Raw genomic sequence first — 56,197 nt, forward strand, 5'->3', positions numbered from 1 at the left:
GTCAACATATCTGGCGTTGACTTTTGGCACGCTGTTGAGTTCTCAAGGAACGGACGCTTCCTTCGGACCGCCTTCCAGCGGACCCTCCGGGCTTCGTTCTTTCGTGTTTCCAGCTTATCAGACGTTTTCCGCCCCGTTTTCCGGAGTTTCATTCATCGGATTCGCTTTCCGCTTTGCCGCCCCGGTCTCCCGCGGCGACTCCGGAACTGTACGGGGACCGGCCCGCCACATGCAAATCGTCCCGCCCCGCTGTCGCGGGACGGGACGATCCGGTGTCCGAGCGCCGTCAGGCGCGGCCCATCTCCTCGGCGATGGCCGCCGCGAAGGTGTCGATGTCCGCCTCCGTGGTGTCGAAGGCGCACATCCAGCGGACCTCGCCGGTGTGCTCGTTCCAGAAGTAGAAGCGGTAGCGCTTCTGCAGCCGCTCGCTCACCTCACGCGGGAGGATCGCGAACACCGCGTTCGCCTGGACCGGGCGGACCACCTCGACGCCGTCGATCTCCCGGACCGCGGCCTCCAGGCGGCTGGCCATCGCGTTGGCGTGGCCGGCGTTGCGCAGGTAGAGGTCGCCGGAGAGCAGCGCCTCGAACTGGACCGAGACGAAGCGCATCTTCGAGGCGAGCTGCATCGAGGTCTTGCGCAGGTACCTGATGTTGCGCACCCGCTCCGGGTTGAGCACCACCACGACCTCGCCGAACAGCAGGCCGTTCTTCGTCCCGCCGAAGGAGAGCACGTCGACGCCCACGTCGGTGGTGAAGGCCCGCAGCGGCTGGCCGAGCGAGGCGGCGGCGTTGGCCAGGCGGGAGCCGTCAACGTGGACGAGCATGCCCAGCTGGTGGGCGTGCTCGGTGATCGCGCGGATCTCGTCGACGGTGTAGAGCGTGCCGAGCTCGGTGCTCTGGGTGATGGAGACCGCGAGCGGCTGCGCGCGGTGCTCGTCACCGAAGCCCCAGGCCTGCTGGTCGAGCAGCTCGGGGGTGAGCTTGCCGTCCGGGGTGGGGACGGTGAGCAGCTTGATGCCGCCCATCTTCTCCGGGGCGCCGCCCTCGTCCACGTGGATGTGGGCCGACTCGGCGCAGACCACCGCGCCCCAGCGCGGGAGCAGCGACTGGAGGGCGACCACGTTGGCGCCGGTGCCGTTGAAGACGGGGTAGGCCTCGGCCTTCTCGCCGAAGTGGCGGCGGAAGACGTCCTGGAGGTGGGCCGTGTAGTCGTCCTCGCCGTAGGCGATCTGGTGACCGCCGTTGGCGAGGGCCACCGCGGCGAGGACCTCCGGGTGCACGCCGGCGTAGTTGTCGCTGGCGAAGCCGCGGACGGCGGGGTCGTGCCGCCGTACCGCGTCCGTACGGGTGAGGTCGGTCATCGGGCTGTCAGCCACAGGTGCTGTCCGTTCAGTTCTGCTGCGGGGCGGTCCCAGAGGCCCGCCAGGTGTCCGGCGAGGTCGGCGGTGTCGGTGAAACCGGCGAACTTCGCCTCCGGCTTCTCGGCCCGCATTTCGGGGCTGACCAGCGCCTTGATGACCAGGATCGCAGCCGCCGCGGTGGGCTCGCCGTCGGGGGCGGTGGTCTCCTTCTTGAAGGAGTCGGCCATGGCGAGGGTCCACGCCTCGGTGGCGGCCTTGGCGGCCGCGTAGGCGGCGCCGCCGGCGGTGGGCTTGTGCGCGGCCGCGGCGGAGATCATCGCGTAGCGGCCGGCGGTGCTGCGGACCAGCGCGGGCTGGAAGGCCAGCGAGGTGTGCTGGAGGGTGCGCACGACGGTGTCGTGCAGGAAGTCCCAGTCGTCCAGCCGGGTGTCGAAGAAGGTCTTGCTGCCGCGCCAGCCGCCGACCAGGTGGAACAGGCCGTCGACGTGACCGTGCTCGGACTCCAGGTGGTCGGCCCAGTCGTGGACCTCCTGGGGGTCGAGCAGGTCGATCACCTGGCCGCTGACCTTGGCTCCGCGGACGGCCACCCGGGTGGCGTCCAGGGCGGACTCCAGGCGCTGCGGGTCGATGTCGGCACCGATCACGGTGGCACCGTCGGCGGTGAGGCGGCGCAGCACGGCGCGTCCGGCCGGGCCGCTGGCACCGGCGACGGCGATGACCTTGCCGGCCAGCGGGGCGTTGGTGGAGGTGGTCACGCGGCGGCTCCCTGGATACCGGTGCCGGTGATGCCGGCGGTGGCGGCGATGACGCCGCTCAGCTTCTTGTTGAGGGCTTCGTAGAACATGCTCAGCGGGAACTCGTCCGGGACCACGGCGTCGCACAGGGCCTTGTTGAGGGCCTTGCCGTCGGTGATGTCGAGCGGCAGCGCCTCGGGGCCCTTCGCCCAGGTGGAGGCCGGGTGCGGGGTGAGGTAGCGGGAGACCAGCTCGTAGGCGGCGATCCAGTGGGCCGACTTGGGCCGGTCGATGCCGTCGCGGTACAGGGTCTCGATCTCGCCGCAGAGCGCGTTGGTGACCTGCGGGGCGAGCTCCCAGTCGATGCTGAGGCGGTTGTCGCGCCACTGCAGCGCGCCGTTCTTGTGCAGGTAGGCGAAGAGCAGCTGGCCGCCCATGCCGTCGTAGTTGCGCACCCGGTCACCGGAGACCGGGAAGCGGAACAGGCGGTCGAAGAGGACCGCGTACTGGACGTCGCGGGCGTGCGGGTTGCCCTCGGTCTCCAGCTGCACCGCCTCCTTGAAGGTGGTGAGGTCGCAGCGGAGCTCCTCCAGGCCGTACATCCAGAACGGGCTGCGCTGCTTGATCATGAAGGGGTCGAACGGCAGGTCGCCGTGGCTGTGGGTGCGGTCGTGGATGAGGTCCCACAGGACGAAGGTCTCCTGCGCGCGCTGCTGGTCCTGGAGCAGGCCCTCGGCGTCGGCCGGGATCTCCAGGCCGAGCTGCTGGACGGCGCTGGTGGAGACGGCGCGGAAGCGCGCGGCCTCGCGGTCGCAGAAGATGCCGCCCCAGGTGAAACGTTCCGGCGCCTTGCGGACGGCGACCGTCTCCGGGAAGAGCACGGCGGAGTTGGTGTCGTAGCCGGCGGTGAAGTCCGTGAAGGTGATCGGCACGAACATCGGGTTGTCGAAGCGGGTCCGCTCCAGCTCGGCCAGCCAGTCGGGCCACACGACGCTCAGCAGGACGGCTTCCAGGTTGCGGTCCGGGTTGCCGTTCTGGGTGTACATCGGGAAGACGACGAGGTGCTCCAGGCCGTCCTCGCGCTGCGCGGCGGGCTGGAAGGCCAGCAGCGAGTCCAGGAAGTCGGGCTCCCGGTAGCCGGTGTCGGCCCACTTGGCGAGGTCCGCGTCGACGGCGGCGAGGTAGGCGGCGTCGTGCGGGAAGTTCGGGGCGAGCTCCTCGACGGCGGCGCGGACGGTGGCGACCAGCGGGTCGACCGTGTGCCGCTGGACGGCGGCCAGGTCGATCGAGCCGTCCTTCGACTGGAGCGGGCGCAGCGTCTCGACGGCCTCCTTCAGGCGCAGCCAGGCCGGGTGGCCGGCGAGGGTCGAGACCGGGGCGTCGGCCGCCACAGCGAGCCTTGGCGAAAGATTCTGCATCGTGGACTCACTTCGACAGGAGTTATTTCAACGAGGACACCATAAGTACGAAAGGTTCTCCCGTTCAAGGGGGTCGATACCGACAAAGTTCCGGCGCGCCGCCGCTCCGGCGCCGAAACCTTCGGCGGGAGGCGGGTTGTCCGGCATGTGGACTGTGATCTGGATGATCTGGACAGATGCGCCGTTCTGATGCGAACCTCCCCGCATGCTCCCGGCGGTGATCACGGTGGCCGAACGCCACGACAGCCCGTTCCGGGCGCCCTCCCGTCGGCACGTCTGCCGTCGCTGTCGCTGTCGCGCGCGCGGCCATTGCTGCCGCTGTCGCCGCTGCTGTTGACCGGTCCGCCGCCGACCCGGCTGCCACCGGTCCGGCCCGGAGGGCGCCGCGGACGCGGGCCCGTACGCCGACCATGCCGCGTGTGTTCCGGCGCCGCCACCGGGGGGAAGTGACCCGCCGGGATGCGGGCCGCCCGTCGCGCCCTCCCGTGCCATTCCTCGTCCCCCCGTTCCGCCGGTCCTTTCCCTGGAGCCCCGTCATGACCCTCCGCAAGCCGTCCGCCGCACTGCCCCTCGCCGCGCTGGTCGCCGCCGCGGCCGTGCTGACCGCCTGCGCGCCGCAGGATTCGAAGTCCGACACCGCCTCCGGCACCCCGGGCGCGGCCGGGACCGCGGCGGGCTGCGCGCCGGGGGCGCTGGCCACCCGCACCGCCGGAACGCTGACCGTCGGCACCGACAAGCCCGCGTACGACCCGTGGTTCTCCGAGGACAAGCCGGAGAACGGCAAGGGCTTCGAGTCCGCCGTGGCCTACGCGGTCGCCGAGAAGCTCGGCTACCCGAAGGAGAAGGTCAGCTGGGTGGTGGCGCCGTTCAACAAGGCGACCGCCCCGGGCGCCAAGGACTTCGACTTCGACATCAACCAGGTGTCCGTCAGCGACGAGCGCCGGCAGGCGGTGGACTTCTCCTCCGGCTACTACGACGTGCGCCAGACCGTCATCGCGCTGAAGAACTCCAAGGCGGCGAGCGCCAAGAGCATCGCCGACCTCAAGGGCGCCAAGCTCGGCGCCCAGGTCGGCACCACGAGCCTGGACACCATCACCGACACCATCAAGCCGACCACCCAGCCGGCCGTCTTCGACTCCAACGACCTAGCCAAGGCCGCTCTGAAGAACGGCCAGATCGAGGCCCTGGTGGTGGACCTGCCGACGGCCTTCTACATCACCGGCGCCGAGGTGCCGGAGGCCCAGGTGGTCGGCCAGTTCGAGGTGACGGCCAAGGCCGAGCAGTTCGGCCTGGTGCTGGACAAGGGCTCCAAGCTGACCGGCTGCGTCTCCCAGGCCGTCGACGCGCTGCGCGCCGACGGCACGCTGGCGAAGCTGGAGAAGCAGTGGCTCTCCGACGCCGTCTCGGCACCGGTGCTGAAGTGAGCGCTGATCTGGGCCCCGGGCTGAGCGGTGAGGCCTCGGACGGCTCGGTTCCCACGGGGCTCGCCAAGGCGCCGGCGGCGCGCACCGGAACGGCGGCCGGAACGGTGGCCGGAACGGCGGAAGGGGCGGTGGAAGGCGCGGTGGCCGGAACGGCGAGTGGATCGCCGGCCGGGGCGCCGGCGGCGGAGGACGGCTACCGCCCGTCCGAACGGCGGCTGGCGCACGAGGCGTACCGGCGCGCCCGGGCCCGCCGCTCGGCGCTGATCGCCTCCGCGTCGACCCTGGTGACAGCCGTCGTGCTCTACCTGCTGGTCGTCAACTCCCCCGGCTGGGAGGTGACCCGGCGGACCTTCTTCAACCTCGACTACGCCCGCCAGGCGCTGCCCGAGGTGCTGAAGGGGCTGCGGCTGAACCTGGAGCTGATGCTCGGCTGCGGCGCCCTGATCCTGGTGTTCGGGCTGCTGCTGGCGGTGCTGCGGACGCTGCGCGGGCCGGTCTTCCTGCCCGTGCGGCTGCTGGCCACCGCGTACGTGGACTTCTTCCTCGGGCTGCCGATGATCATCTGCCTGCTGGTGATGATCACCGGGGTCCCGGCGCTGCGGCTGACCGGAGTGACCACGGATCCGCTGCTGCTGGGCGGGGCCGCGCTGGTGCTGACCTACTCGGCGTACGTGTCGGAGGTGTTCCGCTCCGGCATCGAGTCGGTTCACCCGAGCCAGCGGGCGGCGGCCAGGTCGCTGGGGCTGACCAACGCGCAGGCGATGCGCTACGTGGTGCTGCCGCAGGCCGTCCGCCGGGTGGTGCCGCCGCTGCTCAACAACCTGGTGAGCCTCCAGAAGGACACCGGGCTGGTCTCGATCGGCGGCGCGATCGACGCGGTGTACGCGGCGAAGATCATCGCGGCCCGTTCCTTCAACTTCACGCCGTACCTGGTGGCGGGGCTGGTGTTCATCGTGCTGACCATTCCGCTGACCCGGTTCGCCGACTGGCTGACCGCCCGGATGAACCGCCGCCAGCTGCAGGGAGGTGCGGTGTGACGGCGAACGAGGTGCTCCGGCTGGAGTCGGTGCGCAAGTCCTTCGGCGACCAGGTGGTGCTGCGCGACGTGGACCTCGCCGTGGCCGAGCACTCGGTGACGGCGCTGATCGGCGCGTCCGGCTCCGGCAAGTCCACGCTGATGCGCTGCGTCAACCTGCTGGAAGGGATCGACGACGGGGCGATCTTCCTGGACGGTGAGGAGATCACCGATCCGCGCGCGGACGAGGACGCCGTGCGGCGCCGGATCGGCGTGGTGTTCCAGTCGTACAACCTGTTCCCGCATCTGACGGTGCTGGAGAACATCACGCTCGCGCCGCGCCGGGTGCACCGGGTGGCCCGGGCCGAGGCGGAGGGCCGGGCGCTGGAACTGCTCGACCGGCTCGGGTTGGCGGCCAAGGCGAAGGAGTACCCGGACCGGCTCTCCGGCGGGCAGCAGCAGCGGGTCGCCATCGTGCGCGCGCTGGCCACCGGGCCCCGGCTGCTGCTCCTGGACGAGATCACCGCGGCGCTCGACCCGGTGCTGGTCGGCGAGGTGCTGTCGGTGGTGCGGGACCTCAAGGAGCAGGGGATGACGATGGTCCTCTCCACCCACGAGATGGGCTTCGCCCGCGAGGTCGCCGACCGGGTCTGCTTCCTGGACAACGGGGTGGTGCTCGAACAGGGGCCGCCGGAGCAGGTGTTGGGGGATCCGCAGGAGGAGCGGACCCGGCAGTTCCTCAGCCGGGTGGTCGCCTCGGGGCGGCTCCAGGGCTGAGCGGCTCCAGGGCTGAGCGGCCCCCGTCGGCTCGGGCCCGCTGAGCGGGTCGGGCCGAGCGGGCCCGGCTCGGCCGGCTCTGAGCGGGTCGGGCCTGCGGCTGGGGACGGAGGCAGGCGTAGGGCAGGCGTGCGGCCATGGCTTCGCTACGACGGGCACCACTGTGCGCCCCCGTACGCGCCCTGGCCGCTCCCGGCCGGCTGCGGTGATCGTGGACCGGACGTCCGTCGCCGCGCCCGGGGGCGGCGAACAGGCGACAACGGACCGCGAACAGATGACAGCCGACAGATTTCATCATCTGTTCGCTGACCGCTGTCCGTCCACATCTGTTCGCCGCCCCCGGCGCCCACCGCCCCGGGAGGCCGCCGTTGCACGGACCCGCCCTGGTCAACTGGCTCCTCGCCCTCCTCGCCGCCGGCGCCGGCACCTCCTGCCTGGCCCGGCTGCGCCACTCCCCCTGCGGCCCGGTCGCCGCACACCCGCCGCTCGCCCGTGAGTCCGACGCGGCCGAGGCCCTGATGGGGCTCGGCATGGCCGCCATGGCCGTCACCGGCGCCACCGTCCCCGCCACCGTCTGGGCCGCGCTCTTCGGCCTCCCCGCCACCGCCTTCCTGCTCGCCGCCGTCCACGCGCCGGCCGGTCGCGCGCACCGGCTGCACCACGCGGTCGGCGCGCTCGCCATGACGTACATGGCCCTCGCGATGGCGACCGCCTCCGGCCACGGGCACCATCCGGCCGCCACCGGCCTTCCGGTCCTGACCGGGGCGCTCCTCCTCTACTTCGGCGGCTACACCCTCTGGACCGGCAGCCGACTACTTCGCACTCCGGCGGGCACCCTCGCGGTCGGCACCGCCGGCCTGCCGCAGGCCTGCCGGCTCACCATGGGGATCGGCATGTTCGCCATGCTCCTGACCATGTGACGGCCCGGCCGTGCGCCGACCGGGCGGATGCGCCGGCCTCGCGGCCCACCCGCCCGGCGCCCCAAGCCCCCCGTCCGGGCGTGGCGTTGGTCACTGGCCGGTCGAAAGCCGTTCCACCGGACGTCGCCAGCGCATAGGTTGGCGGGGAGCGCGTTGTCGCGTTCCGTGCGTACTCGGGGAGCCCATCGATGCCTGCCCTGATCGGCCTGCTGCTGCTCGGCCTGCTGCTGTCGACCCTCGCGCCCCGGCTACTGGCCCGGGCCCGTTGGGCGGAGCGCGAACCCGTGCTGGCGCTGCTGGTGTGGCAGTGCCTGGTGGTGGCGGTACTGCTGTGCTGCGCGCTGGGCCTCCTGCTGGCGGCCTCCGCCGCCCTGCCGGAGCTGCGCGTGCTGGTCTTCTCTGGCGCGCCGCACGGCGTGGAGGCGGCCTACGGCCTCCAGGAGGCCGAGGGCTGGGGCCGGCTGTGCGCCGCGGTGCTGGCCGCGGGCGGGGTGCAGACGGTGCTGGCGCTCACCCGGGAGGTCCGTACGGCCAAGGCCCTGCGCAACCGTCGGCACGCCCAACTGGCGACCCGCGCACCGGAGTTGCCGGACTCCATCGAGACCGCCCGGAGCCGCCGGGAGCGGCTGGTGGTCCTGGAGAACGTCCGCCCGGAGGCGTGGTCGCTGCCCGGTCCGGACTCCCGGCTGGTGGTCACCACCGGCGCCCTCCGACAGCTGACCGACCGGGAGCTGGCCGCCGTGCTGAGCCATGAGCGCGGCCACGTCCGGGCCCGGCACCACTGGCTCCAGCAGTTCGCCCAGGCGCTCGCCTCCGGTTTCCCCGGGGTCGGCGTGTTCAGCACCTTCCGGGACCAAGTCTCCGAGCTGGTCGAGCTGGCCGCCGACGACCGGGCCGCCCGCCGGCACGGCCGGCACACCACCGCCCTCGCGCTGGCCGAACTCAACCTGGACCGCGGGGTGTTCGGATCGTGTCCGCCAGGCCTGGCCCAGTCCCCCAAGCGCGTCGACCGCCTGCTCGCAGGCCGGCCGCGGCTCTCCGTCCCGCACCGGCTCCGGCTCACCGTCGCGGCGCTCGCCGTGCCCGCCGTGGTCGTCCTGCTGGCCGCCGCGCCGGGACTGCACTCACTGCTCTGAGGTCAACCCCGAACCGCTGGCCTTAACTTGACGGCTGGTCAGTTCCCGTCTCCCCGGCGCCACAGCCCGCACCGGCCCCGTCCCCGAGGGTCAGCTCCAGCACCTGACGGTGGAGCGGCCGGGCCTGTTCGTAGCGGTCCCGGCCGGCCTCGGTGAGGGTGAGCTGGACGCCCCGCCGGTCGCTCTCGCACATCGCCCGGACGACCAGCCCGGCCTTCTCCAAGCGGGCGATCAGCCGGGAGAGCGCGCTCTGACTCAGATGGACGGTGTGGGCCAGCTCGCTCACCCGCACCGCGATCCCGCCGCCGCACGCCTCGACGAGGCGCTCCAGCACCTCGAACTCACTCATGCCCAGCCCGTACCGCTCGCCCAGCTCGCGGTCGAGCAGGCACGCCGTGGCGGCGTGCCGGGCCAACAGCTCGCGCCACTGCGATACGAGACCGGCCTCCGCCGGGGAGTCGAGTTCAGCCACGCCGCCACCCTAGCACGTGCACCGGCAATTATTGTGTTCACATCTAATTCATTTGCATTGAATGCACATGCATGTACTGTCCTCCCCATGACCACCGCGACCACCTCACCGCCCGATGCTCCGTCAACCAGCGGGCCGCACTGGACTCCCCGCCTCTGGGGCACCCTGATCGTGCTCTGCGCCGCCATGTTCCTGGACGCCCTGGACGTCTCCATGGTGGGAGTCGCCCTTCCGTCCATCGGCTCCGACCTGCACCTGTCCACCTCGACCCTGCAGTGGGTGGTCTCCGGCTACGTGCTCGGCTACGGCGGCCTGCTGCTGCTCGGCGGGCGCGCCGCCGACCTGCTCGGCCGCCGCCGGGTGTTCCTCGTCGCCCTGGGCGTCTTCGCCGCCGCGTCACTGCTCGGCGGCCTGGTCGACGACGGCGGCCTGCTGATCGCGGCCCGCTTCCTCAAGGGCGTCAGCGCGGCCTTCACCGCGCCGGCCGGCCTGTCGATCATCACCACGACCTTCGCGGAGGGCCCGGCCCGCAACCGCGCCCTGTCGATCTACACCACCTGCGGCGCCAGCGGCTTCTCGCTCGGCCTGGTGCTCAGCGGGCTGCTCACCTCGGTCGGCTGGCGCTGGACCTTCCTGATGCCCGTCCCGGTGGCACTGCTCGCCCTGGTCTTCGCCGTCCGGCTGCTCCCCCGGCCGGTCGAGGAGCGGGCCAAGGGCGGCTACGACGCACTGGGGGCGATCACCGGCACCGCGACCGTCCTGCTGCTGGTCTTCACCGTCACCGAGGCCCAGGGCGCCGGCTGGCTGAGCCCGCGCACCCTCGGCTCGCTGGTCGTGGTCGCCGCGCTGGCCGCCGCCTTCCTGCGGGTGGAGAGCCGCGCCGCGCACCCGCTGGTCCGGCTCGGCATCTTCCGCAACGGCTCGGTGGCCCGGGCCAACGTGGTCGCCTTCGCGATGACGGGCGCGTACGGCGGGTTCCAGTTCGTGGTCACCCTCTACCTCCAGCAGCTGCTCGGCTGGTCGGCCCTGGAGATGGCCCTCGGGCTGCTCCCCGCCGGGGCCTTCATCGCGCTCTCGGCGCCGTTCATGGGTCCGATCGTGGACCGCTTCGGCACCGGGCGGCTGCTGCCGATCGGCCTGTTCTCGCTGGTCGCCGCGTTCGCGCTGTTCCTGCGGCTGGACGAGCACAGCTCGTACCCGGGCCTGGTGCTGCCCTCGATGCTGCTGCTCGGGGTGGGCTTCGCGTTCGCCTTCCCGTCGGTGAACATCGCCGCGACCGACGGCGTGGCCGACGAGGAGCAGGGCCTGGCCTCGGGCCTGGTGAACACCGCCATCCAGGTCGGCACCGCGGTGGTGCTGGCCGGGGCGACCGCGATGATCACCGCCGGCAGCGCGGGCGGCGACAGCCCGCAGGCCCAGCTGGACGGCTACCGGCCGGCGCTGCTGTTCGTCACGGCGGTCGCCCTGGTCGGCCTGGTGGTCGCGACGGTGGGCGCCCTGGTGGACCGGCGCCGCACGTCAACTCCCGCGTCGGTACCGGATTATGATTACGCGACAGTCGGATCGACCGCGACCCGGGCCGAAGTCCTGACCGAGCACTGACCTTCATGCCCGGCCCGCAGCGGCCTGCGGGCCTCGGGCCATGGCGCCGGCTCCACCAAACCCCCGTGTTGGTGGAGCCGGCCGTCTTCGTGGTGGCCGCCCGGGCAGTGCCCGTCGGGGCACGGATCCCCCGGAGCGGCGGTCGGCTCCGCAAGTATATTGGCTCGGAGCCAACGAACGTTCGGAGCAGACACGATGGCACCTCGCGGGGATTCGGTCAATGAGGAGATGCGGCAACGCTCCCGCAGGCGCATCATGCGGGCCACCGTCGAACTCGTTGACCAGCGCGGGTACGCGGGCACCACGCTGACGGACATCGCCGAGCGCGCCGGGCTCGCCCGCGGGCTGCTCTCGTACTACTTCGACGGCAAACGGCTGCTGATGCAGTCCGCGACGCACCGGATGATGCACCAGTCCCTGGCCTGCTCACTGGCGGAACTGGCCCCCGGCGCCTCCCCCGACGCCCGGCTGGCCCGGGCGATCGACGTCGTGCTCGGGCTCGCGATGGACCACCCCCGGGTGATGCGCTCGCACCTCGCGCTGATCCTCGACCCGGACAACGGCGCCTTCGTCCAGGACCCGGAGCAGCAACAGCTCGGCGCCCTCCTCCAGGGACTACTGCGGGACTGGGGCGCGCCCGACCCCGCCGCCGAGCACGCGGTGCTGCGCAGCGCGCTGATGGGCGGTTGCATCGGAGTGCTGCTGCCGGGCGCCGAACTTCCGCTGGCGCCGATCCGGGCCGACCTCTTCCGCCGCTACGACCTGGCCTGGGAGCTGGGCGACCCGCCGCAGCCGGCCCCGCCGGAACGCGAACGGCCGCCGGCCCGCGGCTGACGGCGGGTGGGCGGCCCGGTGTCCGACTGCCGGGGGGCCTGGTGAGGGAGGGATCTCACAGGCCCCGGACGGCAGCGACTCAGCGTTCCTTCAGGATCGAGGCGAGCAGGTCTATCGTGCGCTCCGGCGTGAGACTGTCCACGCAGAGCCGCTCCATGACCTGGATGTAGGCGTCGACGTCGTCCCGCTTGTCCAGGTAGAGCGCACTGGTGAGCTGCTCCAGGTAGACCACGTCCGCGAGGTCCTGCTCCGGGAAGCGCAGGATCGTGAACGCCCCGGACTCGCCCGCGTGCGCGCCGAACCGGAACGGCATGACCTGGATCACCACGTTGGCCTGCTCGGCGACGTCGATCAGGTACTGCACCTGGCCGCGCATCACCTTGGGCCCGCCGACCGGCCGGCGCAGCGCCGCCTCGTCGATGACCGCCCACAGCCGCGGGCTGGCGCCCTCGGTCAGCAACTTCTGACGGCGCAGCCGGAGGCTGACCCGTCGCTCGACCTCCTCCTCGCTGATGACCGGCCGACTCTGGCCGAAAACCGCCCGTGCGTACTCCTCGGACTGGAGCAGTCCGGGGATGAACTGCACCTCGTAGGTGCGGATCAGCTGGGCGGCCTCCTCCAGACCGACGTAGGTCTGGAACCATCCCGGCAGCACGTCGTTGAAGCTGTGCCACCAGCCGGACTTGTTGGCCTCGCGGACGAGGCCGAGCAGGGCCTCCCGCTCGATGCCGTCGTCCACGCCGTACAGGCTGAGCAGGTCGGCGACGTCGCGCTCCTTGAAGCTGACGCGGCCGAGTTCCATGCGGCTGATCTTGGACTCGGAGGCCCGGATCGCGTAGCCCGCGTCCTCGCGGGTGATGCCGCGCGCCTCGCGAAGGCGTCGCAGCTGCGAGCCGAGGAGGATCCGGCGGACCATCGAGCCGCCGCCCGGCTGAACTGTGGTCATGCGGTCGAAACCTCCACCTAGGGCAAACAGCGCACAGTCTGCCATCAGTTGAGCGCTCACGGTGCCGATACTGACGGATGTTCCTATCAGTTCCGCGCTCCGCACACCAGGATGCACGTGCATCCGGCGCTTGCATATGCCAATAGTGCGACTGCACGTGAATCGACTCTTGCATCTGCAGTGAGCGCACACCACCATGGTGCACGTGCACCTGCACATCCCTGGCAATCCCGCGGGCTCCGCGTCGACCCCACGCGCGACTCCGTGCACCGACCCGACGGCATCCCCCGCGTCATCGGGCGTTCGAGTGCGCGCGCGCCTGGTCGAGGGGGCGGCCGAGCGGCCGAGCGAGTCGGAGGTGACCGGCATGACCCCGGCGGGTCCAGCCGTGTCCGCCCCCTTATGGGAGGAGCTCTTCATGAGCACCGGTACGGCTTTGGCGGTTGACCCCCATGTGGTCACCTGTACGCTCGCTCCTCGCTTCGAAGCCGTCAGAACCGCGCGTGACTTCGCCCGGACCACGCTTCAGCGCTGGGGCCTGACCGAGCTGTTCGACGACGTCGCGCTGGTGGCCTCGGAACTCGTGACCAACGCGCTCCGGCATGCGATCGGCGCACGGCCCGACCCGTCGGGCGGCGCCCAGGGCGAGTACGACTTTCCCACACAGCCGACCGCGGACGGCCGGCTGCCGATCCGAATAAGCCTGGTGCACCGCGCACCCCAGGTGGTCTGCGCGGTGAGCGATCCGAGCAGCATCGGGCCGGTCGCCCGGGAGGCCGACTTCGTCGCCGAATCCGGCCGTGGACTGCACCTGGTGGAGTCGTTCAGCCGCTCCTGGGGCTGGCACCCGCTGGGCAGCGGCAAGGTGGTGTGGGCGATGTTCGAGGCCGAGTCGGTCGGCGGCTCCCCGCTGGACGGACACCCCGTGCTCAGCGGGCGCTCACCGCTCGACGGCCCCCTCGACGCCGGCGGACGGCATCGGCGCTCGGCCTAGGACGGGGCCCCGGTCCCAGGACCGACCGTTCGGAGGGAGCCGCTCGGGGCGGGCTCCGCGCCGGCCGGCGTGCGGCCGGCCGGGAGGAACCCCGGGAGGACCACACCCCGGGCCCTTCCGTCGCCATGACAGCGCGGAGGTCGCCGCTGACATCACTTCGGACGTCGCCGCGGACCTCGTCACGGATGTCACTGCGGACGTCGCCGCGGACCTCGCCACGGATGCCGTCACGGACGGCTCCGGACCGCCGGGCGGCCGGCGGATCCGAGGAGAGGCTCCGGGGAGCGGCACCCGGAGGAGGCAAAGACAAAGGCCGTCGTGGTGTCGGCACCCACGACGGCCCCCCGATGGTGGAGCACGACGGTCGGTCAGACCGCCAGGTGGTCGAACTCCCCGTCCTTCGCCCCCAGCAGCAGGGCGGCGATCTCGGCCCGGGTGTAGATCAGCGCGGGACCGTCCGGGAACCGCGAGTTGCGCATCGCCACGTCGCCGCCCGGCAGGGCCGCGAACTCGACGCAGTTGCCCTGGGAGTTGCTGTGCAGGCTCTTCTGCCAGACCACCCCCTGGAGGTCGGTGGCGGCCATCCCGTTGTAGGTCTCGTACGAGCCGTGCTTGTCCTGCGAGTCGTGCATATAAATCTCCCGAAGAGCTCCGGAGTTGTCGTCCTGCGCGGCGCCCCCGGCGCCGCCGAAACGAACGGACCGGCCCCGTACCGGTCCGGCACAACGCCTCACTTGACGCGATGATAGCCGCAGTGCACGTGCATCAGCACGGGACATTGCAGGTGCACGAGGCCTTTTACCCTCAGCCGCGAACTCTTCACGGGCCCTTCTCCTGACGGTACGTAAACGGACATAGCCGATGAATCGTCGAGCCCGCGATAACCGGCCGTGAGCATCTCCCCGCTGAATGTTGATCTTCGAATGCCGGGAGTCGCACGCCTGTGACCCTCCGTCAGGCCGACCTCATGCTGTGAGACATCTCACGCGCCCCGGATGCAACGCCCGCCCCCTCCGACGACGTCCGGGCAAGCGCCGGTGATCGCACGGAGGTTGGGCGAAGAATGTCCGGATTGTAGGCAAAGCGCCCGGAGCCGTGCCGCAGACGCACCGGCTCCGCACCATGACCGCGCGAAACCCGTACGGCAGCCGACTGCAAGCCGGACGGGCCGATGTCCTACGATCTCCGGCATGAGCACCGCAGCCATCCCGGGCGCGCCACTGCCCGTCCGCACTCCAGGCTCCCGTGCGCGGGGGCGCCACCGTCGTCCCGAGCGCCCCGAGATCCCGGCCGGCGCCCCGGCCCTGGTGCTCGCCGTGCCCGCGACCGCCGGGCCCGAGTCCCGCTCGGTCGTCGAGGAGTTGCTCTCGATCGTCCGCACCGAGCAGAACGGCGTCCGGACCGCGGTCGGCTACCTCCCCGGCAACGGCCCCGAGGGCGTGGACGGCGAGGACCGCACCGTCGCCGAGCTGCTGGCCATGGCCGCCGAGGCGGGGCTTCCGACGCCCGTCCTGGTGCCGCTGGTGCCCGGTCCGCACACCTTCCTGACCGAGCTTCACGCGCTCGCCGCCGAGTACGGCGCGCCCGTCACCGACCCGCTGGGCCCGCACCCGCTGCTGGCCGAGGCCGTGCACGTCCGCCTGTCCGAGGCCGGGCTGGCCCGGGCCGACCGCGCCCGGCTGTTCGCCATCGCGACCGCCGCGGACGGCGTGGTGCTGACCACCGTCGGCGGCGAGGACGCGGCCGCCGCGGCCGGCATCACCGGCGTGCTGCTGGCCGCGCGGCTGGCCGTACCGGTCGTCGCCGCCGCGCTCGACGTGCCCGGCTCGGTGGCCGCGGCCGTCAACCACCTCAAGGAGACCGGCTCGCAGCGCCCGGCGCTGGCCCCGCTGGTGATCGGTCCGGAGGCGGACTCCGAGCTGCTCGCCACCGCGGCCGAGGAGACCGGCTGCCCGTCGGCCGCGCCGCTGGGCGCGTACCCGTCGGTCGGCCAGCTGATCGCCTCCACCTACCTGGCCGCCCTGCCCGCGCCGTCCCCGGAGGACCTGGCGCGGGCCGAGGCGGAGGCAGCGGCCGCCTCCGGGGCCGAGGGGGCCCCGGAGGGCGCTCGCGGCGCCCACGCGGCCGCCGAGGGCCCCCTCGGGCAGTAGTCGACACCGCGCGCCGCCCGCGCGCACCGAAGGGCCCGGAACGGCTTCCGTTCCGGGCCCTTCGGCTTGCCCTCCCGCACGTCCCGTCAAGTGCGGAAGTCGCGGAGCCGTCGAAGCGAAATGTCCGTTCTGGCCTTTCTGGAGCCATTTGAAAGGAAAAAGGGAGCGCGGATCCGAGCGCGCGGATCGCGACCGCTCCCCCACCTCCCGGCGTGCGCGACTCCACGATTCGACACATCGTCACGCCGCTCCTGAGGCACAGCCAGTTGTTGACTTCCGCAATGACATTGCTTGAAAACGATCATTTTCGATCTTGATGGACGGCGATTTTGGCAGTTCCCACTAAACCGTGATGCACATCACAGTGGTTTGCAGTTTGAACTTGAGTCTGATTAACGTGCTCCCCGTTCGTGACCACACGAACCCGGTTCATCCGCAACGCCGAGTCCTGCCGTCGGATGTCCTGGAAACGCGAAAACGCACCACGGCAGGAGCGGGGGACCCACAGGTAAGTCGCCCCGGACCGGTCTTCGGAACGGTCCAGGGCTAGGGGTGAAGCCGCGCCCACAGCGCGGCCGGGCAACTCCAGCCCGAATCCGACAGCTCACCTCGCAGGCGTGGGAGAGGACCGCGTCTTCATGCTGCCCACCAACGGCACTCGCCTGTCCAGCCGCACCCGCCGCGTGATCGCCGCCCTCGGCGTCGCGGGCGTCGGCCTCACCGTCCCCTGCCTCACGTCGGGCACCGCCTCGGCCGCCTCCGTCGCCACCTGGGACAAGGTCGCCCAGTGCGAGAGCGGCGGCAACTGGGCCATCAACACCGGCAACGGCTTCTACGGCGGGCTCCAGTTCACCTCCAGCACCTGGTCCGCCTTCGGCGGCACCGCCTTCGCGGCGCGCGCCGACCTGGCCACCAAGGACCAGCAGATCTCCGTCGCCGAGAAGGTCCTCGCCTCGCAGGGCCCCGGCGCCTGGCCGGTGTGCTCGGTCCAGGCCGGCCTCACCAAGGGAGGCGCCGCCGCCTCCGTCGACACCTCGGCGGGCTCGACCGCCACCAAGCCCGCGCAGAGCGCCAAGCCGGCCGCCCCGGCGGCTCCGGCGGCGAAGCCCGCCGCCAAGCCGGCGCAGCCCCAGGCCCCCGCCGCGAAGCCCGCCGCGCCCGCCCAGGACGGCGCGCAGGCCGCCACGGGCAACGCCGCCACGGGCAACCGGAGCGACTGGGTCAAGAAGGGCCCGCAGCAGGCCCAGGGCGCCGACTACACCGTGGTCCAGGGCGACTGGCTGTCCGCCATCGCCGACCAGCACCAGGTGCAGGGCGGCTGGCAGCGGCTCTACGAGCTCAACCGCGGCACCCTGACCGAGGGCCCGGACACCATCTACCCGGGCCAGCAGCTGTCCTTCGGCGGCAACGGCCAGGCCCAGGCCGCCCCGTCCTCCACCGGCAAGTCCGGCTCGGACTTCACCTGGTTCGACCGCTCGCAGAAGTCCGGTCAGTCCGCGAACGGCGGTGCCGTGAACGCCCAGCCGACCGCGCAGGCCCAGGCCCCGGCCGCCAAGCCGGCCGCCAAGCCCGCTCCGCAGACCCAGACCCAGACCCAGGCTCCGGCTGCCACCGGCAGCATGGCCGCCGCGGTCTCCTTCGCCGAGTCGAAGGTCGGTCAGGCGTACGTCTACGGCGGCACCGGCAACGGCGGCTGGGACTGCTCCGGCCTGACCCAGGCCGCGCTGCGCGCCGCGGGCATCTCCGTCCCGCGCGTCGCCGCCGACCAGGCCGCGGCCAGCACCCACGTCTCGCTGGACAGCCTCCAGCCGGGCGACCTGCTGTTCTGGTCCAACAACGGCAAGGACTCCGGCGTCTACCACGTCGCGATCTACGTCGGCAACGGCAAGTACGTCGAGGCCGCCAACCCGAGCTCGGGCGTCCGCGAGCAGAGCATCGCCAACTGGGCCCCGGACTTCGCCGGCCGGGTCTGAGGACGGCGCACGGACGACGGCGTTCGGACGACGAATGACGAATGACGGCTGACGGATAACAGCTGACAGATTTCATCATCTGTCAGCTGTCAGCCGTCGGCCGTCGGCCGTCATCCCCACGCTGACCATCCGCCACCCCCGGGGAGAGTCTGGTCGCTCTCCCCGGGGGTTCCGGCGTTCCCGCCGACGGTTCCGGGCTCTCCTCCGGCGGTTCCGCCCTGTCCCGTGGTGGATCCCCGCCCCAGCGGGCATGCTGCTGCTCTGCACCCGAGGAGGAGTCACATGGCCCAGGTCACCGTCACGCTCGACGCGAACCTCGCGATCGACGCGATGATGCTCTCCGGCACCAAGAGCCCCCAGGACGCCGTCGAACTGGTCCTGCGCGACTACCTGGCGCGCGGCCGTCGCACCGAGACCCGCACCGGCGAGGCGGCCGACGGACACCGACTGACCGTCGACCGCCCGACCACCCAGGAGGGCTGACCGCCCGACGGAAGCCCCCGCCGGCCCCGAAGGCCGTCGCGCGCACCACGACGGCCGACCCCGCGCACGCCGACGGGCCCCGGAGAGCGATCGCCCTCCGGGGCCCGTCGTTCGGCCGTGGCAGCCGGGGCTCAGCGCGCGCCGGCCCCGGTGGATCCGCGCATCACCAGCTCCGGCTGGAACATGAACTCGCCGCGCTGGGCGGCGTTCCCGCCGACCTCCTCCAGCAGCGCGTCCACCGCCGCCGTCGCCATCGCCTCGACCGGCTGGCGGATCGTGGTCAACGGCGGCTCGGTGAAGGCGATCAGCGGCGAGTCGTCGAAGCCGACGACCGACACGTCCTGCGGCACCGACAGACCGCGCTGCCGCACCGCCCTGATCGCCCCGAGCGCCATCATGTCGCTCCCGCAGACGATCGCGGTGCAGCCCTTGTCCAGCAGCGCGCCGGCTGCCGCGTGCCCGCCCTCCACGCTGAACAGCGTGTGGTGGACGAGGTTCTGGGCCTCCTCCTGCCCGTACCCGAGCACCTCGCGCATCGCCGCCGTGAAGCCCTCGATCTTGCGCAGCACCGGCACGTACCGGCGCTGGCCGACGGCCAGCCCGATCCGCTCGTGCCCGAGCTCGGCCAGGTGCTGGACGGCCATCCACATCGCGGCCCGGTCGTCCGGGGAGATGAACGGCGCGTCGATCTTCTCGCTGTAGCCGTTGATCAGCACGAACGGCACCCCGCGCCCGGCCAGCCGGGCGTAGCGGTCGTGGTCGGCGGTGGTGTCGGCGTGCAGCCCGGAGACGAAGACGATGCCCGCCACGCCCCGGTCCACCAGCATGTCCACCAGTTCGTCCTCGGTGGACCCGCCCGGCGTCTGGGTGCACAGCACCGGCGTGAAGCCGTGTCGGCTGAGCACCTGCTCGATCACCTGGGCCAGCGCCGGGAAGATCGGGTTGCTCAGCTCCGGCGTGATCAGTCCGATCAGCCCGGCGCTGCGCTGGCGCAGGCGGGTCGGCCGCTCGTACCCGAGCACGTCGAGCGCCGCCAGCACCGTCTGCCTGGTGGCGGCGGAGACGTTCGCCTTGCCGTTGAGCACGCGGGAGACGGTGGCTTCGCTGACCCCCGCCTGCGCCGCGATGTCTGAGAGTCGCGCCGTAGTCACGGTCCCAGAGCCTATTCCAACCACGTCAGACCGCCCACCAGCCGGTGCTGTCCGGAGCGAGCACCGTCTCGCCGCCGTCCACCACGAGGTCCGTCGAGGCGAGCAGCAGCGTGCCCGGGGCCGCGATCCGCACCGGCTCCCCGGTGGTGTTCACGGTGCAGACGAAGGCGCCGCGGCGGAACACCAGGGTGCCCTCGGGTCCCTGCAGCCACTCGACCCCGGTGCCGGCGCCGAGGTCGGGCTGCGCCCGGCGGACGGCCAGCGCGCTGCGGTAGAGCTCCAGGGTGGAGTTCGGGTCGCCGGTCTGGGCCTCGACGCTCAGTCCGGCCCACTCGGCCGGCTGCGGCAGCCAGGACGGCCCGCCGGCCACCGGGCCGAAGCCGTACGGGGCCTCGGAGCCGGACCACGGGATCGGGACTCGGCAGCCGTCGCGGTAGCCGTCCTGCCCGGCCTGGCGGAAGAAGGACGGGTCCTGGCGGACCTCGTCGGGCAGGTCGGTGACGTCCGGCAGGCCGAGCTCCTCGCCCTGGTAGACGTACGCCGAGCCGGGCAGCGCCAGCATCAGCAGGCTGGCGGCGCGGGCGCGGCGCAGGCCCAGCTCGCGGTCGCCGGGGGTGCGGATCTGGGTGCCGAGGCCGGGCTCGTTGGCGAACCGGGTGGCGTGCCGGGTGACGTCGTGGTTGGACAGCACCCAGGTGGTGGGGGCGTCGACCGGGCGCATCGAGTCGAGCGAGAGGTCGATCACCTCGCGCAGCGCGGTGGCGTCCCAATCGGTGCCCAGGTACTGGAAGTTGAAGGCCTGGTGCAGTTCGTCGGGACGGACGTAGTTGGCGGTGCGCTGGACGGTCGGGGTCCAGGCCTCGGCGACGCCGATCCGCTGCCCCGGGTACTCGTCGAGGATCGTGCGCCAGCTGCGGTAGATCTCGTGCACGCCGTCTTGGTCGAAGAACGGCATGACGTCGTTGCCGAGCAGCTTGAGCTGGTCGGCGCCGCCGAGGTCGGGCAGGCCGGGGGCCTTGACCAGGCCGTGGGCGACGTCGATGCGGAAGCCGTCCACGCCCATGTCGAGCCAGAACCGCAGGATCGAGCGGAACTCGTCGGCGACGGCCCGGTTCTCCCAGTTGAAGTCGGGCTGCTCCGGGGCGAACAGGTGCAGGTACCAGTCACCGGGGGTGCCGTCCGGGTTCGCGCTGCGCGTCCAGGCCGGGCCGCCGAAGATGGACTCCCAGTCGTTGGGCGGCAGTTCGCCCTGCTCGCCCTTGCCGGGGCGGAAGTGGTACCGGTCGCGCAGCGGGGAGCCGGGGCCCTCCCGCAGGGCGCGCTGGAACCATTCGTGCTGGTCCGAGGAGTGGTTGGGGACGAGGTCCACGATGATCCGCAGGCCCAGGTCGTGGGCGTCGCGGATCAGCGCGTCGGCGTCCAGCAGGGTGCCGAACATCGGGTCCACCGCGCGGTAGTCGGCCACGTCGTAGCCGGCGTCCGCCTGCGGCGAGGCGTAGAACGGCGAGAGCCAGACCGCGTCCACCCCGAGGTCGCGCAGGTAGGGCAGGCGGCTGCGGATGCCGGGCAGGTCGCCCATGCCGTCGCCGTTGGAGTCGGCGAAGCTGCGCGGGTACACCTGGTAGATGACCGCGTCCCGCCACCAGCCTCTGGACGCGCTGCCAGTCACCGAAGCCAGGGCGGCCGCCTCGTGAGCGGTGTCGGCGGCAGGCCGGGAGGTGTCGGCCAGGTTCTGGGTCATGGACGGTATCCCTTGGGGACTAGAGGAGCGGAAGGCACCGGGATGTGGGGGCGCGTGACGGCGTGGCGGCGCGCTACGACTTGGAGGCACCGGCGGTCAGGCCGGTGACCAGGTGGCGCTGCACCAGGTAGAAGAAGGCCGCGGACGGGATCGCGATCAGCACGGCGGTCGCGGCCATCAGGTTCCACTGGGCGTCGTGCTCGCTGACGAAGGTCTGCAGGCCGACCGCCAGCGTGTACTTGTCGGAGCTGAGCATGAAGGTGGAGGCGAACGGCACCTCGGCCCAGTAGGTGAGGAAGGAGTAGAAGGCCGCCACCGCCAGACCCGGGCGGGCGAGCGGCAGCACCAGCCGCCAGAAGGTGCCGAACGGGCTGAGCCCGTCGACCCGGCCGGCCTCGTCGATCTCCACCGGGATGGTGTCGAAGTAACCCTTCAGCAGCCAGGCGCAGTACGGCACGGTGGTGGTCGAGTAGACCAGGATCAGGCCGGTGTAGCTGTCCAGCAGGCCGAGTTCGGAGAGCATCGTGTACATCGGCACGATCAGCACCGCGATCGGGAACATCTGGGTCACCAGCAGCGACCACATCAGCGGCTTGTGCCCGGGGAACTTCATCCGGGAGACGGCGTAGCCGGTGGTGGCGGCGAGCATCACACCGAACACGGTGGTGATCCCGGAGACCAGCAGGGCGTTGCCGAACCAGGTGAAGAAGTCGGTGTCGGACAGCACGTGCTGGTAGTTCGACAGCGTCAGCTTGCCGAGGATCTCGCCGGGGTGGAGGTAGTCCGTCTTATCCGGGCCGAGCGAGACGAACAGGATCCACGCGACGGGGAACAGCGCGATCAGGCCGGCCAGGATCAGGGTTCCGTGGGACAGCGCCCGGGCCAGCGGGCTGCGCTCGCCGCGGCGGCGGACCTTGACGGGCCGGGCGGCCGGGGCCGGGGCCGCCGCGCGGGCCGGGTGTTCGGTGGTGGTGCTCATCGGGGGTACCTGCCTTCGTGGGTCAACTGGGTCCGGGGCCTCAGCCGTTGGCCTGCTCGTTGCGAGCGAGCCAGCGCCGGTAGAAGGCGGTGAAGACGATCAGGATGGACAGCAGGATCACGCCGTAGGCGGCGGACTGCGCGTAGTCCCGGGGGATCTGGCCGAAGCCGAGCCGGTACGCCCAGGTGACCAGCAGCTGGGCGTCGGGGGCGCCGGTGCCGAAGAGCAGGAAGATCACGTTGAACTGGTTGAACGTCCAGATCACGCCGAGCAGCACGACCGTGGAGGAGACGGAGCGCAGCCCGGGCAGGGTGACGTACCGGAAGCGCTGCCAGGCGGTGGCGCCGTCCATCTCGGCGGCCTCGTACAGCTCGGCCGGGATCGACTGGAGGCCGCCGAGCAGCGAGATCATCATGAACGGCACGCCGGCCCAGGTGTTCACCATGATCGCGGCCGCCTTCTGCGCCCACGGGTCGGTGAGCCAGCCCGGCTCGGGCAGGTGCAGGACGGAGAGCATGCCGTTGACGACACCGCCGTCGGCGAGCATCAGGCGCCAGGAGAAGACGGTGACGAAGGTCGGGACGGCCCACGGCAGGATGAGCAGCATCCGGTAGGCGGCGCGGCCGCGCATCTTCTGGTTGAGCAGCAGCGCGAGGCCGAGACCGAGGGTGTAGTGCAGGAAGACGCAGATGCCCGTCCAGGCGATGGTCCAGACGAAGTGCGACCAGAAGCGGTCGTACGAGCCGGGGCCCCAGAGGATGTCGGCGTAGTTGTGGAAGCCGACGAACTCGTAGCTCGCCGGGATCTCGTTGACGCCGATCTTGCGGGCCACGTTGAGGCTGTTGGCGTCGGTGAGGGTGAGCCAGATGCCCTCGGCGAGCGGGTAGAGCACCAGCACGCCGAGCACCAGCACCACCGGCGCGATCATCGCGTAGGCGTACCAGTGCTTGGCGTAGGAGCGCTTGACGCGTTCCAGCAGGCCCGGACGCTGCTCGCGCTCCCGGCTGCCCTTGCCGGTGGCGCCCTGCACGGCGACTGACATCGTTTGCACCTTCTCGGGGGAATTCTCGGGGGAGCCGACGGCCCGGCCCACCGGGGGTGACGGGTGAGGGGTGAGGGTGGCGACGAACGGCGGACAGCGAACAGCCGACAGATGATGAAATCTGTCATCTGTCATTCGTTCGCCGTCACGCGTTCGCCGCCACCCACCTGCCCGTCAGCCGTCGGCCGGCGGGCCGGGCGCGGGACTACTTGGCGAAGCCCGGCAGGAGCTTGGCGTAGTCGGTGGCGACGGTGTTCAGCGCGTCCTGGGTGCTCGTGCCCTGGACGACCTTGCCGAGGTTGGTGTTCAGCGAGGCGAGCAGCGAGCTGTACTCGGGCAGCTCGGGGCGCGGCTTGGCGCTGTTCAGCACGGCCTGGAAGCCGGCGATGCCCGGGTCGGCCTTGACGTCGGCGGTGAAGGCGTCGGAGCGGGTCGGCAGGGTGGCGTTCTTCTGCGCGATGAACGCCTGGCTCTCGGCCGAGGTCATGAAGGCGGCGAACTTCTCCGCGGCGGCCTTGTGGGCCTTGTCCGCACCGGCGTAGACCGAGATGTTGTGGCCGCCGGTCGGGGCGGCACCCTTGCCCGCGGAGCCGCCCGGGACGGCGGCGATGCCCAGGTTGTTCTTGTCGGCGAAGGCCGAGCCCTTGTAGATGTTGGTGATCTCCCAGGGGCCCTGGATGATCGCCGCGACCTTGCCGCTGTTGAACGCGTCCATCATGTGCGCGTAGGCGTCGGTGGTGACGTCGGCCTTGGTGGTGCCCGGCGAGGTGAACATCGTCTTGTAGGTCTCGACGGCCTTGACGGCCTCCGGCGAGGTGATGGTGATCTTCTTGCCGGCGGCGTCGACCGTGTCGGTGCCCTCGCCGAACAGGAACGGCAGCGCGTAGTAGCCGTCGGCGGCCTTCAGCCAGAAGCCGTCCACGCCCGCCTTCTCCTTGACGGCGGCGGCGTCGGTCTTCAGCTCGTCCCAGGTCTTCGGCGCCTCGGTGATGCCGGCCTGGGTGAACAGCGCCTTGTTGTAGAGCAGGCCGAGGGTGTCGGTCACCAGCGGCACACCGTACAGCTTGCCCTCGTACTTGGCCTGCTGGATCAGGCTCGGCTGGAAGGCGGAGGTGTCGGCGGCGGCCGGAGTGCCGTCCAGCGGCTCCAGGTAGCCGGCCTTGGCGAAGGCGGCGGTCCAGCCGACCTCGGAGCGGAACACGTCCGGAGCGCCCTTGGCCCCCATCGCGGTCTGGAGCTTGTTCTGGGCCTGGTCGAACGGCACGTTGACGAAGTCGACCTTGACGTTCGGGTTCGCAGCCTCGAACTTCTTGACGAGCTCCTGGTAGTTCGGCGCCTCGTTGGTGGCGTTCGACGTGTCCCAGTACGTGAGGGTGACCGGCCCGTCGGCCTTGCCGTCGGAGCTGGAGCCGCTGCTGCCACAAGCAGCCATCGAGACCGCGAGGGCCACAACGAGGGCAGAGGCCGCGATGCCACGCCGCATGAGAACTCCTAGGGAGGGTGGGGGTGCCCGAGATGTTCCGAGACAGGCGCATAATGGCTGCCTCGTGCCGACCGCACCGTTGCTGCCGTCGGGCTCGGGAAGGAAGTTAACAGCGGCGCAAGAGCGACGGAAAGTCCTTGCAGCAAGTTTCTGCAAGAAACGGCGATCGTTACGCCCGCGTGTCCTGGACGTTGCCGCACGGTAGTTGACGGTGGCGCCGATTGACCCGCTTTGCCCGATTCGCCCACCCTCACACTGGCCGACGGAACCACCGTCCGTGGCCGAAAGCGATCTGCAGCAGACTGGACGCATGCGAATCAGAGCCGTCACCAGGGACGAACTTCCGCTGCTCGCCGAGCTTGAGCGCGCCGCCGGCGCCCCCTTCGCCGCGATCGGCATGCCGGAGATCGCCGAGGACGAACCCCCGGCACCGGAGGAGCTGGCGCACTACCTGGACCAGGGCGTCGCCCTGCTCGCCGAGGCCCCCGGCGGAACCGTCGCCGCCTACCTGCTGGCCGAGCCGGTGGACGGCGCGCTCCACATCGAACAGGTCTCCGTGCATCCCGACCACGCCCGTCGCGGCATCGGCCGCGCGCTGATCGAACACCTCGCCGGGACCACCGACGCCCCCGCGCTCACCCTCACCACCTTCGTCGAGGTCCCCTGGAACGCCCCCTACTACGCCCGCTGCGGCTTCCGGCCGCTGGCCGAGGACGAACTCACCCCGGGCCTGCGCGAGATCCGTCGCAAGGAGGCGGAGCACGGCCTGGACCGCTGGCCCCGGCTCTGCATGCGCCGGGACCTGCGGCCGTAACACCCGCCACCCGGCCGGGCGGTCCTACCGGTCGGTCCCCTCGGCCGCCGGGGTCCCGGCAGCCCCCGCGATCCCCAGCCGGAGCACGGTCGTCGAGCGGAACTCCTCCCCCGGCCTCAGCTCCGTGCTGGGGAACGCCGGGTGGTGCGGGGAGTCCGGGAAGTGCTGGGTCTCCAGCGCGATCCCGGCGAACGGCCCGTACGGGACGCCGCTCGCACCGGTGACCGCGCCCTGGAACTTGTTCGCCGTGTAGACCTGGACGCCCGGCTCGGTGGTCAGCACCTCCAGGGTGCGACCGCTGACCGGGTCCTCCAGCAGCGCCGCCCGCGCCGGACTGCCGTCCGCCGGCCGGGCGCGCAGCACCCAGTTGTGGTCGTAGCCGCCGGGCCCGGTCAGCTGGAGGTGCTCGTCGTGCACCGACTTGCCGATCGGCGCGGCCACCGTGAAGTCGAACGGCGTTCCGGACACCGGCTCGGTCCGGCCGTACGGGATCTGCCGCTCGTCGGCCGGGGTGTACGCGTCGGCGTCCAGGGTGAGCAGGTGACCGAGGACGTCGCCGCTGCCTTCACCCGAGAGGTTGAAGTACGCGTGGTTGGTCAGGTTGACGACCGTCGGCTTGCTGGTGACGGCCCGGTAGGCGATCACCAGCTCGCCGGAGGCGTCCAGGGTGTAGGTGACGGTGACGTCCAGCGCGCCCGGGAAGCCCTGGTCCCCGTCCGGGCTGTGCAGCGCCAGCCGCACTCCGCCCTCGACCGGCTCGGCCGCCCACATCCGGTGCGCGAAGCCGTCCGGACCGCCGTGGATGGTCATGCCGCCGCCGGTCGGGGCGAGCTGGTGCTCCTCGCCGTCGATGGTGACCGAGGAGCGGTCGATCCGGTTCGCGTACCGGCCCACCACCGTGCCGTAGTGCCGCGCCGGGCCGAGGATCTCGGGCAGCCGGTCGGTGGCCAGCAGCAGCTGGGCCGTGCGGCCGGAGCGGTCCGGCCCGCTCAGGGTGTGCAGGGTCGCACCGAGGGTGAGCACGCTCGCCTCGTACGGGCCGGCCGTGAGCGTCCAGCGCTCGATCGCGGCGCCCGCCCCCGAGGGCTCCAGGGGCTCCTGCCGCACGCTGGTGGCCTCGCTCGCCATTGGCCTGCTCCTCACTGGCGGCCGCGGTGCACCGCGGGCGCCCGGTTCCGGGTCCGTCGCGGGGGCGCCGCGGCGGCCCCGTCGGCGTCAGCCTAGCGACGGCGGCGGCCCCGGGGGCGCTTCCGCGAACCAACGCGCCGCCCGGAGCGCCTGCCACCCCGTCACCCGACCCGCCGCCGCACGCGCCCCCGGTGGACCGGGGGCACGCCCTAGTCGTCCAGGTCCTCCAGCCGGCCCGCGTCCCGCTGCTGCTGAGGCAGCCCGAGCGCCGAGGCCAGCCCGTCCGGCCCGCTGCCAGCCTTGCGGTAGACCGCCGCCAGCCGCCGGTTGACCAGGCCGATCGGCACCCCGAGCTCGTCGGCGATCCGCTGCGGCGGCACGCCCTGCACCGCGCGCTTGGCGACCTCCCACTCCGCGCTGCTGAGCGTCTCGATGGTCTCCCGGAAGTCGCGCAGCCCCAGCCGGTTGGGCCGCAGGCCGTAGTTGGCCAGCTCCCGGCGGGCCCGGTCGACCAGCCCCTCCGCGGAGCAGTGCTGGGCCAGTTCGATGCCCTGGTACAGGTACTCCTGGGCGTCGTCCAGCCGTCCGACCCGGCGCAGCGCGGCACCGAGGTCGACCAGCGCAACGGCGTGCTCGTAGCCCGCCGGGGACTGCCCGAGGTACGCCACCGACTCCTCCAGCAGCTCGACCGCGGCCCGGCCGTCCTCGATCCGGGCCTGCAGGCGCAGCGCGCTGCCGATCGCCGAGGCGGTGCCGAAGGCGCGGGCGTCCAGCACCGCCTGCTGGGCGTAGTCGCGGGCGCGCTCCGGCTCGTCGTCGGCGATCGCGATGGCGAGGTGGCCCGCCCAGGGCGCCCAGACGGTGTTGCGCCAGCCGCGGACGTTCAGTTGGGCGCCGGCCTCGGTGAGCGCGGCGGCCGCGCCGGCGAACTTCTCCTTGGCGACCAGCAGCTTGCCGTACAGCGAGGCCGCGTCCGGCAGCACCATGGCCGTCGAGTGGTACGGCGGGTGGAAGCCGAAGTCGTTGGCGAGGTTCCAGGCCTCCTCCACCCGGCCGCGGGCGATCAGGGTGTCGACCAGCACGCCGATGGCGTCCCAGGCCAGCGGCAGCCTCTCGCCGATCCGCTCGGAGATGCGGTAGGCCCGGCGCAGGAAGTCCTCGGCCTCGGCGAGCAGGCCGCGGCGGAACCGGGCCAGGCCCATCAGGAAGTAGGCGAAGCCCCGGTGGGCTCCGCTCCAACCGGCGATCTCGAACTGGATGATGGCGTCCGCGGCCAGCCGTTCGGCCTGGGCGATGCGGTCGTTGTAGATGTACGTCAGGCAGAGCATCGAGGGCAGTTCGAAGCCCCAGGTGGTGTCGGTCCAGCCGAGGCCCTTGGGCAGCCGAGTGCCTTCGAGGACCTCGTCGGCGAGCGCGAGCGCGTCGGCGGAGGAGGCGCCGCGCAGGGTGAGGTCCCAGGCGCGCATGGCGAGTACGGCCCGGTCGGCCGCCTCCCGCCCGGGCAGGTTCCGGCACATCACGCCGAGCCGGTCGGAGCGGCCGGGGCCGTCCTCCTCGGACTTGCGGAAGGCGTGCCACATGAAGGAGGCGGCCTGGAGCCGCTGGCGCCCGGCCGGGTCGATGGTCTTCAGGGCCTCCTCCTGGCAGACCAGGGCGGCCTGGCCCAGCTCTCCGGCGTGGGCGAGCACCTCGGAGAGCCGGAAGGTGGCGTCCACGCGCAGGGCGGGGCGCAGCGGCACCTCGTCCGGGTCGAGGGCCAGCTTGAGCTGGTTGACGGTGGCGACGGGGTCGGTGAGCAGTGCGGAGCAGCCGAGTTCGTAGAGCACCTCGGCCTTGATCTCGTCGGCGGGCGGCTCGTTGAGCGCGCGGTGCAGACAGCGCTGGGCGGCCTCGGGGGCGCCGATCAGCTGGTGTTCGACGGCGGCGCGGCGCAGCTTCCTGACGATCCGGTCGTCGCCCTCGCCGGAGTGGGTCTCGACCAGGTGGCGGGAGGCGGCGAGCAGGCCGAGTCCGGCGTTCTCGATCTCGGCGGCGGCGATGCCGTGCATCCCGAGGCGGGTGGCGTCCGGCATGGTGTTGTAGATGGAGCTGGCGATCAGCGGGTGGACGAACTCCAGGTTCCCGTTGGGGGTCTGGGTCAGCACGCGCTGCTTTCGCAGCTGCTTGATGGAGTCGCGGGCGCCCTCGCTGCTCTGGGTGGAGATCCTGGTGGCGAGGTCGACGCGGATGTCGGTTCCCAGCATCGCGCAGGCCCAGGCGAAGCGCAGGGTGGCGGCGCCGAGGCGGTCCAGCCAGCTCTTGAGGGTCATCCCGGCGGCGTCGACGGCGAGTTCGCGCAGCTGCCGGGAGTTCTCCTCGACCGGTTCGAGCTCCTGCTCGCGGACCTGGTCGAGCAGGGCGTTGGCCTCGAACGGATTGCCGTTGACGACGTTCCAGAACTCGTAGCAGAAGGCGTCCTCGGCCTTGTCGCCGAGCTCGGCGCGGATCATGTCGGTGACGGAGCTGAGGGTGAGCCGGTTGAGTTCGTGCCGGCGGGCCTTGAGCAGGAGGACGTCGCGGCGGTAGTCCTGGGTCTCGGTGGGCCAGTCGTTCTCGTCCTCCCGGAAGGCGAAGACGAGCAGGACGGGAAGTTCACTCGATCGGATGGCGAACTTGGTCAGCCAGGACAGTGACTCCCCGTCCGCCCAGTGCAGGTCGTCGACGATCATCACCATCGGGGCGCGGCGCGGTGCGAGCTGGGTGAGGACGTAGTCGAGGCCGTCGCGCACGCCCTGGGGGTCGAGTCGGCGGGCGCCGACCTTGGGCTGCTTGAGGCCCATGGCCGGTCCGACGACCTCCTCCCAGGTGCCCATGACCTGGCTGAACACCTCGGGCTGCAGGCCGCTGAGCACGGGCTGGAGCAGCTGGCGCAGCACGTGGTAGGGCTCCTTGAACTGCCGTTCGCCGCCTCGGGCGAACAGCACGGTGGCGCCGTCGCGGAGCTTGGCCAGGCGCCGGACCTCGTGCAGCAGACTGGTCTTGCCGATGCCGGGGCGACCGGAGAAGGTGAGGAGGTCACCGATCTCGGTGCCTCCGGCCGCGAAGCCGCGGCAGAGCTGGTCGACGGCGGCCTCCACCGAGCGGAGTTCGGCGTCGCGGTCGCGCAGCCGGACCCGGGGCGCGGTGCCGTCGCCGTCGTGGGCGGAACCAGCACCCGCCCGAATTGCGTTCTCCTGCTCGGTCACCGTCGTGCCTCCGCCTCGCCCGCTCGCGTCACAGCTCCATCACTGCGTGGAGCCGAGGTTAGCGCCGCACGAACCTTCCCGTGGGGCATTCGTGCAGGCTGGGGCGGACGGTGAGGGTTCGGGCGAGCGGCCAAGGGCAATTGCCCTATATCCCTAACGTCCGATCATTACATCAGATACCCTACGGCCTTCGAGGCGCGGATGATCTTGCGAAACCCACCCCCACCGTCCATGCCCCGTCACGTCAACTCCCCCCACCATCAGTGCTCGAACAAAAATCGCCCCCACCCTCCGCTGCACCGGGAGTCCGATGTCTGACGACACCTCACTTCAGATTCCGTTCCCGCACCGCCGCAGTCCGCACGGCCCGCGCGCCACCGAACTGCACCGGGACTGGCTGATCCGCCACCCCCTGCTCCCCGACGCCGACCACCCCGGCTATGCGCACTGGGAGGTGGTGGACCTCGCGGCGCTCGGCTATCCGGACACCGATCCGGACGAACTCGCCCTGGCCGCCGACCTGATGGGGTTCTACTTCCTCTTCGACGACCAGTTCGACGGGCCGCTCGGCCGCCGCCCCACCGAGGTCGCCCCGATCTGCGAACGGCTGATCGCCGTCCTGCACGGCGCCCGCCCCGACCAGGGGTCCGCGGTCGAGACCGCCTTCGCCGACCTGTGGGACCGCAGCGCGCGGGGCATGCCGGCCCGCTGGCAGGCCCGCGCCGCCTACAACTGGGAGTACTACTTCGCCAGTCACCCCGCCGAGGCCGCCGGCCGGATCTCCACCCGGCCGCCGGACCGCGACGGCTACCTGGAGCTCCGCCGGGGCACCGCGGCGATGGAAACGATCTTCGACATGATCGAACGCCTGGGCCAGTTCGAAGTCCCGGCCGCCGTCCTGCACCACCCGGTGCTGCGTCAACTCCGCCAGCTGGCAGCCGACATACCGTCGCTCAGCAACGACGTGCGCTCCTACCCGCTGGAGGCGCCGCGCGGGGACGTGAACAACCTCGTCATGATCGTCCAGCGGGAGCGGCGCTGCTCGGCCGAGGAGGCCTGCGCGGCGGTCATCGCCGAGGCCCAGCTGATGGTCGACCGCTGCGCCGAGCTGCGCGACCGACTGCCCGACGTCCACCGCGAGTTGGGACTCTCCCGGATCGAACGCACGATCGCCCAGCGGTACGCGGACGGACTGCTCACCTGGCTGGCCGGCTACCTCAGCTGGGAGGCCCGCACCGGCCGGTACCACGCGGTCTGACCGGCGCGCGCCCGGAGCCGCCCGACGGGCGTGCGGTGGTGCGCCCCGAGGGTGTCGCCCCGGCCCCGCGGCGGCGTGCGGCGGCACGCCGCGAGGGTGGACCGGCCGACACATGCGGCGGCGTGCGGCGGCACGCCGCAGGGGCGGCCCCGCCCGCACGGGACGGCGCGTGGCAGCGCACCGCGCGACCGCGTCCGGGGCGCGCGCCCCCACAGTGATCCGATCCGAACGCCTGCGGCGATCCGGCTCGGGGAACCCGTGGTGATCCGCTTCGCGGCGCCCGCGGTGATCCGCTCCGCGATACCCGTCGGCACCGTCGGCCCCGGAGGCCCCGGAGGCCCCGGAGGCCCCGGAGGCACCCCCGGAACGGCCGGACGGCACACCCTCCGTACGGGACGCGCGCACGGACCGTAGCCGCGCCGTGCACCCGGCGGCTATCGTGCTCGGCGGCGGGCACCCCGACGGGGCGCCGGTCCGATGTGCGTGTCCCACCCCTCCCGCCGGATCACCCCTGACCGGGTGGTCCGGCGTGCGCCGTCCCCCCGCGGCCCGAGCCGCGGCGGGCGGCACCCGACGCAGCGAGGAGACAGCGAGCATGACGGTCTACCAGCCCCCCGGCACCCCCGGCAGCATCGTCGCCTACCGCTCCCGGTACGAGCACTGGATCGGCGGCGGATGGACGCCCCCGGTGCGCGGCGAGTACTTCGGCAACCCCACCCCGGTCACCGGCGAGGTCTTCACCGAGGTCGCCCGGGGCACCGCCGAGGACATCGAGGCCGCCCTGGACGCGGCCCACGCCGCCGCCCCGTCCTGGGGCCGCACCTCCGCCGCCGAACGGGCGCAGGTGCTGCTCCGGGTCGCCGACCGGATGGAGGCCAACCTGGAACAGCTGGCCGTCGCGGAGAGCTGGGACAACGGCAAGCCGGTGCGCGAGACGCTGGCCGCCGACCTGCCGCTCGCGGTCGACCACCTGCGCTACTTCGCCGGCGCGCTGCGGGCCCAGGAGGGCAGCCTCTCCCAGCTGGACGAGGACACCGTGGCCTACCACTTCCACGAGCCGCTGGGCGTGGTCGGCCAGATCATCCCGTGGAACTTCCCGATCCTGATGGCGATCTGGAAGCTCGCCCCGGCGCTCGCGGCCGGCAACGCGGTGGTGCTCAAGCCCGCCGAGCAGACCCCGGCCTCGGTGCTGCTGCTGGCCGAGCTGACCGCCGACCTGGTGCCGCCGGGTGTGCTCAACATCGTCACCGGCTTCGGCGAGGAGGCCGGCGCCCCACTGGCCGCCAGCAAGCGGGTCCGCAAGCTCGCCTTCACCGGCGAGACCGGCACCGGCCGTCTGATCGCCCGCGCCGCCGCCGACAACCTGATCCCCGCCACCCTGGAGCTCGGCGGCAAGAGCCCCAACCTGTTCTTCGCGGACGTCGCCGCCGCCGACGACGCCTTCTACCACAAGTCCGTCGAGGGCTTCGCGATGTTCGCCCTCAACCAGGGCGAGGTGTGCACCTGCCCCAGCCGCGCGCTGATCGAGACCCCGGTCTACGAGCGGCTGCTCGGCGACGGCCTGGCACGGGTGCGCGCGATGCGCCAGGGCAACCCGCTGGACACCGAGACCCAGGTCGGCGCCCAGGCCAGCGTCGAACAGCTGAAGAAGATCCTCTCCTACTTCGAGATCGGCCTGGAGGAGGGCGCCAAGGTCCTCGTCGGCGGTGAGCGGGCCGACCTCGGCGGCTCGCTGGCGGGCGGGTACTACGTGACCCCGACGGTCTTCGAGGGCGTCAACAGCATGCGGGTCTTCCAGGAGGAGATCTTCGGGCCGGTGGTCTCGGTCACCCGCTTCGACGGCTTCGACGAGGCGGTCGCGCTCGCCAACGACACCGAGTACGGGCTCGGCGCGGGCGTGTGGACCCGCAACATCAACACCGCCCACCGGGCCGGGCGCGCCATCCAGGCGGGCCGCGTCTGGACGAACTGCTACCACGCCTACCCGGCCCACGCGGCGTTCGGCGGCTACAAGAACTCCGGCATCGGGCGGGAGAACCACAAGGCGCTGCTGGAGCACTACCAGCAGACCAAGAACCTGCTGGTCAGCTACTCCCCCGACGCGGTCGGCTTCTTCTAGGCCGGCATCGGCACCGGCACCGCTACTCCGCCGGCACGTCCCGGGAACGGGAGCGGGAGGCCCACCGGGACCTCCCGCTCCCTCGCCACTCCCCGTGGCGGGCGCCGGGGCGACTCACCCGTTCCGGGGGATCGAAGCACATCGAGGCGGCCGATTCACCGACGCGCCGCCGACATGCCCGGACAGCCCGCGCGAACGCCGTAAACAGGACTCCCCGCCCCTCACCCGAACCGGGAGTCCCGCGTGACCATCGCCCCCGCGAAACTCAGCGACCCGTCCGTCCGCGCCTTCGTCACCGCGGTCAACGCGGGCGACCGCGAGGCCTTCTTCGCCTTGCTCACGCCGGACGCGACGATGTCCGACGACGGGTCCGAGCGCGAGCTGGCGGACTGGGTCGACCGGGAGATCTTCGGCCCGAACGGCCGGATGGCCGTCCAGACCGAGTCGAACGGCGGCCAGGCGCTGGTCGCCGAGTTCACCAACGACACCTGGGGCACGATGCGCACCGCCTGGCGCTTCACCCTCGACGGCGGGAGGATCAGCCGCTTCGAGACCGGCCAGGCCTGAGGCCGGCGCGTGCCCGGGGCACGCCCTACCGGTCCAGCCCCAGGCACCCGCGCACCGCGCGGATCAGGTTCCGCGAGCGGACGTCCCCGGTGACGCCCGGCTGCATGCCGTTGGTGACGTAGCCGAAGCCCAGCCCCAGGTCGGGGTCGGCGAAGCCGAGCGAGCCGCCCCGCCCCGGGTGGCCGAAGCTCGCCGGGGAGGCCATCGGCGCGGTCGGGCCGTGCCGCCAGAAGCCCAGGCCGAAGGTGGAGTTGACGATCAGCACCCGGTCCGGGCCGCTCACCACCGGCCCGACCGCGCGCGCCAGCACCTCCGGTCCGAGTAGCGGCGGCAGCAGCGCGCCGGAGCCGTCCGCGCGGTCGGCCGCGCCGATCAGACCCGCGTAGAACCGGGCGAGCGACCGGGCGGTGCCGATGCCCCCGGCCCCGGGGATCTCGGCGGCCTGCACCGCCGGGTCGTTGAGGTCCACCCCGGGGCGCACCGAGGCGAAGGAGCGGGCGGTCAGCGAGGCCGGGTCCTGGTAGGCGTCCCGGACGGACTGCTTGGGCCGCAGCCGCAGCCCGCTCGGACCGGTCCGGGCCGCCTCCGGCGCCGGCAGGTCGACCAGCTTGCCGACCCGGGGCGCGGCGCCGGCCGGCAGTCCGATCCACAGGTCCAGCCCGAGCGGCCGGGCGACCTCCTCGGCGAAGTACTGGCCTATCGTCCGGCCGCTCACCCGCCGCACCACCTCGCCGACCAACCAGCCGAAGGTGTACGGGTGGTAGCCGTGCGCGGTGCCGGGTTCCCAGGCGGGCGCCTGCGCGGCGACGGCGGCGGCCGCGCGCTCCCAGGTGAGCACGTCCTCCAGCCGCAGCGGCACGTCCAGCGCGGGCACCCCGGCCTGGTGCGAGAGCAGCCAGCTCACCGGCACCCGGCCCTTGCCGGCCGCCGCGAACTCCGGCCAGTAGGAGGACGCCGGAGCGTCCAGGTCGAGCAGGCCGCGCTCGGCCAGCAGCAGCGCGGTGGTCGCGGTCAGGCCCTTGGTGACCGAGCGCAGCACCTGCGCGGTGTCCGCCGTCCAGGGCACCGCGGGCGCCGGCCGGCCGCCGACCTCCGGCCGGGCGTCGCCGCCCCACAGGTCGACCACCTTGCGGCCGCGCACGTACAGCGCGAAGGCCGCGCCGAGCTCCCCGAAGTCGGCGAAGTTGCGGGCGAAGGCCGCCCGGACGGGCTCGAACCCCTCCGCCGTCTCTCCCCAGATCTCCACCACCGCGCGCCGTCCTCCACCAGTTCCGCTGCTTCTCGTACCACTCGCGTCCGTTCTCGATCATCTTCGACCGAATCCGTTCGAACCGAGCCCCGAAACCCTAACCTGTCCCCCATGACCAACCCTGCCGAGGAACTGCTGGACATCGTCGACGAGCACGACCGCGTGATCGGCACCGCCCTGCGCGGCGAGGTCTACCGGCGCGGACTCACCCACCGCTGCGTCTTCATCCTGGTCCGCGACCCGGCCGGCCGGATCTTCGTCCACCGCCGCACCGACACCAAGCTGTTCGCCCCCGGCGCGTACGACATGTTCGTCGGCGGCGTGGTCGGCTCCGGCGAGTCCTACGCCGAGGCCGCCGTCCGCGAGGCCGAGGAGGAACTCGGCGTCCACGGCATCGTCCCGCGCCCCCTGTTCAAGTTCCTCTTCGAACAGGACCGGCTCTCCTGGTGGTGCGACATGTACGAGGCCGAGTGGGACGGCCCGGTCTCCCCCCAGGAGTCGGAGGTCGCCTGGCACGCCTGGCTCACCCCGGCCGAACTCGCCGACCGCCTCGGCCGGGACACCTTCGTCGCCGACGGCGTCGAGGCCTACCGCCGCTACCTGGCCCTCCGGTCCGCGTAGCACCGCCTCGACCTCGGAGTTCGGGGCGGCGTGCGACCGCACGGCCACGGGCCCCTGGCTCCACCGCGGAGCCGCCGACGAACTAGGGTGGCGCGCATGGCCTCCCGTACGCCGTCGCCGACGGCCGACCGCGCACCACGGACCTCCGCATCAGCCCGGGCGGCGGGCGAGCGGCCACGTCGGCGGCTGAGCGTGGACGAGCGGCGCGAGCAGCTGATCGCCGTGGCGCTGGAGCTGTTCAGCCGACGGCCGCCGGAGGAGGTGTCGATCGACGACATCGCCGCCGCCGCGGGCGCCTCCCGACCGCTGGTGTACCACTACTTCCCCGGCAAGCAGGCGCTGTACGAGGAGTCGATGCGACGGGCCGGACAGGAGCTGTCCACCCGGTTCGAGGAGCCCATGGAGGGGCCGCTGTCGGAGCGGCTGCACCGGGTCATGGGCCGCTACCTGGACTTCGTGCAGAGCCACGGGCCGGGCTTCGCCGCGCTGCTGCGCGGCGGCTCGGTCGCGGCCAGCGCGGGCACCTCCGCGGTGATCGACGAGGTGCGCCGCTCCGCGCAGGACCAGATCCTGGCCCACCTGGCGATCCCCGCGCCCAGCGTCGGACTGCGCCTGGCCGTCCGGGCCTGGATCGCCAACGCCGAGATCACCTCCTTGGAGTGGCTGGCCGAGCGCTCGGTGCCGCTGGAGGAGCTCCAGCTGCACCTGGTGCAGGAGTTCGTCGCGTCGCTCACCCTCACCGCGGCCCGCGAACCGGCGCTCGCCGCCGAACTGGGCTCCTTCTTCGCCGACGAGCGCCCCGACGGCCCGACCGGACGCCTGGTGCGGGACCTCGCGGGACTGTTCTCCGTGCCGGCGATCGCCGAGGCCGTCACCGCGCTCGCCACCGGCACCCCTGACGACGGGTCCGCGCAGGCCACCGGGACCGCCGCCGACACCTCCACCGGCACCGCTACCGGCACCGCCACCGAGTGATCGGCCGAGTGATCATCGGGTCATCCTGCGGTTCGGTCAGGACGGTGGGCTCTGATAGGAATGAGCGGGGATCTGACGGCGCGCCGCCGCGGCGGGCCCGGTCCCACCAGAACCACCGACCGCAGACGGAACAGAGCGGGGGGCTCACCAGTTGACCCAGGATGTCCAGTTCGGCGTGGAGGCCAATCCCTTCGCGGCAGCGGAGCAGGTCTGCGCGACCCTCGGCACCCTCACCGACGCCCTCTTCGACGAGCACACCTCGCGGCACCCGGCGGCCTCGCTGAGCGCCCTGCGACCGGCCGAACACCCCGCCGCCGAGGCGCTGTTCGGCCTGCCGCTGGCCCCCAACGGCCCGGTGCACGCCGCCCTCGACCGGCTCGGCACGGTGACCACCGCGGGCACCGCCCGCCCGGGCACCGGCGCGCGACTCACCGAGCGCGCGGTCTCCGCGCTCCAGATCCGGTACGGCGGCGACGCGGTGCGCGGTGCCGTCGCCGACCGGGGCACCATCTCGGCCGCGCTGTTCCAGCTCCCCGTCACCGGCGAGTTCGCCGACGCCAAGCTGCGGCCGCCGTTCGCCCCCGCGCTGGCCGCGCTGGCGGCCGGGCAGCAGACCCGGCAACCGGTCGAACTGCCCACCGGCGCGGGCGCCGAGGTCCGGCTGGTCGTGCCGCCGGGCTTCCACGCGCTGACCTCCCCGGGCGGTCCGCCCGGCGTCTCCGCCCGTACGGTGCCCGCGCTGCCCGAGACCGCCGACCGGACCGGCGGCACCGCCCCGGCCACTGTCGCGGCCGCCGAGGAGCTGGCCCGGCACCTGGCCGAGGTCGCCGACGAACTGTTCAGCGCCACCGGGCCGGAGCCGCGGCGCGACTTCGCGGTGATCTCCGCCACCCTGGCCGACCTGATCCGCGACGCGGGCGTCGTGTACGCCGGCGTCTGCGCCCTGGAGCTGGACAACCGCGCCTCGGACGCCGCCCTGGTCGTCTCGCTCGCCCGGCACCCGCTGCCGATCACCGCACTCGCCACCGAACTGGCCACCGTCCGGCGGCACGCCGAGGTCTGGACCGTGCTGCTGCCGGCCGGGCCGGCCGCCGTCCTGGTCGAGGGGCGGACCGTCCCGGTGCCCGGACCGCTGGCCGCCGACGGACAGCGGCGCTGGGTGGTCACCTCGGCCGTCCAGGCCTTCGTCCCGCTGCCGGACGGCGGGACGGTGCTGTGCGCCCAGCTGTCCACGGCGCGGCCGGAGGACTGGGAGCTGTACACGGAGGCCTTCGCGGAGCTGTTGAAGAGCATCCAGTTCGGCTGGGACGGCGTCCCGGCGCCGAGTGCCACGGCCGGCGTTCCGGCTCCCCCCGTGATCGACGTGCCGACCCAGGCACCGGCGTCGGCGCCGGCCCAGGCCGCGGCGCCTGCCGTCGCCGAGGAGGAACCGGAGGAGAGGCCGGTGCACCTGCGCGGCACTCCGGTCCGGGTCCCGCCCGCGGACTTCAACCCCTTCGCTCCGGTCGCGGAGGGTCCCGCCGACACGGGGGACGAGGCGGCCGCCGATACCGGGGACGGCCCGAAGGGCACCCCGGTGATGGTCCCGCCCGCGGACTTCAACCCCTTCTCCATGGAGGGCATCCCGGACGTGTCGGCGGGCGCGCCCGCGACGCAGCCCGCCGGGGCCGCTCCCGTCGCCGATCCGTTCGGCACCACGGTCGCGACCGAGCAGAAGGCCGACCCGTTCGGCACCGCCCTCCCCGCTCAGGGCCCGGCCGTTCCGCCACCGCCCTCGGCCCCGCCCGCCATTCCGGCCCAGGCGGCGCCCGCGGCTTCCGAGGCGGCCGACCAGGGCTCGGAGCAGCAGGGGGGCGCGGATGAGCCCGCGCCGCGCAAGGGCACTCCGGTGATGGTCCCGCCGCCGGACTTCAACCCCTTCTCCATGGAGAACATCCCGGCCCTGCCCACGGACGAACCGGAGCCGACGGACGAGGCGGAGGCCGAGCCGACGAGCCGCCCGTTCGGCTGAGCCGGAGGGGGTGCGGCTGTGCGCCGCCGTGGCAGGCAGGCGGGCGGCGAGTGGCGGGCAGCGGGGAACGAATGACAGCTGACAGATTTCAGATTTCAGCGAACGAAATCTGAAATCTGTTACCTGTCAGCTGTTATCTGTCAGCTGTCTGCTGTCTGCTGTCTGCTGTTCCCCGCAGGCTGCCGCCCCCGCACCGCTCCCTCAGCCCGCCCGCCGGGCCAGGTGCACCACGTCCGGCACCCCCCGGGCCACCGGGATCTCGTGCGTCACCACGTCCGAGAAGCCCACCGCCCGCAGCGCCTCCTCGAAGTCCGGCGAGGGCTGGGCGCTCCACACGGCCAGCACCCCGCCCGGCCGCAACCGGTGCCACAGCACCGCGAGCCCGTCCGCGCCGTACAGCCCGTCGTTGGACTCGGTGACGGTCCAGTCCGGCCCGTTGTCGATGTCCAGGCAGAGCGCGTCGTAGCGCTCGCCGTCCGCCGCCGCGAGGTACTCCAGCAGGTCGGTGTGGAGCACCTCGACCCGTGCGTCGTCCAGCGCACCGCCCGAGAAGGCGCCGAGCGGACCGCTCCGGTGCCATGCGATGATCGCGCTCTCCCGTTCGACGACGGCGATCCGCCCCCAGCGCGGTTCGGCCACCGCGTACGCCAGGGAGAAGCCGACCCCGAGTCCGCCGATCAGCACCGACGGCCGCTCGGCCGGGCTTCCCGTGCGGTCGAGCTCGTCCAGCGCCGCCTGGATCAGCAGCCGCTCCGAGCGGCCGTCGGCCGTGTCCATCAGGAAGCAACCGTTGGCGATGATCTCGAAGTCCCGACCGCGCTGCCGGAGCACTACCTCGCCGTACGGGCCCTCCCGCCGGTCGAGCGTGACGACGGCCTCCCGGCCGTCCCGTTCGGGCAGTGCGGTGGTCATCCGTGCTCCTCGGCGGACTCGGGCGAACTCGACTGCCGCGCCGCCCCGGCAGGGGCGGAGCGGACACCGCCCGACAATAGCGGAGTCCGCACCCCGGCCCGTCAGGTCGTGACCAGCACCCCCGCGTACGAGACGCCCGCGACGACCACCCAGGAGCCGAGCCCGAGCAGGGCGATCCGCCCACCGGTGCGGGCCATGGTCGGCAGGTGCACGGCACTGCCGAGACCGAACAACGCGGCGGCCAGCAACAGTTCCTGGGCGTCCGCGGCCAGGCCGAGGGTCCGCTCGGGCACCACCCCGGTGGTCCGCAGGACGATCATCGCCAGGAACCCGGCCACGAACAGCGGCACGATCGGCGGACGGCTGCCGGCCTTCGCCGACTTCGCGCCCGCCTTCTCACCCGCTCCGCCCGTCGCCGAGGCGTCCGCCGCAGTCCCGACCGAGGATCCCGTCGAAGGCCCCGCCGGGGCCCCCACCGGCACCTCCGCCGGAACCCGCGTCGAAGCCCCCGTCCGCCGCGCCCGCAGGTTCCGCCGCGCCACCACGGCCACGCCCGCGACCAGCGGCGCCAGCAGCACCACGCGCATCAGCTTGACCAGCACCGCCTCCCGCAGCGCCCCGGCCCCGCCGGTCTGCGCGGTGGCGACCACCTGCCCGACGTCGTGCACGCTCGCCCCGACCCAGCGCCCGAATTCCGACTCGCCGAGCCCGAGCGGGTGCTGCAGCAGCGGAAGCACGGCGATCGCCAGCGTCCCGCACAGCGTGACGAGCGCGACCGAGGCCGCGACGTCCTCCTCCTCGCTGCCCGCCGCCTGGCTGACCGCGCCGATCGCCGAGGCCCCGCAGATCGAGTACCCGGTGGCGACCAACAGCGGCTGATCCCCGGGCAGGCCGAGCCGCCGGCCCAGCCAGAGCGTCCCCGCGAAGGTGGCCGCGACCACCGCGAGCACCATGGCGACGGTGGCCCAGCCGAGGCCGAGCACGTCGTCCAGGCTGAGCTTGAGCCCGAGCAGGACGATGCCGAGCCGCATCAGCCGTTTCCCGGCGGTGGACAGCCCGGGCCGGGCGATCCCGCGGACCACCGGGCGCAGCCCGGGCAGGTGGGCCGCCGCCATGCCGAGCACGACGGCGGCGGTGAGCTCGGGCACGGCCGGCACCAGGGCGTGGATGCCCAGCGCCGCGGCCACCCCGAGGACCGCGAGCAGCAGCCCGGGGGCGTCGCCGCGCATCGGGGGCAGTGAGCGGGTGCGGACGGCGCGTTGCCGGAGGGTCAGTGCCACGCCGCCCTCACTGCTGCTGGTCGGCGGGCAGCCGGTAGATCCGCCGGATGCTGGTGCCGAGCCGCGAGACGTCCGCGCCGTAGACGTGGATGGAGATCGCCGTGCTGCTGCAGGAGTTGCGCACCAGGTGGATGTCGCCGGGCGGGGCGAAGGCCGCCACGGTGCCGGCCGGGCCGGCCACGTGCTCGGTCTCGACCAGTCGGGCGGTGGGGCCCTCGGAGACCAGCCGGTAGCGGGTCTCGCTCTCCTGTCCCTGGTGGACGCCGGCCACGCACCAGGAGACGTGGTCGTGGATCGGGGTCTGCTGGCCGGGCAGCCAGACCAGGGCGACGACGGAGAAGCTGCCGTCCTCCTCGGCGTGCAGGACGTGCTGGCGGTAGCGCTGCGGGTCGCCCTCGCGCTGGGCGGGGGTGAGCAGCGCGTCGGGCCCGTCCGGGTCGGCGTGCAGGTGCGGGGCGAGGCGTTCGCCGACCAGGTAGGCGGTGAGCTCCGGCGGGAGCCCGCGGTCCACGACGGCGCGGATCTCACTGACCAGCGCGGTCATCCGCTCGGTGAGTCGGTCACTGCCGACCGTGGCTGAGGGTGTCATCCCAACAGGTTCGAACCTACCGACCTATCACGTCCAAGGAGGGTTCCTAAGCAATCTCCCCATCAACGCTTATGGATCTCGGCGGGCGGCCGTGCCCCGCCGGTCGTCGGGTCGGCCCGAGGGCCGGCATCGGTCGGCACCGGTAGGCCCCCAGGGGTCAGCACCCGACCCGGCTCGCCGCCGCCTGCCGCAGGTGGTCCAGCACCAGCCCGGTGGCCGGGATCCGCCGGTGCTCGCTGAGGACGTAGGCGCTCACCTGCCGCCGCAGGTGCGGTTCGACGGCTCGCCCGGTGACCTTGCGGTGGCACATGAAGGAGAGCACCAGTGCCGGCATCAGCGCGATCCCGACCCCGGCGGCGACCAGCGACTGCACCGCGAGGTTGTCGTCGGTGGAGAACACGATGTCCGGCGAGAAGCCCTCCTCGGCGCAGACGTGCAGCAGGTTGGCCCGGCAGCGCGGACAGCCCGCGATCCAGCGTTCGCCGTCGAGGTCGGCCAGCCGTACGGCGTGCCGGCGGCCGAGCGGGTGCCCGACCGGCAGCAGCACCGTGAGCAGGTCCTCCATCAGCGGGATCTCGTCCAGGCCGTCCGGCACCGCGGTGGCCCCGCCCGGGTAGCGGAAGGCCAGCGCGATGTCGCACTCCCCACGCAGCAGCCGCTGGACGGAGTCCGGCGGCTCGGCCTCCAGGAGCTCGACCCGCACGCCGGGGTGCTCGGCCAGCAGTCGGGCCATCGCCTCGGGTATCAGGGTGGCGTTGGCACTGGGGAAGGCGCAGACCCGCACCCGCCCGGCGCGCAGCCGGGCGAGCGCGGCGAGCTGCTGCTGGGCCGCGGACATGCTGCCGAGGATCAGCTCGGCGTGCCGGGAGAGCGCCTCGCCGGCCTCGGTGAGCCGAAGCCCGCGTCCCGCCCTGGTGAAGAGCGGAACGCCGACGGTGCGTTCGAGCGCCTTCATCTGCTGGGTGATGGCGGGCTGGGTGTAACCGAGTTCGCGGGCGGCGGCCGAGTAGGAGCCGGCCCGGACGACCTCGTGGAACGTCCTGATGTGCCGCGAATCGAACAACGCCTCCATGCTTCCTCCCCCTGCGCGGGCATCCTCGACAGCCCCGCAACGCCGCGCTCCGGCCGCGTCCGGGCCGCGCTCCGGTCGCATCCGGGCGCCCGAGAATCATAAGAGGAATTTGGAGGTGACGACCCCGACCCCACCCATACCTATGGTTCAGCCTCGAACCGTTCGTCTCACTGCTGCGCCGACGGCGGCAGCCCCATCGACACCCCCGCCTTCACCACGGGCGCCCCACCGCGCACGCTCGGGCTGCGCCGGCTGCGCCGTTCCACGAAGCGGGCGAGCCAGGAGAGCAGCAGACACATCCCGATGTAGATCGGCGCGATCACCATCACCACCGGGATGAACGGCAGGTCGTAGTCCAGGTTGGTGGCGATCAGCTTGCCCGCGTGCAGGAACTCCTCGTAGGTGATCAGGAAGCCCAGCGAGGTGTCCTTGAGCGCGACCACCAGCTGGCTGATGATGGCCGGCAGCATCGCCCGGTTGGCCTGCGGCACCAGGACGTACGTCATCACCTGGGTCTTGCGCATGCCCAGCGCGTACGCCGCCTCCCGCTGCCCCTTGGGCACCGCGAGCACGCCGGCCCGGAACACCTCGGCCAGCACCGAGCCGTTGTAGAGCACCAGCCCGGCCACCAGCGCCCAGAGCGGCTGCACCTTGAGCGCGACGAAGATGAAGAAGATCATCACCAGCAGCGGCATGGCCCGGAAGAACTCCACCACCAGCGTGGAGAACCAGCGCACCGCCCGGTGGTCGGAGAGCCGCCCGGCCGCGAACAGGGCGCCGAAGGGCAGCGCGAACAGCACCGTCCAGCCGAAGGCCTGCAGGGTGTTGCCGAGCCCGCGCAGCAGCAGGTTCTGCACCCCGCGGTACTCGAAGGGCTGCCACTTCGCGTACGTGAACTGATGGGTGTGGAACAGCATGTAGACCACCCAGCCGATCAACGCCGCGATCAGCAGCAGCGCGATCCCGCCGTACAGCCGGTGCCGGGAGAGCGCCTTCGGGCCGGGGATGTCGTACAGCGCCGAGGTTTCAACGGTCATCGGGACACCGCCACTCGTCGTTCCAGCAGGTTGAAGACGGCGCTGACGGCCAGGGTGATGATCAGGTAGCCGACGGCGATCCAGACGAAGGTCCAGATGATGCTGTAGCCCAGCTCGTTGATGGTCCGGTAGGTGCCGAGCAGCTCGGTGACGCTGAACGAGCCGGCGATCGCCGTGTTCTTCGCCAGCGCGATCATCACACTGCCGATCGGCGCCACCACCGAGCGGTACGCCTGCGGCAGCACCACCAGACCCATCGTCTGCCCGAAGCTCATGCCGAGGCTCCGGGCCGCCTCGCCCTGCCCGGTCGGCACCGTGTTGATGCCCGCCCGCATCGACTCGCAGACGAAGGCCGAGGTGTAGCAGCCCAGCGCGAGCACCGCGAAGGTGTAGAAGGGCAAGGTGATGTCGAACCGGGGCAGGCCCAGCACCACGATGAAGAACAGCAGGGTCAGCGGCGTGTTGCGCAGCACCGTCACCCACAGCGTCCCGAACACCCTCAGCGGCTTCACCGGCGAGACCCGGAAGCCGGCGATCAGCACGCCCAGCACCAGCGACAGCACGGCGCTCACCGCGAACAGCGAGAGCGTGCCGAGGAACCCGTCCCAGTAGGTCGACCAGTTGTCGGTCAGCGTTTTCACGGCGCGGCCCTCTCAGTACCGGTCGATCTGCGGCGGGTTGGGCGCCGGCTCTCCGGAGAGGCCGAGGGTCGCCTCGAAGGCCCTCTTCCAGTCGCCGTTCTGCATGTGGTGCTCCAGCGCGTCGTTGATCGCGCCGCGCAGCACGGTGTCGTTCTTCGGCACCCCGATCCCGTAGGGCTCGGTCGAGAACAGCGGGCCGACCACCTTGAGCTCGTCCGGCACCTTGGCCGCGTAGCCGAGCAGGATCGCGTTGTCCGTGGTCACCGCGTCGACCTGGTTGGTGATCAGGTTGTCCACGCAGGCCGAGTAGGTGTCGTAGCCGATCAGCTTCGCCTTCGGGTACTGCGACTGGATGCGCTGGTACGGCGTCGAGCCGGCCGCCGAGCAGACCTTCTTGCCGTCCAGGTCCTCCGGGCCGTGGATGGTGGTGTTGTTCCTGCGCACCAGCAGTGACTGCCCGGCGATGAAGTACGGGCCGGCGAAGCCGACCAGCTTCTTCCGGTTGTCGTTGATGGTGTACGTCCCGACGTAGTAGTCCACCTGGCCGTTCTGCAGCGCGGTCTCCCGGTTGGCCGAGGCGATGGTCTTGAACTGGATCCGGTCCGCCGGGAAGCCCAGAGAGGCGCCGACCATCTTGGCGATCTCGATGTCGAAGCCGGAGTACTCACCGGTGGCCGGGTTCTTCTGGCCCAGGTACGGCTGGTCCTCCTTGGCACCGACCACCAGGTGGCCCCGGCTGCGGGCGGCGTCCAGGGTCGGCGAGCCGGTGATCCCGGAGGCGTCCTGCACCTGGTAGGCGGGCAGGGCGCTGGCCTGCGGGCCCTTGGGCGGCGGGGTGCCGGGCTTGCCGCAGCCCACCGCCAGCGAGGCGAGCAGCAGGACGGCGGCGAGCGCGCGCCGGCCCGCCCGCGCGACGGACCGCCCCACGGACCTCTCCGCCGCCCTCCCCGCGGATCTCGCCGCGGACTGCCCCGCGGGTCCGGCCACGGGCGTCGTCTCACGGTTCACGGCGCCGCCTCAGTGCTTAAGGATCTTGGACAGGAAGTCCCGGGCGCGCTCGCTCTCGGGAGCGCTGAAGAACTCCTCCGGGGCGCGGTCCTCGACGATCCGGCCGTCGGCCATGAACACCACCCGGTTCGCGGAGGCCCGGGCGAACCCCATCTCGTGGGTGACCACGACCATCGTCATGCCCTCGCTCGCGAGCTGGCGCATGACGTCCAGCACCTCGTTGATCATCTCGGGGTCGAGCGCCGAGGTGGGCTCGTCGAACAGCAGCGCCTTGGGGTCCATCGCCAGTGCCCGGGCGATCGCGACCCGCTGCTGCTGCCCGCCGGAGAGCTGGGCCGGGTACTTGGCGGCCTGCCCGGCGAGTCCGACCCGCTCCAGCAGGGCGTGGGACTTGGCGTCCGCCTCCGCCTTGGGCCGGCCGCGGACCTTGATCTGTGCGAGCGAGACGTTCTGCAGCACGGTCTTGTGCGCGAACAGGTTGAAGGACTGGAACACCATGCCGACCTCGGCGCGCAGCTTGGCCAGGCCCTTGCCCTCCGCGGGCAGCGGCTCGCCGTCGATCAGGATGGTGCCGTGCTCGATCGGCTCCAGCCGGTTGATCGCCCGGCAGAGGGTGGACTTGCCGGAGCCGGACGGGCCGATGACCACGACGACCTCGCCGCGCCCCACCGTCAGCTCGATGTCCTGGAGGACGTGCAGGTCCCCGAAGTGCTTGTTGACCCCGCGCATCTCGATCAGCGGGGTGAAGGCCGAGGCGCCGGCCGGAGCCGGCCCGGAGGCTGCGGTCACCGGTTGCGCCGTCCCTTCAGCAGCCAGCCCAGCACGGCGCCCGCGATCAGCGTGGCCAGCAGCGCGATCCAGAGCGGCGCGGTGACGGTGAAGACCCAGAACTGGATCCTCACCTTGTCGAGGTTGGCGAACAGGAACCACACGGCGAGGACGACGATGACGCCGATCCCGATGTAGCGCGTGGGAATCCCGCCGATCTCACTGCGCTGGGATCGGGACGAACCGTCTGAAATCTTGGTCACCGGAGCAGTCTGCGGGCCGAACGGCCGATTTGCCCGGTTACGCGCCCCTCCGGGCCAGGGAGTAACCCGTACGGGGCAATCCCACCCCGTACGGGTTTGAACCTCTCCGGCCCGGACGGTCCGCTACCGCTCGTCCCTCCAGGACCGCCAGAGCGCCGCGTACGGCCCGCCCGCCGCGACCAGGTCCGGGTGGCTGCCGTACTCGCTGATCCGCCCGCCCTCGACCACCGCGATCACGTCCGCGTCGTGCGCGGTGTGCAGCCGGTGGGCGATGGCGATGACCGTTCGCCCCTCCAGCACCCGGGAGAGCGAGCGCTCCAGGTGCCGGGCGGCCCTCGGGTCCAGCAGGGAGGTGGCCTCGTCCAGCACCAGGGTGTGCGGATCGGCGAGCACCAGCCGGGCCAGCGCCAGCTGCTGGGCCTGCGACGGCGTCAGCGAGGTGCCGCCGGAGCCGACCTCGGTGTCCAGGCCCTCCGGCAGGGCGTCCACCCAGTCCCCGGCGTCCACCGCGTCCAGCGCGGCCCGCAGCTCGGTGTCGTCCGCCTCGGGGGCGGCCAGCCGCAGGTTGTCCCGCAGGGTGCCGACGAACACGTGGTGCTCCTGGTTCACCAGGGCGACCTGCGAGCGCACCCGCTCGGCCGGCATCCGCGCCAGCGCCGCACCGCCGAGGGTCACGCTGCCGCGGCCGGGGGCGTAGATCCCGGCCAGCAGCCGGCCGAGCGTGGACTTGCCCGCGCCCGACGGGCCGACCAGCGCGACCCGGCTGCCCGGGGCGACGTCCAGGCTGATGCCGTGCAGGACGTCGGCGCCCTCGCGGTAACCGAACCGGACGTCCTTCGCCTCGACGCGTCGGCCGTCCGGCCGGGCGGACTCGTCCCCCTCGTGTTCGGGCACCTCGCGTACGCCCACCAGCCGGGCCAGCGAGGCCTGGCCGATCTGCAGTTCGTCGTACCAGCGCAGGATCAGGTCCACCGGGCCGGTGAGCATCTGGGCGTAGAGCACCCCGGTGGTCAGCTGGCCCACCGTGATCCAGCCCCGGAGGGTGAACAGCCCGCCGAGCACCAGGGTGGCGAGCACCGCCGCGGTGTAGACCGCGTCGATGGTCGGGAACCAGGCCGAGCGCAACCAGAGCGTGTACCGCTCCCAGGCCAGCCACTCGCGCAGCTTGCGGTCGGTCAGCCCGACGCGCTGGTCGCCCAGCCGCAGCGCCTCGACCGTCCGCCCTGCGTCGACCGTCTCGGCCAGCACGTTGCTGACCGCCGCGTACCCGGCCGACTCGCTGCGGTAGGACTGCGGCGCGCGCCGGAAGTACCAGCGGGAGCTGACCAGCAGCAGCGGCAGGCCGATCAGCGAGGTCAGCGCGAGCAGCGGCGAGGTGACCAGCAGCGCACCGAGCACCAGCAGCAACGAGACGACGGCGACGGCGAGTTCGGGCACGGCCTCGCGCACCGACTTGTCCAGCCGGTCGATGTCGGTGGTGCCCCGGGAGACGAGGTCCCCGGTGCCGGCCCGCTCCAGCACCCCCGTCGGCAGGGCCACCGAGCGGACCAGGAAGTCCTCGCGCAGGTCGGCCAGCACCCGCTCGCCGAGCACCGAGCCGCGCATCCGCGACCACCCGGTGAACGCCGCCTGCGCCACCAGTGCCAGCAGGTACCAGGCGACCGACACCGCGATGGTGGACCCGGCCGTCCCGGTGGCGAGCGACTCGACCAGGCGGCCGAGCACCCAGGGGCCGACCAGCCCGGCCACCGTGGCCGTCGAGTGCAGCGCCACCACCGCCGAGAATCCGGCGCGGTGCCGCCGCGCGAGCAGGAGCAGGTACCCGCGCACGGCCGCCGGGGAGCCGACCGGCAGGGTGGCGGCCGGCCCCTGTTCCTCTTGGACGGGGGGCTTCATGACGTACTCCTCGGGTGCGTGGCAGGGAAGTTGACGGTGGTCCTCATACGACCTCACCCACCGGACGGGCCGCTTCCTCGTCGCGGGTGACCACGGCGCGGTAGGCCGGCTCGGTCCGCATCAGCTCGCGGTGCCGCCCGGCCGCGACGACCCGGCCCTCCTGCAGCAGCACCACCCGGTCCGCCCGGTCGAGCAGCAGCGGGCTGGTCGCGAACACCACCGTGGTACGGCCCGCCCGGGTGTCCCGCAGCCCGGCGGCGATCCTCGACTCGGTGTGCGCGTCCACCGCGCTGGTGGGCTCGTCCAGCACCAGCACCGGCGGGTCCGCCAGCAGGGCGCGGGCCAGGGCGAGCCGCTGGCGCTGCCCGCCGGAGAGCGAGCGCCCGCGCTCGGTGATCCGGGCGAGCATCGGGTCTCCCCCGCACTCCGGCGAGGCCTCCACCAGGGCCTCCAGCACGTCCTCCGACCGGGCCGCCGCCAGCGCCTCGGCCGCCGGGACCCGCCCCGAGGACGGGACGTCGAACAGCTCGGCCAGTGTGCCGGAGAGCAGCACCGGCTCCTTGTCGTGGACCAGCACCGCCGCCCTGGCCTCGGCCAGCGGCACCGCGTCCAGCTCCGTGCCGCCCAGCCGCGCCGAGGCCCGCGCCCGCTCGCCCTCGGCCTGCGGGACGTGGCCGCCGAGCCGCTCGGCCAGCGCCCCGGCGAAGTCCGGGTCCCCGCAGACCACCGCGGTCAGCTCGCCGGCCCGCGCCGTCAGCCCGCTCGTCGGGTCGTGCAGGTCGGCCCGGCCGGGACTGGCCAGCGAGGCCCCGGCGGCGCCGACGGTCCGGTCGAGAGAGAGCACCCGGACGGCCCGCCCGGCGGAGACCCGGGCCACGCTCCAGGCGTGCGCCGCCTCGCCGAGGATGCGCAGCGGGGCCGCCAGGAAGGCCGTCGCGCCGTACACCGCGATCAGGGTGCCGACGGCGAGGTCACCGTCGGCGACCAGTTGGGCGCCGTACCAGGTGACGCCGACCACGAACAGGCCGGGCAGCAGCACCTGTTGCGCCTGCATCAGCGACCAGATCCGGGCCGAGCGGACGGCTGCCGCCCGGACCTTCTGGGAGGCGACCCGGTACCGCTCCAGGAACAGCTCCTCGCCGCCGATGCCGCGCAGCACCCGCAGCCCCGCGACCGTGTCGGCCGCCAGCTCGGTGGCCTTGCCGCCGAGGGCGCGCTGCTGCTCGTAGCGCCGCTCGAACGGCCCGATCAGCGGCCAGACGGAGCCCGCGAGCACCGGGACACCGAGCAGCACCCCGGCCCCGAGCACCGGATCGATCGTCAGCACCGCGATGCTGACGGCCAGCCAGACGACCACCGCGGACCGGACCCGGGCCACCAGCTCGACGTACCAGCCGATCCGCTCGACGTCCCCGCTGCCGACCGCGACGACCTCGCCGGTGGCGATCCTGCGGGACAGCCCGGCCCCGAGGTGCGAGGCCTGTCTGGCCACCAACTGCCGTACCTGGGTGGCCGCGTGGATCCAGTTCCAGACCACCTGGCGGTGCGCCAGCACGGTGCCGAGCGCGGCGCCCGCACCCAGCAGCAGCAGGAGCCCGCCGGACCGCCAGATCCCGGCGGCGTCGCCGTCCACGGCGGCCTGCACGCCGATCCCGAGCGGTACCGGCAGGGCGGCCTGGCACCCCATCTCGATCAGCGTCCAGACGGTGGCGAGCCACTGCCCGCGCCGCTGGCTGCGCTGCAGCCAGCGCAGGAAGGCCAGGGGTGAGGAGAGGTCGGGGCTGCCGGGGTCGTCCAGCGGCAGGGGGGTGAGCAGCATGACACTCCGATACGAGCGGTGCGCGGGCAGGGGCAGGGGCGCACGGGGGTACAGGGGTACGGGGGCAGCGGGGGTTCGGAGAACAGGGCGCACGGAGCGCCTCGGTGACGTGCGCACCGCCCGCCCGGCGACCGAAGGACGGTCGAACGGCGGGCGGCCCGGGCCGACGGCCGGAGGATGCGCGGCACGACGGCGCGGCCGCACGCACCACGGCGGCCGACGCGACGTCGACGGTGCGTCCGGAGGAGACACCGGACGGAGACGGGATGGGCACGAAGGGCCCGGAAGTCAGGAGGTCATGGCCGCGAGCCTGCCAACCTCCGCGTGATCCGCGCAACAGGTTTTCACCGTGGCCCCCGCGCGCTTCGGCGCCCGCACGCCCTGCGCTTACCCGCACGCCCCAAGCCTCGGCCGCACGCCCAGCCGCCCGCCCCGACGAGCCGCCAGCCGCTCGCCGCCCGGGGCCAAACCCCCGCAAAGCTTCACCCAAGATTCGCCCGTTCGGCGGGAACAATCACACCGGGGCGCCAGTTGCCCCCACTGGAACCACAGGACAACCAGGAGGGCACCCCTTCCCGTGAGCAGCATCCCCACCGTCACCCTGAACGACGGCGCGCAGATCCCGCAGCTCGGCTTCGGCGTGTGGCAGGTCCCGGACGCCGAGGCCACCCCCGCCGTCCGCTCCGCGATCGAGGCGGGCTACCGCTCCATCGACACGGCGGCCATCTACGAGAACGAGGCCGGCACCGGCGCCGCGATCGCCGAGGCGCTGGCGGGCGGCGTGGCCCGCGAGGACCTCTACGTCACCACCAAGCTCTGGAACTCGGGCACCCGCGACTGGTCGGGCGCGCAGGGCCGCGACGCGGTGCTGCGCGAGTTCGACGCGTCACTGGCCAAGCTCGGCCTCGAGCGCCTCGACCTGTACCTGATCCACTGGCCGCGCCCGATGCACGGCGACAGCTACCTCAACATCTGGAAGGCCTTCGAGCAGCTGAAGGCGGACGGCCGGGTCACGTCGATCGGCGTCTCCAACTTCGGCACCCAGCAGCTGACCCGCCTGCTGGACGAGGCCTCCGTCGCCCCGGCCCTGAACCAGGTCGAGCTGCACCCGTACTTCCCGCAGGCGGAGCTGCGCGCGTTCCACGCCGAGCACGGCATCGCCACCGAGGCCTGGAGCCCGCTCGGCCAGGGCAAGGAGCTGCTCGCCGAGCCCGCGCTGGTGAAGATCGCCGAGAAGCACGGCCGCACGGTCGCCCAGGTGGTGCTGCGCTGGCACCTCCAGAGCGGCGTGATCGCCATCCCGAAGTCGGTCACCCCGTCCCGGATCCGCGAGAACCTGGACGTCGCCGGCTTCGAGCTGGACACCGAGGACCTCACGGCGATCGCCGCGGTGGCCACCGGCCAGCGGATCGGGCCGGACCCGCAGGAGTTCGACTGGAACTGACGTCGGGCCCGGGGGTCCGGCCTCCGGGCCCCCGAACCGCCTGACGGCCGGCACACGAAGACCGCCCGCACCCCTACCGGGAGCGGGCGGCCTTCGGTGTGCCCCGATGCGCCAAAGCCCATGACCACGCGGCGAAGCCCATGGCCATGGACCCTCAGCGTTTTGGCGAATCGTTTTGGCTACTGCGGCGAAGATTTGACCTAGAGCCTGGCCGCCTTCGCGATGAGCGCGAGCGCGGCCTCGTGCTCGCCCTCCTCCAGCGGAGCCAACAGCAACCGCTGGACCTCGGCCACCCCAGCGGCCGAGCGGTGCAGCAGGTCCTGTCCCGCCGGTGAGAGCGAGAGCAGGTTGCGCCGTCCGTCCGAGGGGTCGCGTCGGCGCTGCACCAGACCGCGGCGCACCAACCGGCTGACCATCTCGGCCATCGTGGCCTTGTCCAGCGAGGCCAGCTCGCCGACCGTGCGCTGGTCGGCGCCCGGTTCCAGCTCCAGCGCGTCCAGCACCGCGTACTGCGGAGCCGTCAGCTCGGCGCCCACGTGCTCCGACCAGAGCTTGGTGTGCACCTGCTGGCTCACCCTGATCAGGTAGCCGATCGCCCGCTGGGCGTCCAGTATCGGCCGCGCGTCGGTGATGACGGCGACCGCCGCGGGCTCCAGCCTGGCTATCTTGGCCATCACCCGGACGATCTCGACCTGTTCCTCCGCCGTGAGCGGCTCGAACAGGACGCGCTGCACGCGGACCACACCACCGGTGGCCTCGCGCACCGCCTGGGCGCCGCCCTGCGAGAGGGCCAGCAGCTTGCGCCGGCCGTCGGCCGGGTCGCGCCTGCGCAGCACGAGGCCGCGGCGGACCAGCCGCGCGACCATCTCCGCCATCGTGGCCTTGTCGAGCGAGGCTCGCTCGCCGACCGTCCGCTGGTCCGCACCCGGCTCAAGGGCCAGGACCAGCAGCACGGCGAACTGCGGAGCCGTGAGATCGGCTCCGACGTGTTCGGACCACAAGCGGGTGTGAACCTGCTGTGCCACGCGAATGAGGTGTCCGGGCGACTGCTGAAGTCGCGCAGACACGCGGGTTGTCGGGATCTCCCCCAGCACCATGTATCCGTCCCGATGTCACACCCGGTGTGTGTGGGACACCCGGGTGGGGCAGTAACGGCGAGTGGGCGTCCAGCTATGAGGGAGGGCGCTCCAGCCGTGCAGCCGGTGGCTGCTGGCGGACACTATACAAACGGCGGGCCCTTGCTGGCAGGCAGGGGCGGATAGTAGACGCAGGTTCGGCAACATTGGCATATTTACTCGCTGCGAAGTCCTTGCAGTAACCCGTTCTCAGCAGAAAGCCGACCGGTCGGTCCTTACCGACCGTCACCTGCGTCTCTCCACCCTGGCCGCCCTCCCTACCCGCCGGTAGGGTGTGGCCACCCTCTCCGGGGGCTCTCCCCGGGAGGCAACCCCCGAGAGAGACGAGAGCGCGCATGACCGAGCAGAGCACCGCCCCCAGGGTCGCCGTCGTCACCGGTGCCGCCCGCGGCCTGGGCGCGGCCACCGCCGTCCGGCTGGCCGCCGACGGCTACGCGGTCGCCGTACTGGACCTGGACGAGTCGGCGGGCAAGGAGACCGTCGACCGGATCACCGCGGCCGGCGGCAGGGCGCTGGCCGTCGGCGCCGACGTCTCGGACGCCGGGCAGGTCCAGACCGCCGTCGACCGGGTGGCCGCCGAGCTCGGCGCCCCGGTCGTCCTGGTGAACAACGCGGGCGTGCTCCGCGACAACCTGCTCTTCAAGATGTCCGAGTCCGACTGGGACACGGTCATGAACGTTCACCTCCGCGGCGCCTTCCTGATGACCCGCGCAGTGCAGAAGCACATGGTCGACGCCGGTTTCGGCCGCATCGTCAACCTGTCCTCGTCCTCGGCCCAGGGCAACCGCGGCCAGGCCAACTACTCGGCCGCCAAGGCCGGTCTCCAGGGCTTCACCAAGACTTTGGCCATCGAGCTGGGCAAGTTCGGCATCACGGCCAACGCGGTCGCCCCCGGCTTCATCGCCACGGACATGACAGCCGCCACCGCGGCCCGGGTCGGCATGGACTTCGAAGACTTCAAGCGGGCCGCGGCCTCGCAGATCCCGGTCCAGCGGGTCGGTCGGCCTGAGGACGTCGCCCACACCATCTCCTTCCTCGCGAGCGAGGACGCCGGCTTCGTCTCCGGACAGGTGATCTACGTCGCGGGCGGCCCCCTCGACTGAGCACGGAACCTACACAGGGTTACCACGGAGTGGGAAGCCGGGCGCACCGGCCTCCCACTCCGTTTGCTTTACCGGTGCTTTTGCAGAATCATTCGACCACCACACGGACTTTCGATACCGGAATAGGGGAAATCACCCCTCGAGCCGCCCCGGATCGACCCAATTGTCGATTTCTTGGGAAAATGACAATTACCGCCGGAATAGCCCTGTCCGGGTGGGTAGGGTCACCCCGTGCAATCCAGAAGTACCTCCGTTCCCCTTCCGCGCCGGGCACCGGAGCGCCGCACCGCCGAAATCGGCCGACGGGAACGCCCCGCCGCCCCGGGGCGCACCCCCGCCCCGCTCGGCCCCGACCCCCGCGAGCCCGGCTGGCCGCCGATGAGCCGGCGGCAGGCCGCCCTGCTCGCCGTCACCCTCGCCGGATACCTGCTGGTGCTGGCCGGGGTCCTGCTCAACACCGCGCTGGTCGACCTCGACTGGTCGGTCCGGCTGCTGCGCCCCTACGAGCGGTGGCCCCGGCTGGAGCCGCTGCTCGACACCTGGGTGGTCGCCGGGCAGCGCGGCCCCTCGGCGATCGCCGCCTTCGTCTGGCTCGGTTGGCGGGCCCACCGCCTCGGCCGGCTGCGCCCGCTGCTGGTCATGGGCATCGCCCTGTTGTTGCTCAACGTCACCGTCGGCGCGGTCAAGATCGTCACCGGCCGACTCGGCCCGCACTACGCCCAGTTCGTCGGCTCGCCCGAGCTCTTCTCCGGCGGCACGATCTTCCCGTCCGGCCACACCGCCAACGCGGTGGTCACCTGGGGCGTGCTCGCCTACCTGGCCGCCCGCTGGCGGCGCACCGGCGCCCTGATCGCCGCCGCCACCGCCTGCTCGATCGGCCTGACCACGGTCTACCTGGGCACCCACTGGGTCACCGACGTCCTGGCCGGCTGGGCGGCCGGACTGCTCGTGCTGCTCTCCCTGCCGCTGCTGGAACCCCTGGTCGCCATCGCCGAACAGCGGCTCCACCGGCGCTTCGCCCGCCGGCAGCTGTCCTGCTGAACCCGAAGCGGCCCGAACCCCGGCACCAAGCCCCGGCACCAAGCCCCGGTCCCGCGCCCCGGCGCCGAACCCGGGCCTCGGCCCCCGGACCCCGGCCGGTACGTCGGGCCCGGTACGTCGGGCCCGGGACCCGCCCCTCAGCTCGATCCGGGGGCACACTCCGGCCCCCGGACCACCCGGCCTACCCCTCCCAGCTGCGCTCGACCACACCGTCGCGCACCGCGAGGTTGAGCCGCCCCTGCCGGAACTCCATGGTCATCAGGTCCCCCGGTTCCAGCACCCGGACCGACGCCCAACCGTGCCGCCGGGCCAACTCCCGGGCCCGCTCGATCCGCAGCCCCGCGTACCCCTCGCCGTCCTGGCCCACGGCACCCGGCCCGGAACCCCCGGCCGAACCCGAACCCACCGCGCCGTGCCCCGCGCCCGCCGCGTCCGATCCCGACATCGCGCCTCCCCGGCTGGTCCCCTCGGACGTACGCTGGAATCGTAGCCCGACCCGCGCGGTCCGGAGGTGAACGGCATGCGCACCACCACCCCGCGACGGTGGCGCAGCGGCACCGAGCCGGCCACCGCCCGCAGCGACCTCAAGCTCCGCTACCTGCTCTCGCTCACCTTCACGCCGCTGTTCGCCCTGGCCACGCTGGGCTTCGCGATCTGGGCGGCCGCCTCGCCCGCCTACGGCGCTCCCAGCCGGGGCACCCTCACCGGCTTCGCCGTGGCCTGCGGCCTGCTCACCCTGTTCGCCGCCGTCGATCTCGTGGTGGTCGTCCGGCGCCGCCGGACCGAGCTCTGACGCGGTGTCTCCCACGGAGTGGGAAGCCGGCCGGGCCGGCTTCCCACTCCACGCGACCGGCGGTCCCGGCCTCAGCGGCCGCCGACCGCCTGCTTGACCAGGGTCCGCCCGAAGTCCCACATCAGTCCGCTCCCCCGGTGGGCCTCGTCCATGATGTCCGTGAAGGCGTCCACGAACCGGTCCACATCGCGCTCGGTGACGATCAGCGGCGGGATCAGCTTGATCACTTCCAGGTGGTCCCCGGACACCTGGGTCAGGATGCGGTGCCGTTGCAGCAGCGGCACGACCACCATCTGCGCGAACAGCCCCTTGCGCGCCGCCTGGAGCGCGGTCCAACCGGTGCGCAGCTTGAGCGACTTGGGCCGCCCGAACTCGATCCCGATCATCAGCCCGCGCCCGCGCACCTCGGCGAGCAGCTCGTACCTGTCGACCAGCGCGGTCAGCCGTTCGCGGAGGTGGTCGCCCACCTTGCGGGCGTTCTCCACCACCTGCTCGTCGCGCATCACCTCCAGGGTCGCCAGCCCGGCCGCCATGGCCTGGGCGTTGGCGCCGAAGCTGGCCGAGTGCACCAGCACCCGGTCCATCGAGGAGTACACCTTCTCGAAGATCCAGCTCTTGCCGAGCGTCGCCCCGACCGGCACGTACCCGCCGGACAGCGCCTTGGCCGCGCAGACCAGGTCGGGCAGCACGCCGTCCTCGTGCTGGTAGGCGAAGAATTCGCCGGTGCGGCCGATGCCGGTCTGCACCTCGTCGCAGATCAGCAGCGCCCGGTGCTCGTGGAGCAGTGCCTGG

General features: G+C 72.5%; 50 protein-coding genes and 1 riboswitch (1 of these 51 cut by a window edge). Of the genes, 22 read left to right on the top strand and 28 right to left on the bottom strand.

The genetic code is table 11. From position 1 onward, the window contains the following. Positions 1 to 286 precede the first annotated feature (286 nt). From ACWD4P_RS02085 to ACWD4P_RS02095, 3 genes are read right to left on the bottom strand one after another with little or no spacing between them, the layout of a single operon-like run. A complete protein-coding gene (locus ACWD4P_RS02085; RefSeq protein ID WP_449778358.1) occupies positions 287 to 1,363 on the bottom strand; it encodes a threonine aldolase family protein in 1,077 nt (358 codons plus the stop codon). Continuing rightward, positions 1,360 to 2,118: an SDR family NAD(P)-dependent oxidoreductase gene (locus ACWD4P_RS02090; protein WP_359823904.1), complete on the bottom strand. Its 759-nt coding sequence runs from the start codon at positions 2,116 to 2,118 to the stop codon at positions 1,360 to 1,362. The genes ACWD4P_RS02085 and ACWD4P_RS02090 overlap by 4 nt, the downstream gene beginning before the upstream one ends. Beyond that, positions 2,115 to 3,515, bottom strand: coding sequence for a DUF6421 family protein (locus ACWD4P_RS02095; protein ID WP_359823902.1), 1,401 nt, complete (start codon positions 3,513 to 3,515; stop codon positions 2,115 to 2,117). Before ACWD4P_RS02095 ends, ACWD4P_RS02090 begins: the two co-directional genes overlap by 4 nt. Before the next feature lie 536 nt (positions 3,516 to 4,051). On the opposite strand from ACWD4P_RS02095, the gene ACWD4P_RS02100 reads away from it, so the two are divergent. The 5 genes from ACWD4P_RS02100 to ACWD4P_RS02120 all read left to right on the top strand — a co-directional run bounded on the left by ACWD4P_RS02100 (position 4,052) and on the right by ACWD4P_RS02120 (position 8,787). Continuing rightward, positions 4,052 to 4,939 carry an ABC transporter substrate-binding protein gene (locus tag ACWD4P_RS02100; RefSeq protein WP_359823899.1) on the top strand — a complete coding sequence of 296 codons (888 nt, stop codon included), beginning with the start codon at positions 4,052 to 4,054 and terminating at the stop codon, positions 4,937 to 4,939. A 140-nt stretch (positions 4,940 to 5,079) separates the two neighbouring features. Further along, positions 5,080 to 5,976 (top strand): amino acid ABC transporter permease, encoded by an 897-nt coding sequence (locus ACWD4P_RS02105; protein ID WP_449778359.1) that lies wholly within the window; start codon positions 5,080 to 5,082, stop codon positions 5,974 to 5,976. Next, positions 5,973 to 6,731: an amino acid ABC transporter ATP-binding protein gene (locus tag ACWD4P_RS02110; protein ID WP_449778253.1), complete on the top strand. Its 759-nt coding sequence runs from the start codon at positions 5,973 to 5,975 to the stop codon at positions 6,729 to 6,731. Before ACWD4P_RS02105 ends, ACWD4P_RS02110 begins: the two co-directional genes overlap by 4 nt. A 368-nt stretch (positions 6,732 to 7,099) precedes the next feature. Continuing rightward, positions 7,100 to 7,651, top strand: a complete 552-nt coding sequence (locus ACWD4P_RS02115) for a DUF5134 domain-containing protein (protein ID WP_449778254.1) — start codon at positions 7,100 to 7,102, stop codon at positions 7,649 to 7,651. 188 nt (positions 7,652 to 7,839) lie between these two features. Beyond that, the gene (locus ACWD4P_RS02120; RefSeq protein WP_359823892.1) at positions 7,840 to 8,787 is read left to right on the top strand and encodes a M56 family metallopeptidase; all 948 of its coding nucleotides are present in this window, start codon (positions 7,840 to 7,842) and stop codon (positions 8,785 to 8,787) included. Positions 8,788 to 8,809: 22 nt separating this feature from the next. On the opposite strand, the gene ACWD4P_RS02125 is transcribed toward ACWD4P_RS02120, so the two are convergent. Then, positions 8,810 to 9,259, bottom strand: coding sequence for a MarR family winged helix-turn-helix transcriptional regulator (locus ACWD4P_RS02125; protein WP_359823889.1), 450 nt, complete (start codon positions 9,257 to 9,259; stop codon positions 8,810 to 8,812). Between the two features lie 87 nt (positions 9,260 to 9,346). Here ACWD4P_RS02125 and ACWD4P_RS02130 point away from each other — a divergent pair, with 87 nt between their 5' ends. Both ACWD4P_RS02130 and ACWD4P_RS02135 read left to right on the top strand, forming a co-directional pair. Next, positions 9,347 to 10,861 (top strand): MFS transporter, encoded by a 1,515-nt coding sequence (locus ACWD4P_RS02130; protein ID WP_449778255.1) that lies wholly within the window; start codon positions 9,347 to 9,349, stop codon positions 10,859 to 10,861. Positions 10,862 to 11,089: 228 nt separating this feature from the next. Further along, positions 11,090 to 11,695: a TetR/AcrR family transcriptional regulator gene (locus tag ACWD4P_RS02135; RefSeq protein ID WP_359823884.1), complete on the top strand. Its 606-nt coding sequence runs from the start codon at positions 11,090 to 11,092 to the stop codon at positions 11,693 to 11,695. A 79-nt stretch (positions 11,696 to 11,774) separates the two neighbouring features. Here ACWD4P_RS02135 and ACWD4P_RS02140 read toward each other — a convergent pair whose 3' ends face one another. Beyond that, positions 11,775 to 12,641: a helix-turn-helix domain-containing protein gene (locus ACWD4P_RS02140; protein ID WP_350524265.1), complete on the bottom strand. Its 867-nt coding sequence runs from the start codon at positions 12,639 to 12,641 to the stop codon at positions 11,775 to 11,777. A gap of 418 nt (positions 12,642 to 13,059) precedes the next feature. On the opposite strand from ACWD4P_RS02140, the gene ACWD4P_RS02145 reads away from it, so the two are divergent. After that, the gene (locus ACWD4P_RS02145; protein ID WP_359823881.1) at positions 13,060 to 13,635 is read left to right on the top strand and encodes an ATP-binding protein; all 576 of its coding nucleotides are present in this window, start codon (positions 13,060 to 13,062) and stop codon (positions 13,633 to 13,635) included. Between the two features lie 368 nt (positions 13,636 to 14,003). Here the strand turns inward: ACWD4P_RS02145 and ACWD4P_RS02150 are convergent, their stop codons facing one another. Then, a complete protein-coding gene (locus ACWD4P_RS02150) occupies positions 14,004 to 14,267 on the bottom strand; it encodes a DUF397 domain-containing protein (RefSeq protein WP_359823879.1) in 264 nt (87 codons plus the stop codon). Positions 14,268 to 14,825: 558 nt separating this feature from the next. On the opposite strand from ACWD4P_RS02150, the gene ACWD4P_RS02155 reads away from it, so the two are divergent. The 3 genes from ACWD4P_RS02155 to ACWD4P_RS02165 all read left to right on the top strand — a co-directional run bounded on the left by ACWD4P_RS02155 (position 14,826) and on the right by ACWD4P_RS02165 (position 18,241). Then, on the top strand, positions 14,826 to 15,785 hold the full coding sequence (locus ACWD4P_RS02155) for a hypothetical protein (protein WP_359823878.1): 960 nt from the start codon (positions 14,826 to 14,828) through the stop codon (positions 15,783 to 15,785). A 460-nt stretch (positions 15,786 to 16,245) separates the two neighbouring features. Then, positions 16,246 to 16,416: riboswitch (cyclic di-AMP (ydaO/yuaA leader) on the top strand. Beyond that, a complete protein-coding gene (locus ACWD4P_RS02160) occupies positions 16,403 to 17,758 on the top strand; it encodes a transglycosylase family protein (protein ID WP_449778256.1) in 1,356 nt (451 codons plus the stop codon). (Overlaps the previous riboswitch by 14 nt.) 282 nt (positions 17,759 to 18,040) lie before the next feature. Next, entirely contained in the window at positions 18,041 to 18,241 is a 201-nt protein-coding gene (locus tag ACWD4P_RS02165; RefSeq protein ID WP_359823873.1) for a hypothetical protein, read from the top strand. 131 nt (positions 18,242 to 18,372) lie between these two features. Here the strand turns inward: ACWD4P_RS02165 and ACWD4P_RS02170 are convergent, their stop codons facing one another. The 5 genes from ACWD4P_RS02170 to ACWD4P_RS02190 form a co-directional block, all read right to left on the bottom strand. After that, positions 18,373 to 19,392 (bottom strand): LacI family DNA-binding transcriptional regulator, encoded by a 1,020-nt coding sequence (locus ACWD4P_RS02170; RefSeq protein ID WP_359823871.1) that lies wholly within the window; start codon positions 19,390 to 19,392, stop codon positions 18,373 to 18,375. 25 nt (positions 19,393 to 19,417) lie between these two features. Then, entirely contained in the window at positions 19,418 to 21,133 is a 1,716-nt protein-coding gene (locus ACWD4P_RS02175) for a glycoside hydrolase family 13 protein (RefSeq protein WP_359823868.1), read from the bottom strand. A gap of 73 nt (positions 21,134 to 21,206) precedes the next feature. After that, the gene (locus ACWD4P_RS02180) at positions 21,207 to 22,112 is read right to left on the bottom strand and encodes a sugar ABC transporter permease (protein ID WP_449778257.1); all 906 of its coding nucleotides are present in this window, start codon (positions 22,110 to 22,112) and stop codon (positions 21,207 to 21,209) included. A gap of 40 nt (positions 22,113 to 22,152) precedes the next feature. Further along, positions 22,153 to 23,154 carry a carbohydrate ABC transporter permease gene (locus ACWD4P_RS02185; RefSeq protein WP_359823863.1) on the bottom strand — a complete coding sequence of 334 codons (1,002 nt, stop codon included), beginning with the start codon at positions 23,152 to 23,154 and terminating at the stop codon, positions 22,153 to 22,155. 205 nt (positions 23,155 to 23,359) lie between these two features. Continuing rightward, positions 23,360 to 24,637 carry an extracellular solute-binding protein gene (locus ACWD4P_RS02190; protein WP_359823861.1) on the bottom strand — a complete coding sequence of 426 codons (1,278 nt, stop codon included), beginning with the start codon at positions 24,635 to 24,637 and terminating at the stop codon, positions 23,360 to 23,362. Between the two features lie 310 nt (positions 24,638 to 24,947). Between ACWD4P_RS02190 and ACWD4P_RS02195 the strand changes: the two genes are divergently transcribed. Next, entirely contained in the window at positions 24,948 to 25,451 is a 504-nt protein-coding gene (locus ACWD4P_RS02195) for a GNAT family N-acetyltransferase (protein ID WP_359823858.1), read from the top strand. 24 nt (positions 25,452 to 25,475) lie between these two features. Here the strand turns inward: ACWD4P_RS02195 and ACWD4P_RS02200 are convergent, their stop codons facing one another. Together ACWD4P_RS02200 and ACWD4P_RS02205 are read right to left on the bottom strand one after the other, a co-directional pair. Continuing rightward, positions 25,476 to 26,579, bottom strand: coding sequence for an aldose epimerase family protein (locus ACWD4P_RS02200; protein WP_449778258.1), 1,104 nt, complete (start codon positions 26,577 to 26,579; stop codon positions 25,476 to 25,478). A gap of 209 nt (positions 26,580 to 26,788) precedes the next feature. Then, on the bottom strand, positions 26,789 to 29,803 hold the full coding sequence (locus tag ACWD4P_RS02205) for an ATP-binding protein (protein WP_449778259.1): 3,015 nt from the start codon (positions 29,801 to 29,803) through the stop codon (positions 26,789 to 26,791). A gap of 310 nt (positions 29,804 to 30,113) precedes the next feature. On the opposite strand from ACWD4P_RS02205, the gene ACWD4P_RS02210 reads away from it, so the two are divergent. The 3 genes from ACWD4P_RS02210 (at position 30,114) to ACWD4P_RS02220 (ending at position 33,747) form a co-directional block, all read left to right on the top strand. After that, positions 30,114 to 31,061 (top strand): terpene synthase family protein, encoded by a 948-nt coding sequence (locus ACWD4P_RS02210; RefSeq protein ID WP_359825862.1) that lies wholly within the window; start codon positions 30,114 to 30,116, stop codon positions 31,059 to 31,061. 595 nt (positions 31,062 to 31,656) lie between these two features. Continuing rightward, positions 31,657 to 33,180, top strand: coding sequence for an acetaldehyde dehydrogenase ExaC (gene exaC, locus ACWD4P_RS02215; RefSeq protein ID WP_449778260.1), 1,524 nt, complete (start codon positions 31,657 to 31,659; stop codon positions 33,178 to 33,180). 243 nt (positions 33,181 to 33,423) lie between these two features. Then, positions 33,424 to 33,747, top strand: a complete 324-nt coding sequence (locus ACWD4P_RS02220) for a nuclear transport factor 2 family protein (protein WP_359825858.1) — start codon at positions 33,424 to 33,426, stop codon at positions 33,745 to 33,747. A gap of 25 nt (positions 33,748 to 33,772) precedes the next feature. Here the strand turns inward: ACWD4P_RS02220 and ACWD4P_RS02225 are convergent, their stop codons facing one another. Next, positions 33,773 to 34,996, bottom strand: coding sequence for a serine hydrolase domain-containing protein (locus ACWD4P_RS02225; protein ID WP_359825855.1), 1,224 nt, complete (start codon positions 34,994 to 34,996; stop codon positions 33,773 to 33,775). A gap of 111 nt (positions 34,997 to 35,107) precedes the next feature. On the opposite strand from ACWD4P_RS02225, the gene ACWD4P_RS02230 reads away from it, so the two are divergent. The 3 genes from ACWD4P_RS02230 (at position 35,108) to ACWD4P_RS02240 (ending at position 38,603) form a co-directional block, all read left to right on the top strand. Then, a complete protein-coding gene (locus ACWD4P_RS02230) occupies positions 35,108 to 35,617 on the top strand; it encodes an NUDIX hydrolase (protein ID WP_449778261.1) in 510 nt (169 codons plus the stop codon). Between the two features lie 96 nt (positions 35,618 to 35,713). Next, a complete protein-coding gene (locus tag ACWD4P_RS02235) occupies positions 35,714 to 36,592 on the top strand; it encodes a TetR/AcrR family transcriptional regulator (protein WP_449778262.1) in 879 nt (292 codons plus the stop codon). Positions 36,593 to 36,743: 151 nt separating this feature from the next. Further along, positions 36,744 to 38,603 carry a hypothetical protein gene (locus ACWD4P_RS02240; RefSeq protein WP_449778263.1) on the top strand — a complete coding sequence of 620 codons (1,860 nt, stop codon included), beginning with the start codon at positions 36,744 to 36,746 and terminating at the stop codon, positions 38,601 to 38,603. 201 nt (positions 38,604 to 38,804) lie between these two features. Here ACWD4P_RS02240 and ACWD4P_RS02245 read toward each other — a convergent pair whose 3' ends face one another. The 11 genes from ACWD4P_RS02245 to ACWD4P_RS02295 all read right to left on the bottom strand — a co-directional run bounded on the left by ACWD4P_RS02245 (position 38,805) and on the right by ACWD4P_RS02295 (position 49,888). After that, on the bottom strand, positions 38,805 to 39,515 hold the full coding sequence (locus tag ACWD4P_RS02245) for a spermidine synthase (RefSeq protein WP_449778264.1): 711 nt from the start codon (positions 39,513 to 39,515) through the stop codon (positions 38,805 to 38,807). Between the two features lie 101 nt (positions 39,516 to 39,616). After that, positions 39,617 to 40,744, bottom strand: a complete 1,128-nt coding sequence (locus ACWD4P_RS02250) for a YeiH family protein (protein WP_449778360.1) — start codon at positions 40,742 to 40,744, stop codon at positions 39,617 to 39,619. Positions 40,745 to 40,802: 58 nt separating this feature from the next. Further along, complete coding sequence (locus ACWD4P_RS02255; protein ID WP_359825844.1) at positions 40,803 to 41,384, bottom strand: cysteine dioxygenase family protein; 582 nt, start codon at positions 41,382 to 41,384, stop codon at positions 40,803 to 40,805. 157 nt (positions 41,385 to 41,541) lie between these two features. Next, on the bottom strand, positions 41,542 to 42,447 hold the full coding sequence (locus ACWD4P_RS02260; RefSeq protein WP_449778361.1) for a LysR family transcriptional regulator: 906 nt from the start codon (positions 42,445 to 42,447) through the stop codon (positions 41,542 to 41,544). A gap of 176 nt (positions 42,448 to 42,623) precedes the next feature. Further along, complete coding sequence (locus tag ACWD4P_RS02265) at positions 42,624 to 43,493, bottom strand: amino acid ABC transporter permease (RefSeq protein WP_359825842.1); 870 nt, start codon at positions 43,491 to 43,493, stop codon at positions 42,624 to 42,626. Continuing rightward, positions 43,490 to 44,134: an amino acid ABC transporter permease gene (locus ACWD4P_RS02270; protein WP_449778265.1), complete on the bottom strand. Its 645-nt coding sequence runs from the start codon at positions 44,132 to 44,134 to the stop codon at positions 43,490 to 43,492. The genes ACWD4P_RS02265 and ACWD4P_RS02270 overlap by 4 nt, the downstream gene beginning before the upstream one ends. 12 nt (positions 44,135 to 44,146) lie before the next feature. Further along, the gene (locus tag ACWD4P_RS02275; RefSeq protein WP_359825838.1) at positions 44,147 to 45,061 is read right to left on the bottom strand and encodes a glutamate ABC transporter substrate-binding protein; all 915 of its coding nucleotides are present in this window, start codon (positions 45,059 to 45,061) and stop codon (positions 44,147 to 44,149) included. A gap of 90 nt (positions 45,062 to 45,151) precedes the next feature. After that, positions 45,152 to 45,880: an amino acid ABC transporter ATP-binding protein gene (locus tag ACWD4P_RS02280; RefSeq protein WP_359825867.1), complete on the bottom strand. Its 729-nt coding sequence runs from the start codon at positions 45,878 to 45,880 to the stop codon at positions 45,152 to 45,154. A 47-nt stretch (positions 45,881 to 45,927) separates the two neighbouring features. Then, positions 45,928 to 46,173: a LapA family protein gene (locus ACWD4P_RS02285; RefSeq protein WP_359825836.1), complete on the bottom strand. Its 246-nt coding sequence runs from the start codon at positions 46,171 to 46,173 to the stop codon at positions 45,928 to 45,930. Between the two features lie 123 nt (positions 46,174 to 46,296). Then, entirely contained in the window at positions 46,297 to 48,069 is a 1,773-nt protein-coding gene (locus ACWD4P_RS02290) for an ABC transporter ATP-binding protein (protein WP_449778266.1), read from the bottom strand. A 43-nt stretch (positions 48,070 to 48,112) separates the two neighbouring features. After that, positions 48,113 to 49,888: an ABC transporter transmembrane domain-containing protein gene (locus ACWD4P_RS02295; RefSeq protein WP_449778267.1), complete on the bottom strand. Its 1,776-nt coding sequence runs from the start codon at positions 49,886 to 49,888 to the stop codon at positions 48,113 to 48,115. A 577-nt stretch (positions 49,889 to 50,465) separates the two neighbouring features. Between ACWD4P_RS02295 and ACWD4P_RS02300 the strand changes: the two genes are divergently transcribed. Beyond that, positions 50,466 to 51,332, top strand: a complete 867-nt coding sequence (locus tag ACWD4P_RS02300; protein ID WP_449778268.1) for an aldo/keto reductase — start codon at positions 50,466 to 50,468, stop codon at positions 51,330 to 51,332. A gap of 200 nt (positions 51,333 to 51,532) precedes the next feature. On the opposite strand, the gene ACWD4P_RS02305 is transcribed toward ACWD4P_RS02300, so the two are convergent. Beyond that, positions 51,533 to 52,357 carry a MarR family winged helix-turn-helix transcriptional regulator gene (locus ACWD4P_RS02305; RefSeq protein WP_359830360.1) on the bottom strand — a complete coding sequence of 275 codons (825 nt, stop codon included), beginning with the start codon at positions 52,355 to 52,357 and terminating at the stop codon, positions 51,533 to 51,535. Between the two features lie 446 nt (positions 52,358 to 52,803). Between ACWD4P_RS02305 and fabG the strand changes: the two genes are divergently transcribed. Both fabG and ACWD4P_RS02315 read left to right on the top strand, forming a co-directional pair. After that, positions 52,804 to 53,571 carry a 3-oxoacyl-ACP reductase FabG gene (gene fabG / locus ACWD4P_RS02310; RefSeq protein WP_449778269.1) on the top strand — a complete coding sequence of 256 codons (768 nt, stop codon included), beginning with the start codon at positions 52,804 to 52,806 and terminating at the stop codon, positions 53,569 to 53,571. 231 nt (positions 53,572 to 53,802) lie between these two features. After that, positions 53,803 to 54,612, top strand: a complete 810-nt coding sequence (locus ACWD4P_RS02315; RefSeq protein WP_359830365.1) for a phosphatase PAP2 family protein — start codon at positions 53,803 to 53,805, stop codon at positions 54,610 to 54,612. Positions 54,613 to 54,793: 181 nt separating this feature from the next. Here the strand turns inward: ACWD4P_RS02315 and ACWD4P_RS02320 are convergent, their stop codons facing one another. After that, entirely contained in the window at positions 54,794 to 55,057 is a 264-nt protein-coding gene (locus ACWD4P_RS02320; protein ID WP_449778270.1) for an I78 family peptidase inhibitor, read from the bottom strand. A gap of 75 nt (positions 55,058 to 55,132) precedes the next feature. Here ACWD4P_RS02320 and ACWD4P_RS02325 point away from each other — a divergent pair, with 75 nt between their 5' ends. Next, positions 55,133 to 55,405 carry a DUF6343 family protein gene (locus ACWD4P_RS02325; protein WP_359830371.1) on the top strand — a complete coding sequence of 91 codons (273 nt, stop codon included), beginning with the start codon at positions 55,133 to 55,135 and terminating at the stop codon, positions 55,403 to 55,405. Between the two features lie 71 nt (positions 55,406 to 55,476). Here the strand turns inward: ACWD4P_RS02325 and ACWD4P_RS02330 are convergent, their stop codons facing one another. Continuing rightward, positions 55,477 to 56,197: the 3' portion of an aspartate aminotransferase family protein gene (locus ACWD4P_RS02330; protein WP_449778271.1), read on the bottom strand. It continues 680 nt past the right edge of the window; 721 of the gene's 1,401 nt are visible here — the last part of the coding sequence; its start codon lies beyond the right edge, outside the window — the gene reads right to left on this strand; the stop codon is at positions 55,477 to 55,479.

The sequence above is a fragment of the Kitasatospora sp. NPDC002543 genome (assembly GCF_053594915.1).

What these genes read in the sequence shown, in the direction of transcription:
- ACWD4P_RS02200 (WP_449778258.1), bottom strand. Translation starts at nt 26,579, where the DNA reads ATGGCGAGCGAGGCCACCAGCGTGCGGCAGGAGCCCCTGGAGCCCTCG.
- ACWD4P_RS02235 (WP_449778262.1), top strand. Translation starts at nt 35,714, where the DNA reads ATGGCCTCCCGTACGCCGTCGCCGACGGCCGACCGCGCACCACGGACC.
- ACWD4P_RS02135 (WP_359823884.1), top strand. Translation starts at nt 11,090, where the DNA reads ATGCGGCAACGCTCCCGCAGGCGCATCATGCGGGCCACCGTCGAACTC.
- ACWD4P_RS02185 (WP_359823863.1), bottom strand. Translation starts at nt 23,154, where the DNA reads ATGTCAGTCGCCGTGCAGGGCGCCACCGGCAAGGGCAGCCGGGAGCGC.
- ACWD4P_RS02255 (WP_359825844.1), bottom strand. Translation starts at nt 41,384, where the DNA reads ATGACACCCTCAGCCACGGTCGGCAGTGACCGACTCACCGAGCGGATG.
- ACWD4P_RS02265 (WP_359825842.1), bottom strand. Translation starts at nt 43,493, where the DNA reads ATGACCGTTGAAACCTCGGCGCTGTACGACATCCCCGGCCCGAAGGCG.
- ACWD4P_RS02140 (WP_350524265.1), bottom strand. Translation starts at nt 12,641, where the DNA reads ATGACCACAGTTCAGCCGGGCGGCGGCTCGATGGTCCGCCGGATCCTC.
- ACWD4P_RS02085 (WP_449778358.1), bottom strand. Translation starts at nt 1,363, where the DNA reads ATGACCGACCTCACCCGTACGGACGCGGTACGGCGGCACGACCCCGCC.
- ACWD4P_RS02290 (WP_449778266.1), bottom strand. Translation starts at nt 48,069, where the DNA reads ATGAAGCCCCCCGTCCAAGAGGAACAGGGGCCGGCCGCCACCCTGCCG.
- ACWD4P_RS02325 (WP_359830371.1), top strand. Translation starts at nt 55,133, where the DNA reads ATGCGCACCACCACCCCGCGACGGTGGCGCAGCGGCACCGAGCCGGCC.
- ACWD4P_RS02295 (WP_449778267.1), bottom strand. Translation starts at nt 49,888, where the DNA reads ATGCTGCTCACCCCCCTGCCGCTGGACGACCCCGGCAGCCCCGACCTC.
- ACWD4P_RS02230 (WP_449778261.1), top strand. Translation starts at nt 35,108, where the DNA reads ATGACCAACCCTGCCGAGGAACTGCTGGACATCGTCGACGAGCACGAC.
- ACWD4P_RS02145 (WP_359823881.1), top strand. Translation starts at nt 13,060, where the DNA reads ATGAGCACCGGTACGGCTTTGGCGGTTGACCCCCATGTGGTCACCTGT.
- ACWD4P_RS02180 (WP_449778257.1), bottom strand. Translation starts at nt 22,112, where the DNA reads ATGAGCACCACCACCGAACACCCGGCCCGCGCGGCGGCCCCGGCCCCG.
- ACWD4P_RS02195 (WP_359823858.1), top strand. Translation starts at nt 24,948, where the DNA reads ATGCGAATCAGAGCCGTCACCAGGGACGAACTTCCGCTGCTCGCCGAG.
- fabG (WP_449778269.1), top strand. Translation starts at nt 52,804, where the DNA reads ATGACCGAGCAGAGCACCGCCCCCAGGGTCGCCGTCGTCACCGGTGCC.
- ACWD4P_RS02130 (WP_449778255.1), top strand. Translation starts at nt 9,347, where the DNA reads ATGACCACCGCGACCACCTCACCGCCCGATGCTCCGTCAACCAGCGGG.
- ACWD4P_RS02320 (WP_449778270.1), bottom strand. Translation starts at nt 55,057, where the DNA reads ATGTCGGGATCGGACGCGGCGGGCGCGGGGCACGGCGCGGTGGGTTCG.
- ACWD4P_RS02175 (WP_359823868.1), bottom strand. Translation starts at nt 21,133, where the DNA reads ATGACCCAGAACCTGGCCGACACCTCCCGGCCTGCCGCCGACACCGCT.
- ACWD4P_RS02250 (WP_449778360.1), bottom strand. Translation starts at nt 40,744, where the DNA reads ATGCGCGGCGACGCCCCCGGGCTGCTGCTCGCGGTCCTCGGGGTGGCC.
- ACWD4P_RS02150 (WP_359823879.1), bottom strand. Translation starts at nt 14,267, where the DNA reads ATGCACGACTCGCAGGACAAGCACGGCTCGTACGAGACCTACAACGGG.
- ACWD4P_RS02120 (WP_359823892.1), top strand. Translation starts at nt 7,840, where the DNA reads ATGCCTGCCCTGATCGGCCTGCTGCTGCTCGGCCTGCTGCTGTCGACC.
- ACWD4P_RS02210 (WP_359825862.1), top strand. Translation starts at nt 30,114, where the DNA reads ATGTCTGACGACACCTCACTTCAGATTCCGTTCCCGCACCGCCGCAGT.
- ACWD4P_RS02165 (WP_359823873.1), top strand. Translation starts at nt 18,041, where the DNA reads ATGGCCCAGGTCACCGTCACGCTCGACGCGAACCTCGCGATCGACGCG.
- ACWD4P_RS02155 (WP_359823878.1), top strand. Translation starts at nt 14,826, where the DNA reads ATGAGCACCGCAGCCATCCCGGGCGCGCCACTGCCCGTCCGCACTCCA.
- ACWD4P_RS02095 (WP_359823902.1), bottom strand. Translation starts at nt 3,515, where the DNA reads ATGCAGAATCTTTCGCCAAGGCTCGCTGTGGCGGCCGACGCCCCGGTC.
- exaC (WP_449778260.1), top strand. Translation starts at nt 31,657, where the DNA reads ATGACGGTCTACCAGCCCCCCGGCACCCCCGGCAGCATCGTCGCCTAC.
- ACWD4P_RS02245 (WP_449778264.1), bottom strand. Translation starts at nt 39,515, where the DNA reads ATGACCACCGCACTGCCCGAACGGGACGGCCGGGAGGCCGTCGTCACG.
- ACWD4P_RS02190 (WP_359823861.1), bottom strand. Translation starts at nt 24,637, where the DNA reads ATGCGGCGTGGCATCGCGGCCTCTGCCCTCGTTGTGGCCCTCGCGGTC.
- ACWD4P_RS02100 (WP_359823899.1), top strand. Translation starts at nt 4,052, where the DNA reads ATGACCCTCCGCAAGCCGTCCGCCGCACTGCCCCTCGCCGCGCTGGTC.